Source organism: Pontibacter indicus (assembly GCF_900156345.1).
In the GTDB taxonomy this organism is placed as follows: domain Bacteria; phylum Bacteroidota; class Bacteroidia; order Cytophagales; family Hymenobacteraceae; genus Pontibacter; species Pontibacter indicus.
Genome location: NZ_FTPP01000004.1, coordinates 403,699 through 448,178, shown reverse-complemented (window position 1 = coordinate 448,178; position 44,480 = coordinate 403,699). Strand labels below are relative to the sequence as shown.

At 49.3% G+C, this 44,480-nt stretch carries 44 protein-coding genes and 1 tRNA gene (1 of these 45 running past the window's edge); 15 read left to right on the top strand and 30 right to left on the bottom strand.

Going from position 1 to position 44,480, the window contains the following annotated elements:
• Window positions 1-166 precede the first annotated feature (166 nt).
• The 15 genes from B0B12_RS18875 to B0B12_RS18800 form a co-directional block, all read right to left on the bottom strand.
• Window positions 167-571 carry a hypothetical protein gene (locus tag B0B12_RS18875; protein ID WP_076672094.1) on the bottom strand — a complete coding sequence of 135 codons (405 nt, stop codon included), beginning with the start codon at window positions 569-571 and terminating at the stop codon, window positions 167-169.
• Between the two features lie 102 nt (window positions 572-673).
• On the bottom strand, window positions 674-1,192 hold the full coding sequence (locus B0B12_RS18870) for a hypothetical protein (protein ID WP_076672092.1): 519 nt from the start codon (window positions 1,190-1,192) through the stop codon (window positions 674-676).
• Window positions 1,193-1,276: 84 nt separating this feature from the next.
• Window positions 1,277-1,858, bottom strand: coding sequence for a hypothetical protein (locus B0B12_RS18865; protein WP_076672090.1), 582 nt, complete (start codon window positions 1,856-1,858; stop codon window positions 1,277-1,279).
• A 101-nt stretch (window positions 1,859-1,959) separates the two neighbouring features.
• Window positions 1,960-2,490 (bottom strand): hypothetical protein, encoded by a 531-nt coding sequence (locus tag B0B12_RS18860; protein WP_076672088.1) that lies wholly within the window; start codon window positions 2,488-2,490, stop codon window positions 1,960-1,962.
• 96 nt (window positions 2,491-2,586) lie between these two features.
• Window positions 2,587-2,967: a hypothetical protein gene (locus B0B12_RS18855; RefSeq protein WP_076672086.1), complete on the bottom strand. Its 381-nt coding sequence runs from the start codon at window positions 2,965-2,967 to the stop codon at window positions 2,587-2,589.
• An 83-nt stretch (window positions 2,968-3,050) separates the two neighbouring features.
• Window positions 3,051-3,560 carry a hypothetical protein gene (locus B0B12_RS18850; protein WP_170871915.1) on the bottom strand — a complete coding sequence of 170 codons (510 nt, stop codon included), beginning with the start codon at window positions 3,558-3,560 and terminating at the stop codon, window positions 3,051-3,053.
• Window positions 3,547-3,963 carry a DUF3997 domain-containing protein gene (locus B0B12_RS18845; protein ID WP_083704308.1) on the bottom strand — a complete coding sequence of 139 codons (417 nt, stop codon included), beginning with the start codon at window positions 3,961-3,963 and terminating at the stop codon, window positions 3,547-3,549. Before B0B12_RS18845 ends, B0B12_RS18850 begins: the two co-directional genes overlap by 14 nt.
• 728 nt (window positions 3,964-4,691) lie before the next feature.
• Window positions 4,692-5,237: a hypothetical protein gene (locus B0B12_RS18835; protein ID WP_076672078.1), complete on the bottom strand. Its 546-nt coding sequence runs from the start codon at window positions 5,235-5,237 to the stop codon at window positions 4,692-4,694.
• Between the two features lie 83 nt (window positions 5,238-5,320).
• The gene (locus B0B12_RS18830; RefSeq protein ID WP_076672076.1) at window positions 5,321-5,878 is read right to left on the bottom strand and encodes a DUF2199 domain-containing protein; all 558 of its coding nucleotides are present in this window, start codon (window positions 5,876-5,878) and stop codon (window positions 5,321-5,323) included.
• A gap of 90 nt (window positions 5,879-5,968) precedes the next feature.
• Complete coding sequence (locus B0B12_RS18825; RefSeq protein ID WP_076672074.1) at window positions 5,969-6,550, bottom strand: hypothetical protein; 582 nt, start codon at window positions 6,548-6,550, stop codon at window positions 5,969-5,971.
• Window positions 6,551-6,655: 105 nt separating this feature from the next.
• Window positions 6,656-7,132: a DUF4348 domain-containing protein gene (locus B0B12_RS18820; protein WP_076672072.1), complete on the bottom strand. Its 477-nt coding sequence runs from the start codon at window positions 7,130-7,132 to the stop codon at window positions 6,656-6,658.
• A 94-nt stretch (window positions 7,133-7,226) separates the two neighbouring features.
• Window positions 7,227-7,781, bottom strand: coding sequence for a hypothetical protein (locus B0B12_RS18815; RefSeq protein ID WP_076672070.1), 555 nt, complete (start codon window positions 7,779-7,781; stop codon window positions 7,227-7,229).
• A gap of 128 nt (window positions 7,782-7,909) precedes the next feature.
• Window positions 7,910-8,782 (bottom strand): DUF6414 family protein, encoded by an 873-nt coding sequence (locus B0B12_RS18810; protein ID WP_076672068.1) that lies wholly within the window; start codon window positions 8,780-8,782, stop codon window positions 7,910-7,912.
• Window positions 8,783-8,873: 91 nt separating this feature from the next.
• Complete coding sequence (locus B0B12_RS18805; RefSeq protein WP_076672066.1) at window positions 8,874-9,242, bottom strand: hypothetical protein; 369 nt, start codon at window positions 9,240-9,242, stop codon at window positions 8,874-8,876.
• A 174-nt stretch (window positions 9,243-9,416) separates the two neighbouring features.
• Window positions 9,417-10,871 carry a tyrosine-type recombinase/integrase gene (locus B0B12_RS18800; RefSeq protein WP_076672064.1) on the bottom strand — a complete coding sequence of 485 codons (1,455 nt, stop codon included), beginning with the start codon at window positions 10,869-10,871 and terminating at the stop codon, window positions 9,417-9,419.
• A 117-nt stretch (window positions 10,872-10,988) separates the two neighbouring features.
• Here B0B12_RS18800 and B0B12_RS18795 point away from each other — a divergent pair, with 117 nt between their 5' ends.
• A complete protein-coding gene (locus tag B0B12_RS18795) occupies window positions 10,989-11,381 on the top strand; it encodes a hypothetical protein (protein WP_076672062.1) in 393 nt (130 codons plus the stop codon).
• A gap of 1 nt (window position 11,382) precedes the next feature.
• Here the strand turns inward: B0B12_RS18795 and B0B12_RS18790 are convergent, their stop codons facing one another.
• The 5 genes from B0B12_RS18790 to mltG all read right to left on the bottom strand — a co-directional run bounded on the left by B0B12_RS18790 (window position 11,383) and on the right by mltG (window position 15,717).
• On the bottom strand, window positions 11,383-12,597 hold the full coding sequence (locus B0B12_RS18790) for a site-specific integrase (RefSeq protein WP_076672060.1): 1,215 nt from the start codon (window positions 12,595-12,597) through the stop codon (window positions 11,383-11,385).
• A 251-nt stretch (window positions 12,598-12,848) separates the two neighbouring features.
• A tRNA-Ser gene (locus B0B12_RS18785) sits at window positions 12,849-12,933 on the bottom strand.
• Between the two features lie 175 nt (window positions 12,934-13,108).
• Complete coding sequence (locus B0B12_RS18780; RefSeq protein ID WP_076672058.1) at window positions 13,109-14,083, bottom strand: YihY/virulence factor BrkB family protein; 975 nt, start codon at window positions 14,081-14,083, stop codon at window positions 13,109-13,111.
• Complete coding sequence (locus tag B0B12_RS18775) at window positions 14,080-14,493, bottom strand: acyl-CoA thioesterase (RefSeq protein ID WP_076672056.1); 414 nt, start codon at window positions 14,491-14,493, stop codon at window positions 14,080-14,082. Before B0B12_RS18775 ends, B0B12_RS18780 begins: the two co-directional genes overlap by 4 nt.
• A 150-nt stretch (window positions 14,494-14,643) precedes the next feature.
• Window positions 14,644-15,717 (bottom strand): endolytic transglycosylase MltG, encoded by a 1,074-nt coding sequence (mltG, locus tag B0B12_RS18770; protein WP_076672054.1) that lies wholly within the window; start codon window positions 15,715-15,717, stop codon window positions 14,644-14,646.
• Between the two features lie 209 nt (window positions 15,718-15,926).
• Between mltG and B0B12_RS18765 the strand changes: the two genes are divergently transcribed.
• On the top strand, window positions 15,927-16,553 hold the full coding sequence (locus tag B0B12_RS18765; protein ID WP_076672052.1) for an L-threonylcarbamoyladenylate synthase: 627 nt from the start codon (window positions 15,927-15,929) through the stop codon (window positions 16,551-16,553).
• A 168-nt stretch (window positions 16,554-16,721) separates the two neighbouring features.
• On the opposite strand, the gene B0B12_RS18760 is transcribed toward B0B12_RS18765, so the two are convergent.
• On the bottom strand, window positions 16,722-17,612 hold the full coding sequence (locus B0B12_RS18760) for a lysophospholipid acyltransferase family protein (protein ID WP_083704305.1): 891 nt from the start codon (window positions 17,610-17,612) through the stop codon (window positions 16,722-16,724).
• Between the two features lie 421 nt (window positions 17,613-18,033).
• Here B0B12_RS18760 and B0B12_RS18755 point away from each other — a divergent pair, with 421 nt between their 5' ends.
• The 5 genes from B0B12_RS18755 (at window position 18,034) to B0B12_RS18735 (ending at window position 25,245) form a co-directional block, all read left to right on the top strand.
• Window positions 18,034-18,618, top strand: coding sequence for a WbqC family protein (locus B0B12_RS18755; RefSeq protein ID WP_076672050.1), 585 nt, complete (start codon window positions 18,034-18,036; stop codon window positions 18,616-18,618).
• Window positions 18,619-18,734: 116 nt separating this feature from the next.
• The gene (locus B0B12_RS18750) at window positions 18,735-21,338 is read left to right on the top strand and encodes an ATP-dependent Clp protease ATP-binding subunit (RefSeq protein WP_076672048.1); all 2,604 of its coding nucleotides are present in this window, start codon (window positions 18,735-18,737) and stop codon (window positions 21,336-21,338) included.
• A 141-nt stretch (window positions 21,339-21,479) separates the two neighbouring features.
• A complete protein-coding gene (locus tag B0B12_RS18745; protein ID WP_076672046.1) occupies window positions 21,480-23,039 on the top strand; it encodes an acyl-CoA carboxylase subunit beta in 1,560 nt (519 codons plus the stop codon).
• Between the two features lie 97 nt (window positions 23,040-23,136).
• Complete coding sequence (locus B0B12_RS18740) at window positions 23,137-24,207, top strand: M42 family metallopeptidase (protein ID WP_076672044.1); 1,071 nt, start codon at window positions 23,137-23,139, stop codon at window positions 24,205-24,207.
• Between the two features lie 258 nt (window positions 24,208-24,465).
• Window positions 24,466-25,245, top strand: coding sequence for a helical backbone metal receptor (locus B0B12_RS18735; protein ID WP_076672186.1), 780 nt, complete (start codon window positions 24,466-24,468; stop codon window positions 25,243-25,245).
• Here B0B12_RS18735 and B0B12_RS18730 read toward each other — a convergent pair.
• The 4 genes from B0B12_RS18730 to B0B12_RS18715 all read right to left on the bottom strand — a co-directional run bounded on the left by B0B12_RS18730 (window position 25,242) and on the right by B0B12_RS18715 (window position 29,243).
• Window positions 25,242-25,766, bottom strand: coding sequence for a hypothetical protein (locus B0B12_RS18730; protein WP_076672042.1), 525 nt, complete (start codon window positions 25,764-25,766; stop codon window positions 25,242-25,244). The genes B0B12_RS18735 and B0B12_RS18730 overlap by 4 nt on opposite strands.
• A gap of 10 nt (window positions 25,767-25,776) precedes the next feature.
• Window positions 25,777-27,009 carry a 3-phosphoshikimate 1-carboxyvinyltransferase gene (locus B0B12_RS18725; protein WP_083704304.1) on the bottom strand — a complete coding sequence of 411 codons (1,233 nt, stop codon included), beginning with the start codon at window positions 27,007-27,009 and terminating at the stop codon, window positions 25,777-25,779.
• Complete coding sequence (gene aroB / locus B0B12_RS18720) at window positions 27,006-28,043, bottom strand: 3-dehydroquinate synthase (RefSeq protein WP_076672182.1); 1,038 nt, start codon at window positions 28,041-28,043, stop codon at window positions 27,006-27,008. The genes B0B12_RS18725 and aroB overlap by 4 nt, the downstream gene beginning before the upstream one ends.
• A 69-nt stretch (window positions 28,044-28,112) precedes the next feature.
• Entirely contained in the window at window positions 28,113-29,243 is a 1,131-nt protein-coding gene (locus tag B0B12_RS18715; protein ID WP_076672040.1) for a bifunctional 3-deoxy-7-phosphoheptulonate synthase/chorismate mutase type II, read from the bottom strand.
• 173 nt (window positions 29,244-29,416) lie between these two features.
• On the opposite strand from B0B12_RS18715, the gene B0B12_RS18710 reads away from it, so the two are divergent.
• Window positions 29,417-30,607 (top strand): proline dehydrogenase family protein, encoded by a 1,191-nt coding sequence (locus B0B12_RS18710; RefSeq protein ID WP_076672038.1) that lies wholly within the window; start codon window positions 29,417-29,419, stop codon window positions 30,605-30,607.
• Window positions 30,608-30,812: 205 nt separating this feature from the next.
• Here the strand turns inward: B0B12_RS18710 and B0B12_RS18705 are convergent, their stop codons facing one another.
• Window positions 30,813-31,013, bottom strand: coding sequence for a hypothetical protein (locus B0B12_RS18705; protein ID WP_018479792.1), 201 nt, complete (start codon window positions 31,011-31,013; stop codon window positions 30,813-30,815).
• A 144-nt stretch (window positions 31,014-31,157) separates the two neighbouring features.
• Between B0B12_RS18705 and B0B12_RS18700 the strand changes: the two genes are divergently transcribed.
• The 5 genes from B0B12_RS18700 to B0B12_RS18680 all read left to right on the top strand — a co-directional run bounded on the left by B0B12_RS18700 (window position 31,158) and on the right by B0B12_RS18680 (window position 35,252).
• The gene (locus tag B0B12_RS18700) at window positions 31,158-31,730 is read left to right on the top strand and encodes an RNA polymerase sigma factor (RefSeq protein WP_076672036.1); all 573 of its coding nucleotides are present in this window, start codon (window positions 31,158-31,160) and stop codon (window positions 31,728-31,730) included.
• A 50-nt stretch (window positions 31,731-31,780) separates the two neighbouring features.
• On the top strand, window positions 31,781-32,878 hold the full coding sequence (locus B0B12_RS18695) for a S1 family peptidase (RefSeq protein WP_076672034.1): 1,098 nt from the start codon (window positions 31,781-31,783) through the stop codon (window positions 32,876-32,878).
• A gap of 248 nt (window positions 32,879-33,126) precedes the next feature.
• Window positions 33,127-33,735: a fasciclin domain-containing protein gene (locus B0B12_RS18690; protein ID WP_244554770.1), complete on the top strand. Its 609-nt coding sequence runs from the start codon at window positions 33,127-33,129 to the stop codon at window positions 33,733-33,735.
• Window positions 33,736-33,942: 207 nt separating this feature from the next.
• Entirely contained in the window at window positions 33,943-34,479 is a 537-nt protein-coding gene (locus B0B12_RS18685; protein ID WP_076672030.1) for a hypothetical protein, read from the top strand.
• Between the two features lie 185 nt (window positions 34,480-34,664).
• Window positions 34,665-35,252, top strand: a complete 588-nt coding sequence (locus B0B12_RS18680; RefSeq protein ID WP_076672028.1) for a DUF4142 domain-containing protein — start codon at window positions 34,665-34,667, stop codon at window positions 35,250-35,252.
• Between the two features lie 56 nt (window positions 35,253-35,308).
• Here the strand turns inward: B0B12_RS18680 and B0B12_RS18675 are convergent, their stop codons facing one another.
• On the bottom strand, window positions 35,309-35,872 hold the full coding sequence (locus tag B0B12_RS18675; protein WP_076672026.1) for an arylesterase: 564 nt from the start codon (window positions 35,870-35,872) through the stop codon (window positions 35,309-35,311).
• 344 nt (window positions 35,873-36,216) lie between these two features.
• Between B0B12_RS18675 and B0B12_RS18670 the strand changes: the two genes are divergently transcribed.
• Window positions 36,217-38,331 (top strand): carboxy terminal-processing peptidase, encoded by a 2,115-nt coding sequence (locus tag B0B12_RS18670; RefSeq protein WP_076672024.1) that lies wholly within the window; start codon window positions 36,217-36,219, stop codon window positions 38,329-38,331.
• 85 nt (window positions 38,332-38,416) lie between these two features.
• Complete coding sequence (gene ggt / locus B0B12_RS18665; protein ID WP_076672022.1) at window positions 38,417-40,162, top strand: gamma-glutamyltransferase; 1,746 nt, start codon at window positions 38,417-38,419, stop codon at window positions 40,160-40,162.
• 126 nt (window positions 40,163-40,288) lie between these two features.
• Here ggt and B0B12_RS18660 read toward each other — a convergent pair whose 3' ends face one another.
• From B0B12_RS18660 to B0B12_RS18650, 3 genes are all read right to left on the bottom strand, one after another.
• On the bottom strand, window positions 40,289-40,675 hold the full coding sequence (locus B0B12_RS18660; protein WP_076672021.1) for a hypothetical protein: 387 nt from the start codon (window positions 40,673-40,675) through the stop codon (window positions 40,289-40,291).
• Between the two features lie 153 nt (window positions 40,676-40,828).
• Window positions 40,829-44,236, bottom strand: coding sequence for a T9SS-dependent choice-of-anchor J family protein (locus tag B0B12_RS18655; RefSeq protein ID WP_076672019.1), 3,408 nt, complete (start codon window positions 44,234-44,236; stop codon window positions 40,829-40,831).
• A gap of 181 nt (window positions 44,237-44,417) precedes the next feature.
• Window positions 44,418-44,480, bottom strand: partial view of a trans-sulfuration enzyme family protein gene (locus B0B12_RS18650; RefSeq protein WP_076672017.1) — the final stretch only. 1,098 nt of this gene lie beyond the right edge of the window; the window shows 63 of its 1,161 coding nt (coding positions 1,099-1,161); its start codon lies off the right edge, out of view — the gene reads right to left on this strand; it ends in the stop codon at window positions 44,418-44,420.

The following is a 44,480-nucleotide window of genomic DNA, read 5'->3' as shown; positions in this document are numbered from 1 at the left end:
AAGGAGATGTTTGAGCTAATCCTGTAGTAAGTATAGCTAACTGCACCAGTACAACAAGTAAAGCTCCTTTTTTCATAATTCATGTTAAAACCAACGTCTTGTGTATGCCGTGTGCAAGGCCTTCAGCCGAAGCATAAGGTATAAACCTTGTTGGCGTTTCGTGTTTCTACCAGTTCACTTCTTCTGTATAAGGTTTGTCTCTATACTCTAAAAAGTCCCTGATTTTTAATTTTTCAAGAGTCAGAACATTTACCTCCCATACCGATGATTTGGTATTCCATGGGTCAATCAAGACTTCTATAGTGTCAGCATTTTTTGTTCTTATTGAATGTATGTCAGCCAGTTCATCTACAACTCTTATGTTCCCTTCATTCCAAACTGTTAGGTGGTCACCAGCTACGACAGCCCATTGATTGCCTTTATCTATTTTTCCGCATGTCGGGTCTCCAACGTATTCTTCTTGCATCAGAACAGAATTACTTCTTTTATCTATTAGAAAAGTCGTTTCCCACTTGTGAAGCAATAGGAGTTTGTCAGTTTCGTCTAGTATGATAGAGTTCTTTATTTCCATTCTATACTTTCACATGCACTCCAACGGTTTCGTGCATAATGTGGGCTAAGCGTAGCTGCTGCCTAAATTATGAACCTTGTTGGATGAAGGTATTTTTCTTTTTTAATAAACAACTCCCCCTTTACACCATTTAGTGACTTCACCAGCTTTGCTGACTTCAATATAGAAATTATCAAGGCCATATGGTTTATGAACCATGATAGTAACAATATAGACGTCTTCTTTTAAGATTACTGGTTCTGACACATTCACTTTTCTTGCTTGTTTCCATATGCCTGTTTTTGTCTTAAAATTCGGTTTAGGAAACTTGCTGTTATCAACAGAGGGAGCAAGAGATTTATAGTTCTTATTTATACTTTCAATGGATTTTATACCTGAAGAATCTTTAGAAAACAAGTTCTTCCAGTCTTGTCTGAAGACGTCGTTCTGGTGGCAGACTGGTCGGTAAATGGGGCTGTATTCTACTATCTCAGGTTCTATTTTAAATAGTGTTTTATTACCGTAAACTGAATCTGAAACCACTTCTTTAAAATAGTCAAAGGCTATTTGTTCATAGAAGACCTGTCCATTTACTACTGATGGAATCGCAAGCAAGAAAATTATGTAAAGGATAGACTTCATTTATAGTTTTACTTACATCCAACGTACTGAGCCATCAGGCGGCGTAGCTGGCTTATGGGTGTGGTTATGCGGCGTTATTCTTTTTTACCATCCTTCAAATTCATGATACTTTATCTCTTTTTTATTTAGAGACTGCTCATATTCTTTAATTTCCTTAAATGCCTTATCAACTATACCTTCTGTTTCATACCAAATATCATCCGCTGGATAGGAACAAATGCCATCTGTTAATTCAATTAAAATCGCGCTTGTTAGAGAAGCGAACCTAAACTCAAAACTTTCACTTGCGTGCCAAACGAAAGAAACAACCTTATTATAATTCTTAAGTTTATCTTCAATTTCAGGCCTTGCAAGTTGAACTTCTGTTATTTTTTTACCTTTCAACTTATCAAAAAAACTAAGTTTTGGTTTTAGCTTTTCCTTCTCTTCTTGCAGATTGAAGTCGTCAATGTATAGTTCGAACCCACTTATTAAATCCTTATTTTTAAGAATTTCAAGGGGAGGATTTTTTAATTGGAATTTGAATGGAAGAAACCCTGTTTGGCTGCTAAAGGAAAAGTCAGGATGTACTTCAACAACCATTTCATAGTCATTTAGTCTTTCGACAATTTTAGGAATTAGGTCGTCAGATAGGTTTCTCGTAAAAACGTTTATATCTAAACTCATTCTTTTCTCATTTCCTTAATTGCCGCATAACGGTCTGGTGCAGCAGAAGCCCGAAGCGTAGCGAGGGTTAAAGCTGCACTGGGTTGGCATGAGAGATTCTCTTACTCCTCTATTAGTCTATTGAGGCGTGGCTGCAACACCCAGTATCCGATGATAGAGAATAATATCAGGAAAAACTCGCCCACATAGTCTCCGAACTTTGCTACTCGTCCTAGTTCGACCGATTTTATTGTCTTTGCAGCAAACCGTAAACCCATAAAGATGAAGACCATAGAAAGTAGGTGTAATACAACTATAACAATTCCAGCCATAGCCATATATGTACTATCTCCAGAACCGTTCATTAATAGAGCCATGTATATGCTGATTCCCAAAATGTAGAGTATCGGAACGGAGAAGTAAATTTTAAATCTTCCTGAGTTCAGCCTTACATCTGATGGAAGCTTTTGATTCAACTCTGTAGCTATAGCCCAAACCCATCCTAAAGTCCCAAGGGTAAAGAACACCATCATGATTGGAAACACCTGAAAGATTAACTCAGGTTGAGAGAAGGTAAAGATGTTTGCCAGCATTGGTAAACCCCATGTGAGGAGAAACAATTGCCAGTGCTTTAGCTTTAGAAGAAACTTCATTTGTTCTGTTTTATAAATTATGCTTTGATGCCAACGGACTTGGCCATAAGGCGGCGTAGCTGGATTATGGGCGTGGTTAGCAGTAGGGATTCTTCATTACCTCAGTTTCATTTTAAGCTCTAATTTTCCTTCTTCTTTCAGTTTTTCGAATTCAGAATAGTTAAAGCTCTTATCTAGAGGTTCTAAGTCGGTTACTTTATAAATCTCAATATTCTTATCGTCCCACCAGTCATTTGTGTCGATTGTATCTAGTTTGTTTACTACATAAAATCTGGTCCAAGTTTTCTTTATCTCCCCAAATTCCTTTGTTTGATGATTGACAACGATGTCCCCTTGTCGAGACCTGTAAAAAATGTCTTGATTGTCACCATATCTGTCTTCAATCTCCATTCCATAAAGCCCGATTGCAATGAATAAAGCCATTCCTACTACTATTAGGCTTATAGTTCCTAATATGATTTTAAACTTTTTATTCATTGTTAGTTTTATACTTGCGCCTTACTGCTAACGTTCTTGGCTATAAGGTGGCTTAGCTACCTTATAGGTGTTGTTGTACCTAGTTATTCTATTTTAATTATATCAAGCCTGTTGATTTTCCAGTAGACAAACTCTCCAACCACTTTTTTATCAGATGTCCATTTGCCTGTTTCCAATTCTATATCTCCAAAGTCAATAACTACAGGCTCAATAGATTTTATCTGTCCGTACCCCTCGTATTCCCAATCATTTATAGATTTTACCAGCTTTTTTTCTTGGTTCTTGTTCTCGCCAAAAATAGTATTCCAGTCAAGGTCATCATTAATCGAATCAAACTCTACGTTAACAACTTCTCCTTCAGTAAACTCTTCTTCATAAGCAAAAGCAGATATAGGGCTGCCGTCCTTTGCTTTTACCGTAATTGTACCTTCAGCAGGTTCCTTTCCTAAAAACCAATCTATTTGAAGAACTTCTACTTTCATAATTTTAACTGGGTACAACGGCTTGTGTATACCTTGTGCGAGGCTATTAGCCGAAGCATTGGGTATAAACCTTGTTGGGCTATGTTGTTCTTCCTTGTTATTTCTTTTCAAGCTGAAGTTCTTCAGGCACATGTAAGCGAGTTCGGTTCTCTTCATAAGCTTCCCATGAGTCTGCTCTATACAGTGTGTCATTTTTAATATCCACAATCCAGAAGTATATTCTCTCTTCTTCTTGCTCAATATTATGTGGGAAAACACATTCCTTACTTGCTTTCTGTTGAGCCAATATGAAATCACTACTATATGCGTAAGATTCAACTGTACAAGGAATCACCTTCTGTTCTTTTACTCCTCCATAGATTAAGCTATTCTCTCTGCTTTCAAACACATACTTGTAATTGCCTGCTAAATCTTCTGTAGAGTCAGATAGCCAGCCCCCGCATGAAGTTAATAGCAAGCAAACCAAAGAAAGCGAAAGCTGTGGTATGCCAATTCTATTCTTTACTTTCAGCACCTCTTTCTTTGATTAAATCATGAGTAGATTTTCTATAGTTTCAATACAGCCCAACGGATTTGGCTATGGTGCATTTTAATGCACTATAGGTTTTGTTGTGTGAAGTGTTTTTACCATTTATTAGAGTTGCAAACTATTGTTCTGCCGTCCTCCATAAATAGTATTTCATAATTTTTATATCTATAGTCTTTAACCAGAATGTTTGCTATTCCAACATTAGAGATCTGCGAAAGGAGGAAGTCATTTTCCGAGGTTTCCAAGTATGTTGTATTCTCTTGGAATCCCTTCTCTAGAAGTTTATTGTATGTCAATGTATAGTCACTTGGAGTTAGTCTAACTGCATATGAGATATTATAGTCACCAAATGAACTACTGCTCCGCTTATTAATCAGTTCAGCCGAATCAGGAAGCTTGATACTCGTATTTTCCCTGTAGTCGTCGAGGTAGAATTGGGTAGTTGGGTGAAAATTTGCAAACAAAAAGTAAGATAGAATCAGGACTAGAAAACTGGTTATGATTATAGATGTCCTATTGCTCGTAGTCTTCCTAATGATTCTATATGCTGCCCAAACCAGAATTAGCGTAATACAGACTAATATGAGAGTTATCATGATGGTAACAGCAAAGCAAGTATGATCTATTCTATTTGTTCTTTTACATTACACACAACGGATTGGTGCAGCCGAAGCCCGCCGCGTAGCAAGGGTTAAGGCTGAACTGGGTTGTGTTTAGTTATTCTTCATTTTTGATTTGTAATAGTCCAAAATGAAAGCATTGCCTACAATGTTGATGTCTTGATAGTACCTGTCATTGTCTTCATGCATAAATTCATTATTTTTCACATCGTCTTCGGTCATTGATCGCGCGATGCTCAACCCTATTAAAATTTTATCCTTAATGAATTGTTCTTGCTGGTTTCTCGGAAAGTATTCTTCAACATATTTTGCAATAGTTGGCAATTCCGTACGGTGAAACACATCTTGGCTTCCACCTGGTACATCAACATACTCAGAACAAAGGCATAATAAAACTACAAGTACCCCACGTCGATAAAATGTTTTTTCTTCTTCATAAAACCACTTATCTCCATCCAAAGTCAGGTACTCCCAATACTTCAAAGTGAAAGATTTGGGTGGAACGAAAGCGTTACTAATGTCACCAAAATTCTCGTCGAAAATCCATAGAATATCTTTCTTCAACTGATTTAGCTCTGACCAGTCGATTTCTCGTTCACTTCCGTCAGGTAGTTTTATAAACTTGTATCCTTCTTTCATTACTAATTGAACACAACGTGTTCGTGTATACCTTGTGCAAGGCCATCAGCCGAAGCATAGGGTATAAACCTTGTTGGGTGTTGCTATTCTTTGTTCGTTTCCTGATGCAAGTCAGGTATGATTTCAGTTATAATTGCTAATACCTTTTCCAGAGTTATCCCGTTTGTTTGGTCGAGAGCAAGAGAGTGGTCTTCTTCTATCACTACTACTTTAGGTATGACTCCGACTTCCTGTGTGATGACTTTAGTTTTTATGTTAAGGGTATTGCCGTAGGTGGGAACGTATGTTTGCAGCCAACCAAAGTATGGAGGCTCGTTTACTCTGTCTGTGTCATTCCACAATTCATTCGTTCTGATGAAGTTTTTTTCGCTTAAAGTAGTCCATACATCGAATATTAGATCTTCTTCATAGTCGATTATAGGTATAGTCAACCTTCCACGGATAAAGAAGTATTCTTCGTCAACTACACATAAGCTTTTAGTTTCTTCAATCCTTGTTTCTCTTTCCTCTTCTGGAATAGTAAAATAATATTCAGGGTAGTCACTGCCAAAGGTCAACGGCAAATTGCCAAGCTCCATACCGCAGCATGCACACTTATAAGTTATCTGACCTGACTGGTTTATTACTTTAGTGACTTTCAATTTTCATGACTTATAGTACCACCCAACGTCTTGTGTAGACGATGTGCGAGGCGTAGCCTAAGCATGAAGTATACACATGGTTAGACAACATTATTCTTTTCTTACTATCTTGATTCTAAACTCGCCTTCTGTAACAGCCATCTCCAAACCTGAGCCACTCTTTATCTTGCCCTCAAAGCTCCCTGCAATAATATCGTTCGCTTTGCTGGTTATCCGTATGGTAATATCCTTATGAGTCTGTCCTTCAAAATTGTAACTGTCCTCAGGGCCTCCTATAGTGATATTATCAGGAGTTGTAAAATCACGTAACATCAAAGCTCCCTGAAGTCTACTCCCTTGTGTTTGTGATGAGTTGATTACTGTAGGTATCGGAAGTTTATCCAAATCAATACCATTAATAATCAAAGTCATAATGCGCTCGTCGGGGTATTTGCCGCCTCTCATAAACATGAGTAACCCCCCATTTATATTGGGATTATAGTAGTGGCTGGAGGAGTCTCCGTCATGAAATAGTAGTGGCTCAGTGTAGTTGAGGTAATCTAAACCTAAGTTGCCTTTTATGTATCCATTACCAGTATATGGCTCAACTGGCACTGGAGCGTCTTTGTTACAGGCAGTAAAGAGCATTAAAAAGATAAGCAATAATGCTTTAGTGAAGTCAAATTGTTTCATTGTGAGTCATTCTTGATTTTATGAAGTCTAACGGATTAGTGCAGCCGATGCCCGAAGCATAGCGAGGGTAAGGGTTGCGCTGTGTTGTACAAAGCTTTTCTTAGTCTAAGTAGAAGAATCTTCCATAGAAGTTAACATCCATTTGCCTTGTTTTTTATTGAATTTATAAGAAATATAAACGCCAGTATCTTCTAAAGTATAGAGCACAGTCACTGTATTGTTGCTTTCTTCTTTCTTCTCGAGGTGATGCTTTCCAACTTGCATTTGAGAAAAGTCTACATATGACCAATCTTTCTTTCCAAGGTACCTTGTTACAGTCCCTTCATCTTCCACTAGTATTATTTTATAGGGAAACTCTACCCTTGAAAGCTGGAAGGTCGAGTCAGACGAAAACTTCGGGAAAAAGCTATCGAAGTCTTCCTTTTCCCCTTTAACTTCTTTATTGAGAACATCTATAGAGTCACCATCACTGAACCTGAGAGTTTCTGTTTCTGTAGCGGTGTCTTCTAGGTCTTCAGAAGAGATAGGAGACTTATCGCACCCACTGCAAAGAAGCAGTATTGAAAGATAAAGTAGCTTCATAATTTAAGTTAAGTACAACGTGCTCGTGCATAGTATGGGCAAGGCATTGCCGCAGCCTAAACTATGAACCTAGTTGGGCAGAGTGATTTTTCAACTACCGATTTGTTTTTATTACATTAATTAGCTCCAATGCATTTCTTATTTTTGCTTTCTCTGATTCATTTAAATGGGTATAATCGAATTGGCTTGCTTCATATTTCATAACTAATTCACCACCTAACTTTACCAGCAAAAGAGACATAGAACCTTCACTCGGTCCATTGTAGCATACCTGCCGAAAAGAGCCTTTTTCAACTTGTTCAAGGAGATTACTTACTACTTTGCTTCTCTCGTCACTTAAGGCAATGTTTATAGATTCATCTGCATTGTATGTCCATTGTTGCTTTGAGTTGGAATCTACTACAAAGGCTTCCGTTGAATTCGAATGATTGAAATATCTGCTAGTAAAAAATACACCATTATCCTTAATGCTTAGAAATTTACTATAAGCTGAATCTACTTTATCTCCATTTGTATATGGACTTTCATCAAACTCCGCAGTGGCTAACTCACATTCATACTTAATACCAACAGCACCAATTTTATTCTGCTGCTGACTTTTGCAGCCGAAGCACAGAATGACTAAAAAAAGAACATTTATGTACTTCATTCGCTTCGTTACTTTATATCGAGTAGCATTCTTTCTATGATTTTCATTTTGCCCAACGGATTGGTATATGCGACTTGCGAGGCTTTAGCCGAAGCATGAAGTATGTACAGGGTTGGGCAAAGTTATTTTTAAGCAAATATTGAAATTGGTACTACCTGTAGTACAGGTGGTTTTATATCTTTTATGAAATCAGAATCTTTTAAACCATGTGCAGCCATGTTCTGAAAACCCGAGAACATTTCTGTTAATAAAGAATTATCAACTTTGCTCAAGCTTGTCTTTCTTAATAAGTTAACACTATCGTTTGATGTATCTGGCAGTACCTTGATAACTTTTCCAAAGACTGTAAATTCACCATCTGCTAAATCATTAAGTGAAGGGTCATTTAAATAGCTATTATCTATGGTCAAGACAGCTTTAAACTTTTCTTCTCCTACATGTTCACCTGTTAAGTCTAAATTTCCATCAGACTGTAATTGGGTCACTAAGCCCTCAAATTGTTCAAGAAGTTTCTTATTATTTTGTTGCCCTTGCTTCTGACCTTTTCCATGACTTCTATCTTCGAAGTTCAAGGCCAATCTAAAGACTGATAGATAGCTTTCCAGATTATCTATGACTGGGTTTTTCCTCAAAGTAGCTTTGAACTCAACGAATTCACCAGTGGTCGAATCCATGAATTTATTAGTCCTTACTAAGCCTCTTGAATGAAGACTTGTTCTAACTTTTGCAAATAAAGAGTTAGGGGTATGAACTTTACTAAATTCTGATTCTTCTACAGTACCTTCTCTTTTAGAAGAATTCTTCTCACCACCCAATGTTACGCCCAGAAACGCAAAAACATTATTTACACCAATCTCACCTTTTAATTTATTCTCTTTTGTATCCTCTGCATTTGCTGAAGTTTTCAATGTTCGAATATTAGTAAAACCATTATCCAAAATAGCCAAAATATCAAAAGCATACTTTTGGTTAAGATAAAATGAGATTGGAAATTCATTCATGGTTTATATTTATTATGCCCAACGTTTAGTACAGGCTGCGAACGAGGCGTAGCCGAGTATGGAGCCTGTGCCTTGTTGGCAGAAGGATTTCTTAATCTTCTTCTTCAATAGTGAATGTGTTAAACTCACCATTCCAAGTTTTATTATCATTAGAAACTATTTCTAAAAACTCCAAAACTCCTTCTTCACTTAAATTCAATTCAAAAGAAATTGGGAATTCAAGTGTGTCAATGTAGAAGCTTTTACTTACTCCTAAATAAGTTTTTTCTTTTGAAATTTTATTCTTCTGCCGCTTTTGTCCCTGAGGAGTGAAGTGAACATACACACCTATGCCAGTAAATTCACGTGAGCTGACTTTCAAATTCAGCATTTGCTTCTTCAAAAATGGGTGTGTTTCTCTATGAGACTTCTCAATCTCAGACAGAATTGTATGTTCAAGAGAATTTAATTTTTCATCCATTTATGAGATTGCTTCTTAAATTAGCTTACTGCCAACTACTTGCTAACAGGAGTACCTACTCCTACTATCTGCACTATGTGTGGAGTACTGTTTGGCTCTTTTGTACATGGTCTTTCAATTTGGGAGCCTGTTATTGTCATCTTTTCCATAGCGTAACCCTAATATAGTTCTTTTCTACAGATTATCAAGCGGACTCACGATTTTGTCCAGCGCGTAGGTGGTCACGTGCGTGTAGATCTCCGTTGTCTTGCTGTTTCTGTGCCCGAGCAAGGTTTGGATGTAGCGTAGATCAGTGCCCTGCTCCAGCAGGTGCGTGGCAAAAGAGTGCCGGAGCGTGTGTGGCGTGGCGTTCGTCTTCACCCCGGCCTTTTTGCGGCAGGCCTGGAACACGGTACGCAGGCTGTCGGCCGTGTACTGCCCACCGAACTGCCCCTCAAAGAGCCACTCCTTGGGCCTGTACTCCTTGTAGTACACCCGCAGGTTCTCCAGCAGCTTCTGCGAGAGCACAGTGGTGCGGTCCTTTTTGCCCTTGCCCCCGCGGATGAGCAGCAGGTTCCTGTCCGACTTTACGTCGGTGAGCTTCAGGTTGATGACCTCGCCGATCCGAAGCCCGCCCGCGTAGAGCAACTGAAGCATGCAGCGGTGCTTGAGGTTGTCGGTGGCCGACAGGATCTTCCTGACCTCCTCCTTGCTGAGCACGGTGGGCAGCCTGTCGGGTTTCTCCGGGCGCTCCACATTATGGAGCTGCACCTCGTGGCGGCCCAGCACCCGCTGGTAGTAGAACTTGACTGCGTTGATCGACTGGTTGATAAACGAGCAGGAGTAAGAACCGGCCTGCACCATCTGGCGGTGGTACTGGTTGATGTCTTCCTCGGTGAAAGCGTTAATCTGTTCCATCCCCTTGTCTTTGTGGCTATTGAGAAAACGTAGCAGCAGACTATGGTAGGTGCGGATCGTGTTCATGGAATAGTTGAGCAGGAAGAGCTTCTCCAGGTAGTCAATAGGACAAGAGATGTAGTCCGGTCCCTTCAGGTAGGTCTGCTCCCAGAGCCGGCGCAGCAGCACCACGTCGCGCACCACCAATTCCTGGCTCAGCCACAGCCAGCCTACACCCTCCAGCTCCCCGGCCAGCTGCTGGATGTGCTGCCCGCCCTCGGGTATGGCAAAGCACTTGGGCTCCCGCTGCCAGGTGGCTAGGCTGCTGTATTTGAGTGTTTCGTATACCTTCTGGCTGTGGCGGAAGGTGATGCCGATCACGGTCCTGTTTTCCTCCACCAGCATCGGCTGGAGTTTCACCACGGGCATGTCGGGCAGCTTCTGGAGCGGCTCTCCCTGCTGGCCTCCAGCCAGAACCGGCACCAGTTTGCCGGGCTTCAGTCGTTTGGGACGGTACAGGTATTGTGTGCTTACTTTAGCCAGCCCCTGAAAATGCTCGAAAGTCATCTCTAAACTCTGCGGCCGGTTGTGCATCACAAAGCACTTGTAGGTTTTGCTGTACTTGATCCAGTGAGCCTCCTTTAGCCGCTTCACAATAAAAGGATTGGGTTTGTGCCACAGGCGGATGTACTTTACGTTTTCATGCTCGAGTGCATTGAGGTAAATAACTGGCTGATTAGACGGAATTTGCATCGTGTTTAATATTTACAACAGCAAATAAACACCTAAATTCAAGCTAATCGTAAAATACCCGGGTAAGTCCGGCTTTACCCGGGTAAGCCGGGTAAAGCCGGAAAAAACGTAGAAAGTATGCAAGAGAGAACATGTGAGAACTGCAGGATGAAGCTGACGGGCAGAATAGACAAGCGCTACTGCAGCGACCAGTGCAGGTCAATCGCAAAGAACAGCCGAAAGACGCAGAACGCAGGCGAGCGGCTGATGAAGGAGATTAACACCAGGCTGCGCCACAACCGCTTCGTGCTGCAGCGCCACAGCCCCGAGGGCAAGACCACCCTCCGGCGGGAGGTGCTGCAGGTGGCCGGCTTCGACTTCCGCCACTTCACGCACCTTTACCGCACCAAACAAGGCAACACCTATTACTTCTGCTACGACTACGGCTATCTGCTGCTTTCCGACGAGAAGGTGCTCGTTGTGAACTGGCAACCCTACATGGAGAAAAGCAACGCCTCCACTCCTAACTGAGTTATAGCTTCAGCCGCTCTCGAAGTTTTTGCATGTCCTCCCCTACTTTTTTATCCAGGATCTTGGCGTAGTGCTGGGTGGTCTTGATGTTGGTGTGGCCCAGCATGCGGCTGACCGTTTCAATCGGCACCCCATTACTTAGGGTAACAGTAGTGGCGAAGGTATGGCGGGCAATGTGGAAGGTGAGCGTCTTACGGATGCCGCACACGTCGGCGATCTCCTTGAGGTAGGCGTTCATCTTCTGGTTACTCAGCACTGGTAGCACCCGGTCCTGGTAGAGGCACTGCGGATGATTCTGGTAGCGGTCCACGATCGCCTGGGCCACCGGCAGGAGCGGGATCCGGGAGAGCGTCTCGGTCTTCTGCCGCCGGGTGAAGACCCACCTTTGTCCGTCCATGCCCTCCCCTATTTCGGAGCGTTTGAGCTGCTGCACATCCACATAAGCCAGCCCCGTGTAACAACTGAAGAGGAACACGTCGCGCACCTGGCCCAGTCTGTCGGTGACAAACTCCTTTTCTGCCATGCGCTGCAGCTCGGCCTCGGTGAGGCACTCGCGCACCACCTCCCGCTTGCTCATCTTGTAGCCCAGGAAGGGGTCGCGCTCCAGCCAGCCGTTCTTCAGGCATAGGTGGATGACCTTCTTGAAGTTGGCCAGGTACTTCATGGTGGTGTTGTGGGCGCAATTTCTGACAGTCTTGAACCAGAACTCGTAGTCGGTGATAAAGCCATAGGAGAGCTTCCTTACATCCATGTCCTCCAGCCCATACTTCCACCGAATAAAGTCCCCCGTGTGCTGCAGGGAGGTGGCGTAGCGCTCCATGGTGCCTGGGGCGTAGTCTTTTCCAACCAGCTGGCTCATCTGCTCATTGTGCATCCGGAATACTTCCAGCAGCATGACCGGCTTCTCCTCTACTCCCATCCACTTCTCCTTGAACGCCTCCACTGTCACGGGCCTGCCCTCCTCGAGCAGTTCCCGGTGGTGGCCATAGGCCTTAGCCCGCAGCGTGTCCAGGTAGGCGTTCACGCTCCGGGCCTCGGCCGAGCTGCCCTTCATTTTGCCCGCCTCCACAGACCAACGGTCAGGCGAGACGTAGCGGTGGGTGCTGAGCTCCAGCCGCCTGCCCTGCAGCGTGACGCGCAGGTAGATGGGCAAGAGATTGTCTTTGGTGGTCTTGGCTTTCCTGCCGTAGAACAGGATACTGATCTTGGTGTCCATACAACTCCTCCTTTTATGCTTGAATTTAACAATCAAACCAAGGCTCCACAAGATGTAAAAATTCTGTACATCTTATTTATAGCCAGCTAGTTAAGCATCAATTCGGGTACCCGGCAACAGAACGGATTCGGGTACCCGAATTGGCTGCCTCAGAAAGGAGAGAAATCGTAAAATTCAGGTGGGGCTAAAAGCAAAAAAGCCCTTAAATCGCTGATTTAAGGGCTTTTTATACTAACTGATAAGTTACTCCGCAGAGAGTGAGGGATTCGAACCCCCGGACCTGTTACAGTCAACGGTTTTCAAGACCGCCGCGTTCGACCACTCCGCCAACTCTCTGTAATTGAATCGAGCACAAAAGTATAGTGCAGCGCTGAATTTTCAAAACTATACGAAATTATTTTTCGCCGGTTGAAGCATTTCAGGTATAAGCGACTGATTTTGAAGCGCAAAATTTTTCAGCACCTAGCTGCTATACCTTATCTATGCTCTCCTATACCTGCCTAACTGGCTTTCAGGCAGCTGCTGAGGTGGCTTCAGAAGTACGCTGGGCTGTCTTGCGTGTGAGGCGCTTGGTCACGGTATCGATGCTCACGTTAATCTCAAAGCCTAGTATCAGGATCATTGATACGAAGTCGAGCCAGATCATGAGACCGATGAGGGCGCCGATGGATCCATAGAACTTGTTGTAGGTATCGAAGGCACTGATGTAGAGCGAAAAGATAAGCGACACCAGAAAGATCAGGACGGTGGCCACCACCGCGCCAGCCGAGAAGAATGGCCACTTATCCTGTATGGCCGGCACATAGTAATAGATGAGCGAAGTCGCCAGCAGGAAAAGCAGGATGATGGCCACATATTTCAGTATCACGATCAAGGTATAGGTATAGGTCTCGGTCACGATCTCGTAGAAGACCAGTACATCCAGAATCCATTGTCCGAAGAAGATAGCAGCCACCGCCAGAAACAAGATGGAAGAAAGCGCAATGGTCAGCACCGTGGCGATGACCCTTTTTTTAAAGTAAGGCCGCTTGTAGAAGGTATGGTACTTTTTATCGAAAGCGTCCATCAGCGACATAATGCCGTTGGTAGACAGAATCAGGGCAAAGAGAAAACCAAAAGAAAGCAGCCCCCCGCGCGGCTTATTCACAATGTCGTCGATGGTGCCGTAGGCCACGGTATACATTTCCTCAGGTAAGAAATCAGCCAGGAAGTTGAGGATGCTCTCGCCCAGGTCCAGCGACAGGATGCTGGGCACATAGGGTATGAGCGTGAAGAGAAAGATGATGGTTGGAAAAATGGCCAGCGTGAAGTTGAAGGCCATGTAGGAGGCGCGCTTGGTGATGGAGTCCAGCCTGAGTTCACCCAGCAACACGTCGGCCACATCGTATACCGAAGACTGGCCGTTGTTGAAGCGCCACCTCTTCAGAAATACAATGAACTTGCGGTACGCTCTGCGGCGCTTCAGGTATTGCTGGTTCAGCCTCATTCGCTATAGTATCCGTCCAACTTCTGGTGTATCAGTTCAGGTATAGCCGTTGGGCGTCCTGACTTCATGTCCACAAACACCATGGTGGTTTCGCCCACGTTCAGCAGTGTCTCCTCCTCATTATACACCTCGTACTCAAACTTTATACGCGAGCCATGCGGCTTGTGCTTCAGCAAGAGCTTGATCGTCAGCAGATCGTCGTACTTGGCCGGCCGGATGTACTTGCACTTGAGCTCAAGCACTGGCATCATCGTGCCCGTCGCCTCCATCTCCTTGTAGTGTATACCTAAGCGGCGAAACACCTCGGTGCGGGCCACTTCGTAGTAAGCCGCATAGTTGCCATAGTAGACATAGCCCATCTGGTCGGTTTCGGCGTAGCGCACGCGTATCTGTACTTCTGATTCGAACATTTTGTAAATGGTTGCTGATTGTTGGTTGTTGATTGTTAATTGATGGAAGATGATTGCCGAGAGTATAGCGTGACCAGCTCACTTGAGTTTCAGAAATGCTATACCTGTTCAGGTTTGGTGAACAACAATCAGCAATTAACAATCAACAATTTACCTCAAAATATTCCGCTCCGTCAGGGCGCGCTGGTAGCGGCGGGCGTTGGCGATGTGCTCGGCGTGGGTTACAGCAAAACTGTGGTAGCCCGAGAAATCTTCCTTGGCGCAGAAGTAGATGTACTTGTGTTGCTCCGGGTTCAGCACCGCATCGATGCTGGAGATGTCCGGCACGTTGATCGGGCCCGGAGGCAGCCCGGCATAGCGGTAAGTGTTGTAAGGGGAGTCGTGCTGCAGGTGCACGTTGAGCACACGGCGGATGCTGAAGTCACGCACAGCGTAAACCACGGTCGGGTCGGCCTCCAGCTTCATGCCGCGTTGCAGACGGTTCAGGTATACGCCCGCCACACGCGGCTTCTCGTCGTTCTTGATCGTTTCGGCCTGTACAATAGAAGCCAACGTAGACACCTCTTTCGGCGAAAGTCCCATCTTCTCGGCTTTGGCTTTGCGCTCGTCTGTCCAGAAGCGGTCGTACTCAGTCTTCATGCGCTGCATGAGTTCAGGCGCCGTGATAGTCCAGTATACCTCGTACGTGTTCGGGATGAACATGCTCACCACCGTAGTCGTGTCGAAACCGAGCGTTTTCAGGTACTCCTGGTCGTTAAGCAGGCTGTCGATCTCTTCAGCAGAAGGCTCCAGAGAAGCGGCCAGTTTTTCGGCCAGTTGGCTGCGCAGGCGGATGTTGTTGAACGTAAGCTTGAGCGGTGCCTGCTCGCCCAGGCGCAAGGTGCCGATGAGCTGACGGTTACCCCATCCGCTCTCGATCTTATACCTGCCCGGCTTCACCAATTTGTCGTAGTCCATGAGTTTGGCCATGAAACGCAGTGACAGGCGGTCGATGATGGTGCCGGTGGCCTCTACTGAGTCGAGGGCCTGGTCGTAAGTAGCGCCGGTGGGGATGTATACATAAGTGTCCTGCCCTTTGGTGTCTACGTTGGCGGTATACACAATCTGGTAGGCATAGTAAGAAAAGCTCACAAACAGGAACAGCAGCAGCACAATAATGCCGGGTATCCACATGCTTTTCTCTTTCTTGACGCGTCTGCGCGGGGGAGTGACTTCGTTAGCCATATTGTAAATAAAGAGCCCGGAAAAGGGTGTAAGGCTCCAGACCTGTTTAGTTTAGGCTACAAAAATAACACTAATCTTTTTTATCTGACTAATTTTGAACCGGCATCTGTCCGAATCGCCCCTGTGCCCGTGTGCAAGGCTATACCTGCAACGCAGCGGGCTTTTAATCAGTATGTCCTACCTGATGCTTAACCTTACAAGATAAAACTATGGCGAACGCTGTTTTCCTCCAGATACATCCGGATAATCCACAGCCCAAAAAGATACAGGAAGCGGTCGAGATTCTGCGCAACGGGGGCGTGATCATCTACCCCACCGACACCATTTACGGCATCGGCTGTGACATTCACAACACGCGGGCGGTGGAGCGCGTCTGCCAGATCAAGGGCGTGAAACCTGATAAGGTCAACCTTTCCTTCATCTGCTCCGACCTTACGCACATTTCCGACTACGCCAAAATCGACACGCCTACTTACAAAGTGATGAAAAAGGCTTTGCCCGGTCCTTTTACTTTTGTGCTCGACGCCAGCAGCCGCGTACCCCGCTATGCCGGCAGCAAAAAGAAGACGGTAGGTATACGCGTGCCCGACAACAAGATCGCCCTGGCGCTGGTGCAGGAACTCGGCAACCCGATCCTCTCCACCTCCATCCGCGACGAGGACGAAGTAATTGAGTACAGCACTGACCCGGAACTGATCTATGAGAAATATCGCAATTTAGTCGATGGCGTGATCGATGGTGGGCCTGGCAACAACGTCGCTTCAACAGTGGTGGACGCCTCCAACAATTTTGAGGTGCTACGTGAGGGGGCTGGCGATATTGAGGAATACCTTTAAGTTTGGGAGTTTGGGGGTTTAGGAGTTAGAGAGTTTAAGTGTCTGGAAAGTAAGAGTTAAGAGATATTAGGTGGTGGCCCCATAAGTCTAAATCTATGACAGAGAGGTGAACAGAAAAACCGGTTATCTCAAAATTCACAATTCCTAAACTCCCAAACTTTCTAACTCCTAAACTCTCTTATGTTTCCACCGCTTGTGGGTCCAGAGATAGTCAGCGGGGTTGCGTTGGAGGGTGGCCTCAAGTTTTTGGGCGAAGGCATCGGTGATAGGATAAACCCCTTCGTTTACGGCATGCGTGCCGTCTGTGAGCACCTCGAAAGCCAGCTCGTAGTGGCCACGCTTGAGACGGCGCACATCCAGGTATAGCACGGGGTAGCCAAAGCTGTTGGCCAGTTTTTCGGCCCCTACAAAGAAGGGTGTGTCCTGGTGCAGGAAAGTGGTCCAGTGCTGAATCTCGCCGTAGGGCGGGGTCTGGTCCGACAGCAGCGCCACCACACGCGGTACCTGCCGGTGACGGATGAAGTCGCGCATGGTGTCCTTCATTTTGATGAGCCTTGCGCCCAGCCGACTGCGGATATGAATCATGTATTCCTCAAAGAAAGGATTTTTCAGCGGACGGTACACGCCTTCGGCAGGGAAGTTAAAGCGCAGCGACGCAGCAGACAGACACCACTCCCAGTTGCCGACATGCGAGCCCAGGATGATGACCGGCTTTCCGGCCTGCACAAACTGTTCGAGCACTTCGGGGTTGTAAAAAGTAACGCGCTGCCGCATCTCGGACGGTGATATGGTGGTCAGTTTTACAATCTCCACTACCACGTCCACAAACTGCCGGTAAAATGCCTTGGCTATACCTTGAATCTCGGCCTCACTCCGCTCCGGGAAAGAATTGCGCAGGTTCTGCAGCACGACTTTTTTGCGGTAGCCTACCACCCGGTATATCAGCAGGTATAGGCCATAGCCAATGGCGTAAAGTGCAGACAGTGGCAGCAAAGAAAGCCCCTTGAGCAGCCACCAAAGTGGAAGATAAAGCGCAGGTATGTTCGGAGATTCTTTCACAGGTATAGATCAACCGCAAAGGTACAACCTATACCTGCATTATGAAATTAAAGAAATCGTGCTTATTTCGCGTATCACTATTTCTTATCACGACACACGTAGCACGATCCCTTTGGAGAGTGCTCGGCTCTTTCGGATTTGCAATCCGAAAGTATATTTACCGCGGATTTGTAATCCGCCTTGCAAAGGCAGTAACTACCGGCAGCCAAGCGGATTGCAAATCCGCAAAACAGAAGGTTCCGGATTACAAATCCGAAACAGCATTAGTTGTAAGCAAAGCCATTTGTCAAAGCGTCCTTTGTCAACTTCTCTCAAAGAGAAGTCTTGCTATTTGATACGTGTGTCTTGCTACGAATATTCAACTTTCTAATTTCCAAACTTTCTAACTTTTTAACTTCCCTTGCCTTTACTCACCGAAATAATGTACCACCCTCCCATCCAGTACTTTGCCCAGGCGCTTAAGTCGGATGGACTGCTGATCGAGCAACACGAAAACTATGTGAAGCAAAGCTACCGCAACCGCTGCCATGTGCTCACGGCGCAGGGTATGGTGCCGCTGAGCGTGCCGGTACTGCGGGGCAACAGCAAGGACAAGACCCTGATCACCGAGATCGAGATCGACTACAGCCAGAAGTGGTACAACGTGCACTGGCGCACGATCCAGGCGGCCTATGGGCGGGCACCCTATTTTGAATTTTACAGTGACTACATCCGGGAGGTATATGAGCGGCAGCCGAAATATTTATTCGACCTGAACGTTGATTTTTTGCGGCTTTATCTTAAATTTCTGAAACTGGACAGGCCAGTCGGGTTCACAGACAGCTATCAGACCGAGCAGCCGGCGGGGGTGCTCGACCTCAGAAATAGGATACATCCTAAAATCATTCCTGACAACTTGTACGTACAACCCTATACACAAGTATTTGGCAAACAATTTGTACAAGACCTTAGTATAATTGACTTGTTGTTTACACAGGGTCCGAAGTCGCTTTTCTACTTACAATAATGCCCCTGCAAAACTAAACCTTTGCGGACCAGGGCTTGTTAACAATCAGGGGCTTTTCCTGTTAGCCTCAACGAGTTACAACATTTTTAGACCTTTACATTTTTTATAGAGTATACATGGAAGCTAAATTCTCGAACAGAGTGAAAGAGGTGATCTCACTCAGCCGTGAGGAAGCTATCCGACTCGGACACGACTACATTGGCACTGAGCATCTGGTGTTGGGTATGATCCGGGAAGGAGAAGGAACTGCCATCGCCTTGCTCAAGAAGCTGGGTGTTTCGATAGATGAACTGAAGTACGCTTTGGAGCAGGCTACACGAAACACCGCTTCACAAAACAGCAACATCACCGGCAGCATTCCGCTTACCAAGCAAACTGAGAAGGTGCTTAAAATTACTTATCTGGAGGCCAAAATCTTCAAGAGTGATATAATAGGTACTGAACATCTCTTATTATCCATCCTTCGGGATGAGGACAATATTTCTTCACAAATCCTAGCGAAATTCAACGTGAACTACGAAGCGATAAGAGACTCCCTGGATTATCACAGCAATAATCCACTGGCATCGTCTGACACAGATGATAATGATGATTCTGACAAGTTATTTGGTTCTTCTTCCCGCGCTGGCAGCAGCTCGAGCAAGAAGCCCGGTGAGAAATCGCGCACTCCGGTGCTCGACAATTTTGGCCGCGACCTGACCAAACTGGCAGAAGACGACAAACTGGACCCAATAGTGGGTCGTGAAAAAGAAATCGAACGTGTGGCCCAGGTACTGAGCCGCCGTAAGAAAAACAACCCGATCCTGATCGGTGAGCCGGGTGTAGGTAAAACCGCTATCGCTGAGGGCCTTGCCCTGCGCATTGTGCAGAAAAAGGTATCGCGCGTGCTTTTCAACAAGCGCGTGGTAACCCTGGATCTGGCCTCGCTGGTAGCTGGCACGAAGTACCGTGGTCAGTTCGAGGAGCGTATGAAGGCTGTGATGAACGAGCTCGAGAAGTCTCCGGACGTGATCCTGTTCATCGACGAGCTGCACACGATCGTGGGTGCCGGTGGCGCTTCCGGTTCGCTGGACGCCTCCAACATGTTCAAGCCGGCCCTGGCCCGTGGCGAGATCCAATGCATTGGCGCGACCACGCTCGACGAGTACCGCCAGTACATCGAGAAAGATGGTGCGCTTGCCCGTCGTTTCCAGATCGTGATGGTAGACCCTACCACGCCAGAGGAGACTATGGAGATTCTGCACAACATCAAGGACAAGTACCAGGACCACCACCATGTGAACTACACCGACAAGGCAATCGAGGCTTGCGTGAAGCTTTCGGATCGCTACATGAGCGACCGTTTCCTTCCGGACAAAGCTATCGACATTCTCGACGAAGCAGGTGCACGTGTGCACATTAACAACATCGTGGTGCCGGAGGATATCCTGAAGCTTGAAGAGCAGATCGAGAACATCAAGGTGGAGAAAAACCGCGTGGTGAAGAGCCAGAAGTACGAAGAGGCTGCCCAACTGCGCGACAAAGAGAAAAAACTCATTGACCAGCTCGAAACAGCGAAAAAGAACTGGGAAGAAGAGACCAAGAAGAAGCGTTATTCGGTAAAAGAGGAAAATGTGGCAGAAGTTATTGCCATGATGACAGGTATACCGGTGAAGCGTATCGCCCAGAACGAAGGCCAGAAGCTGTTGAACATGGCCGATGAACTGAGCGGTAAAGTAATTGGTCAGGAAAAAGCCATTAAGCAATTGGTGAAAGCGATTCAGCGTACGCGCGTTGGTTTGAAAGATCCGAAAAAGCCGATTGGTTCATTCGTGTTCCTGGGTCCGACAGGTGTAGGTAAAACCGAGCTCGCCAAAGTGCTGGCCACTTACCTGTTCGACAAAGACGACGCGCTGGTGCGTATCGACATGAGTGAGTACATGGAGAAATTCAGCGTATCTCGCTTGGTCGGAGCGCCTCCGGGCTACGTAGGTTACGAAGAAGGTGGTCAGCTGACCGAGAAGATTCGCCGCAAGCCCTACTCGGTGGTACTGCTCGACGAGATCGAGAAAGCACACCCGGATGTATACAACCTGCTCCTGCAGGTGCTGGACGACGGTATTTTGACCGATGGTCTGGGCCGCAAAGTGGACTTCCGTAACACGATCATCATCATGACCTCCAACATCGGTGCCCGCGACCTGCAGGACTTCGGTGCAGGTATAGGCTTCATGTCGAAGAGCAAGCAGGACAACGTGGACGACATCATGAAAGGCACCATTGCGAGTGCTCTGAAGAAGACGTTCTCGCCTGAGTTCCTAAACCGTCTGGACGACGTGATCGTGTTCAACTCGCTTGGTCGTGAGGACATGCACAAGATCATCGAACTGTCGCTGGGCAAACTGTTCAAGCGCATCGAAACACTTGGGTATAAAATCGAGCTCACCGACAAAGCCAAAGATTTTGTGGCCGAGAAAGGCTATGATCCGAAGTATGGTGCCCGTCCGCTGAATCGTGCTATTCAGAAATATATCGAAGACCCAATTGCGGAGGAGATACTGAAAGCCGAGATCGCGCAAGGTGACACCATGCAGGTGGACTACAAGGAAGGCGAAGAGAAGCTGACTTTCACCTCGAAGAAGAGCAATGGCAAGAAGCCGAAAGGCATTGCCAACGACGGCGAAGAGGAAGAGACAGAGCCAACCAAGTCTTCGGGCGACGGTGACAAGTCTGACAAATAAGGTATAAGACCTAAGGTATAAGGGCTGCTCCTGTTGGAGCAGCCCTTATTTTTTGGCTGGTTTATAGCTGTTTTCGGCTTATAGTTTTTAAATTTGACAATTAATCAATTCGTATCAGATAAAATAGCTATACCCCATTTCATGGCAGGAGAAATCAGAAAGAGCCAGATCGAAACGCTGGAGCGCAAAAATGCCGAGGCCTTACTAGGCGGCGGACAGGACAGAATAGATGCACAGCACAAAAAAGGCAAACTGACGGCCCGCGAGCGCATTCACCTTTTGCTTGACGAGAACTCTTTTGAAGAGATCGGCAAGTTTGTGATGCACCGCTCCAAAGACTTTGGTCTGGACAAGCAGTACTACCTCGGCGACGGCGTGGTAACCGGCTACGGCACTATCAACGGCCGCCTGGTGTATGTATTCTCACAGGACTTCACCGTACTGGGTGGCTCCCTCTCCGAGACGCACGCCGAGAAGATCGTGAAGATCATGGAGCTGGCCATGAAGAATGGTGCGCCGGTCATCGGGTTGAACGACTCAGGCGGTGCCCGTATTCAGGAAGGTGTGGTATCGCTGGGTGGTTATGCTGATATTTTCTACCGCAACACACTCGCATCAGGCGTTATACCTCAGATCTCAGCTATTATGGGCCCATGCGCCGGTGGCGCGGTGTACTCCCCTGCCATTACCGACTTCATTATGATGGTGGAAGACACGTCCTACATGTTCGTGACTGGCCCGAACGTGGTGAAAACGGTAACGCACGAGAACGTAACGTCTGAGGAACTGGGCGGCGCGAGCACGCACAGCACCAAAAGTGGCGTGACGCACTTCTCCTGCGCCAACGAAGTGGAGTGTATCAACTATATTAAAACGCTACTAAGCTACATCCCGCAGAACTGCGAAGAATTGCCTCCTGCTATACCTTACGAAGAAGGCCAGGACGAAACTCGCCCTGCGCTTGATACCATTATACCTGAAAACCCGAACCAGCCTTACGACATCCGTGAGGTGATTGAGGGCATCATCGACGCGGACTCTTTCTTCGAAGTGCACAAGAACTTCGGTGAGAACATTGTGGTAGGCTTTGCCCGTTTGGGAGGCCGCAGCATCGGCATTGTAGGCAACCAGCCTGCCGTGCTTGCCGGCGTACTCGACATCAACGCCAGCACCAAAGCCGCTCGTTTCGTGCGCTTCTGCGACAGCTTCAACGTGCCCTTGCTGGTACTGGAAGACGTGCCGGGCTTCCTGCCGGGCACTGACCAGGAATGGCGTGGCATCATCACCAACGGGGCCAAATTGCTGTACGCTTTCTGTGAGGCGACAGTGCCACGCATCACGGTGATTACCCGCAAGGCTTACGGTGGCGCCTACGACGTAATGAACTCCAAGCACATTGGCGCCGACATGAACTATGCCTGGCCAACTGCCGAGATCGCGGTGATGGGCGCGCAGGGTGCTGCCGAGATCATCTTCAAGCGCGAGATCGCTGAAGCGGAAGACCCCGCTGCGAAACTGGCAGAGAAGGTGCAGGAGTACAAAGACAAATTCGCCACGCCATACCGTGCCGCCCACCGTGGCTTCATCGACGAGGTGATCATGCCTAGCGAGACACGCGCCAAGCTGATCAAAGCCTTTAAGATGCTGGAGAACAAAGCTGTGACCCTGCCACGCAAGAAGCACGGCAACATACCGTTGTAAGAGAGCATAGCACGAGCATGTCTGCCACAGAACATCTGGGTATACATGCTCGTTATGTTTAATAACTATTGTCTATACATTACTGAACAAGACCCTGATGAGAAAAGAATCATTCGAGTTCCTCGAGAAATATTTAAATAACTCCTCTCCTACCGGTTTCGAGTCCGAAGGACAGAAGCTGTGGCTGGAGTATATTAAACCATACATCGACGACTACTTTGTAGACACATACGGCACTGTGGTGGGTGTAATCAACCCGGAAGCCGAGTACAAGGTAGTAATCGAAGCACACGCCGACGAGATCTCTTGGTTTGTGAACTACATCACGCCGGAAGGTTACATTTACCTGAAGCGCAACGGTGGTTCCGATGCCCTGATCGCCCCTTCCAAGCGCGTGAACATTTATACCTCAAAAGGGATCGTGAAAGCTGTTTTCGGTTGGCCGGCCATACACGTGCGCAAGGTCGAGAACGACAAGGCGCCAACCATTGAAACCGTGTTCCTGGACTGTGGCGCCAGCAACCGTGAGGAAGTGGAGAAAATGGGTATACACGTAGGTTGCGTGGCTACGTTTGAGGACGAGTTTACGGTGATGAACGAAAAGTTCTACGTGGGCCGTGCGCTGGACAACCGCGTGGGTGGCTTTATGATCGCCGAAGTGGCCCGCATGATCCACGAGCGCAAGCACAAACTGCCGTTTGGCCTGTACATTGTGAATGCGGTGCAGGAAGAGATCGGTCTGCGTGGTGCCGAAATGATCGCCCATCGCATTAAGCCGGATGTGGCCATCATCACCGACGTGACGCACGACACCCAGTCGCCGATGTATGACAAGAAGAACAGCGGCGACATCCATTGCGGCAAAGGACCTGTGATCGCCTATGGCCCGGCCGTGCAGAATAACCTGCGTGATCTGATCATCAATACGGCACAGGAAAAAGAAATTCCGTTCCAGCGCTCTGCTGTTTCACGTGCAACCGGAACCGACACCGATGCGTTTGCCTATTCTAACGCCGGCGTGGCTTCGGCCCTGATCTCCCTGCCGCTCAAGTACATGCACACCACCGTGGAAACCGTGCACCGGGACGACGTGGAGAACGTAACAAAACTGATTTACGAAACACTGCTAAAAATTGAGGACCAACAGGACTTCCGTTACCTGAAATAGAAATCACTTTTAGCCTCAGACAAACCACACAGCCCCTGTCAGCTTGTGTGGTTTTTTGTTTTAAAGCGATTTTCGTAAGTTGACCTATACCTGAACCAACTTGCGATGAAGCAACAATCCTTCCGGGCACTAATGCTGCGCCCCTGCCGCCGGTATACCTGGCATCGCCTGCCGTAAACGGGGACGATTATACCTCGTAAAGCCTCAGGGACAACATCAGCTCATTAACACATTAACACCTTGACCTTCACCGACCAAATGGGCCATCAAATGACGCTGCAGCAATTGCCGCAGCGCATTGTATCGCTGGTGCCCTCGCAAACTGAACTGCTCTTCGATCTGGGTTTGGAAGAGCGTATCGTGGGCCTTACCAAATTCTGCATTCACCCGAAAGAAAAGGTAAAGCAGAAAACGAAAATTGGTGGTACTAAGAACTTCAAGCTGGATGTGATCGACGAGCTGCAGCCTGACCTGATCATCGGGAATAAAGAAGAGAACTACCCCGAAGGTATAGCGGCACTACAGGAAAAGTATCCGGTTTGGATGAGCGATATCTATACCTTGGAAGACTCCCTCCAGATGATAACCCAGCTAGGTGAATTGACCGGAACGGAGGCCAAGGCAGAACAGATCGCACAAGGTATAGCGGCTGGATTTCAAAAGCTGCAGCCTGTGCAACCCGCTATACCTACCGCCTACTTCATCTGGCGCAAACCTTACATGGCGGTGGGCAGCGACAACTTCATCGACCACTTATTGCAGCGCTGCGGATTCCGTAATGTTTTCGCCGATCAGCCCCGCTATCCGGAGGTATCGTCAGATGAATTACGAGCTGCCGCTCCGAAGTTGATTTTGTTGTCGTCGGAGCCTTACCCTTTTCAGGAAAAGCACTTCGCTGAGTTTCAGGAACTATGTCCGAATGCCGTTATTAAAGTAGTGGATGGGGAGATGTTCAGTTGGTATGGCAGCCGCTTGCTACAGGCACCAGCCTATTTGCAGGGTATAATCGAGGAAGTTGAACAAGGTATAGCAAACTAGGAAAGGCGTTTTATTAACCGCTCTGCCCGCTTCGCTATACCTGCAAAATAGGTGGCATCTTCTTGCACCTGCGCGGCGGTTTTTCCAATCACCTCCCGTATGTTTGTTGTATCCGTCAGGTTCGCGAATTTGACGATTTGATAGGCACGCTCGGCACTTATGCCTTGGGCTTCAACAGACGCTTCGAGTTGCTCCACAAGCTGCAATCGGAAATCCTTCTTTTCAACCGACTCTTCATCAAGCAATCGCAGCACAGCGGCGACGGCCTCGTCTTCGAAAACCGTGCTGATGGCAATGTCAATTAACTTTGTGGTGCTGGGTGCGGGCAGGCGCATGAGGGTGAGGTACCCCCCGCCCGGTGTGGCCGTGGTGGCATAGTACTTCAGCCAAAACGAATTGGTGAGCGGATCTTTGTAAACGGCAGCATACCCACCGGCAGCCGTCTCCATCAACTCAAGTTTTGGTAGCAGGATCTCAATCAGCCCTGCATCTCCATAAAAATAGCGCCCTCCATTACTCATTATTCATTCGTCATTTTGTATTCACCAACACCTCAAACCCCATTTGCGCTAGATTCTCCCAAAACCTTGGGTAGGACTTGCGCACCACATCGGGGTCTTGTATCCGGATCGGCTGCAGCAGGGCTACTGGGGCGAAGGCCATGGCCATGCGGTGATCCTGGTAGGTTCTGAAGCACAGCTCGGGGCGTCGGAGCAAGCCAGGGTTCATCTGAAAAATGCCGGGGGTTCTTTCTTCCAGCGAGACTCCCATTCCCAATACTTCGATCTGCAGGGCCTGGATGCGGTCAGTTTCCTTGATGCGCAGGCTTTCCAATCCGGTCATCTCAACGGCTATGCCTGAAGTGGCGCACAAGGCCACCACGGTCTGTGCCAGATCCGGGCAGTTGCTGAAATCAAAGGCCACTCTTTTCTCTGCTCGCTTTTTGGTGAGGCGCACGCCTTCCGCTTTAAACTCGGTATGAACCCCCAGGCGACGCATAATGTCTACGATGGCTTTGTCGCCCTGATGCGAATCCTCGCGCAGCCCGAGCAGCGTAATATCCGCCTCTTTGGCCAAGGCCACCATGCTATACCAGTAGCTGGCCGCCGACCAATCCGACTCAACAGCAAAAATGGCAGGCTGGTATACCTGATGCGGCACTGTGATCGTGTTGTCCGCAAAGCTGGCCTCTACCCCAAAGTGCTTCATCAGCGCCAGGGTCATCTCGATGTACGGCCGTGAACTGATCTTGCCTTCCAGTTCCAGTTCCAGGCCTTCCGGCAGCATAGGTGCCACCATCAGCAAAGCCGAAATATATTGGCTGCTGATGTCGCTGCGCACTTTCAGGTGCTTTTTGCCGCTGCCTTTAAAGCCACTGATCCGGAGTGGTGGATAACCTTCCTCCCCCAGATAAGCTATACCTGCGCCCAGTTCCTGCAGTGCCTCCACCAGCACCTTTATAGGGCGCTGGCACATGCGTTCCGTTCCGGTCAGCGTTTTTTGCTGGCCCGTTATAGCATAATAGGCAGTGAGGAAGCGCATGACGGTACCGGCATCCTCAGCGTCGATGGTCTCTGAGTCGCTTTGCAGGAGCTTTTGCAGGAGTTGGGTGTCGTTGGCTTCGGAGAGGTTCTGCAATTCAGATTCCCCGCCGGCCAGCGCCGCAATGATCAGGGCGCGGTTGGCTTCGCTTTTAGAGGCTGGTAATTGCACACGACCCTTCAGTATACCTGTCGGGTGCGAAAGAGTAAGAGTTTTAATCATAGTAGCTGGTAATAGCGCAAGGCTTCCTGTATTTCGGCAAGGGTAACAGGCTGATCCCAAACGGCCTTGCCTATACCTTGCAACAGGGTACAATTAATGGTAGTGTGTGTGTTTTTCTTGTCCTGCAAAGCCAGTTTGGCCATGCTTTGAATATCTTCTTCGGTGAGCTTCACCTTCTCGTAAATCGACACCAGAAAGGTCTCGATCTGGTCCAGTTCACGCCTGGTAAGCAACTCTTTCTTTACGGAAAGGTAGGCCTCGCACAGCATCCCTACGGCAATGGCCTCGCCATGCAAGAGTTCGCGGCCGGGCTGTTCCATCAGGTAGCTTTCTACGGCATGGCCCACGGTATGGCCGAAGTTGAGCACTTTGCGGTAGCCGCCCTCCAAAGGATCGGCCTCCACCACGGCGGACTTTATACCTACCGAGTGCCGGATCAGCGCGTCCCAGTCTTCGGTGAACAGCCCGATGTGGCGCTGCTCTTCAAAGGCGGCCGCGTCAGCTATGAGCCAGTGCTTGATGATCTCGGCATAGCCGGATTTCAGTTGCCGCTGTGGAAGTGTACTAAGAAAACCTGGGTCAATGATAACAGCTTTGGGTTCTTTGTATACCCCGATGTGGTTCTTGAGACCGTGGAAGTCTATACCTGTTTTGCCGCCCACGCTAGCATCCACCTGCGCCAGCAGCGTGGTAGGCACCTGTACAAAGTAAAGCCCGCGCTTGAACGTGGCCGCACAAAAGCCGCCCATGTCGCCGATCACGCCGCCACCCAGGTTCACGAGCACCGACCATCGGTCGAGGTTGAGCTCGGTCATGCGCTGCCAGATGTACTCGCAGGTTTGCAGGGTCTTGTGTGCCTCGCCGCTCTGAATCTGGATGATATCGTGCGCTGGCAGGTAGGGCTTTACCTGCGGATAGCAGTGGTGCAGGGTGTTTTCGTCCACCAGCACGGCTACTTTCGAAAAGGCCAGGTTCTGCAACACCGCTTTCAGCTGCGGCAGTACGTTTCGCCCAATGTGTATGTTTTCTGTCACGCGAATTTTGTTTAGGACAGGTATAGCCGGATCCAAGCAACTGCCCTCAACCGGCATTCAGGTATACGCTTACGAGGATTTTTCGGGGCTGGTGTCAGGTTTCGCTTCCGGATTTCCGGCCTGCATGATGCTGGTTTGCTTTCGGATCGACTCCACGTGGATCAGTTTGTAGAGCTCTTCCACAAAGGCTGGATTTATACCTGCTTCGGCAGCCCAGTCGGCACGAGTTCGGAAAATTTCTTTCCAGCGCTCGAGCTGCAGCACCTGCACATTGTTCTGCTTCTTATACTCTCCTATCTGCTCCACCAAGGCCATGCGCTGCGCCAAGGCACCGATCAGGTCATGGTCGGCGGCGTCAATCTTCAAACGCAGTTCTTCGGCGCGGTTCACCAGTTCAGCGTCATCGTAATTTGTTTTGCGCACCTGCAGCTTGTTCAGTATGTCAGCCAGTGCGGCTGGCGTCACCTGCTGTTCCGCATCGCTCAGAGCCTCCGCCGGGTTCGGGTGCGTCTCGATCATCACGCCATCACAGCCCATGTCCAGGGCACGCTGCGACAAGGGGTAGATCAGGTCGCGGGTGCCGCCGATGTGGCTCGGGTCCACGATCACGGGCAGGTTCTGAAAACGGGCCTTCAGCTCGATTGGAATCTGCCATACCGGTGCGTTGCGGTACTTGGAGGGTTGGTACGAAGAGAAGCCGCGGTGAATGGCGGCCAGATCGCTTATACCTGCCTGGTAGATGCGCTCGATCGCGCCGATCCAAAGGGCCAGGTCCGGGTTCACAGGGTTTTTCACCATCACCGGCACCTGCACGCCACGCAGTGCGTCGGCTATTTCCTGCACGGCAAAGGGGTTCACAGTGGTACGGGCGCCGATCCACAGCACATCTATACCTTGTTTCAGAGCTTCCTCCACATGGCGTCCGGTCGCTACTTCCGTCGTCACGCGCATACCCAACTCCCCCTTCACACGGGCCAGCCAGGCCAGTCCCTCCAGTCCTACACCTTCAAAGGTATTGGGGCGGGAACGAGGCTTCCAGATACCTGCCCGAAACAGGTGCACATTCAGCTTTTTCAATGCCTCCGCCGTCTGCATCACCTGCTGTTCGCTCTCGGCGCTGCAGGGCCCGGCAATTACCAGCGGCCTGCCCCGCTCAGCCAGCAGATCAGCGAAATACGTGTCTTTATTTTTGAAATTCATTGATGTCAATTGTCCATACAAAGGTACTACAATTACAACAGTTATGCAGCAGATCTGGTTTAAGGGAGCGCCTTCACCGAGAAACAGTGCAAAAATATACCTTCGGAACCGGGTATGCATGGTGCATAACGTTAACACTTACACTATCTTTGCGCCGATTAACATGCTATTACATGAACCCGGTTACCAACGTTTCTTTTGACGATACAGCTGTCGCGTTTTCATCCAAATCCGACGCTGAGCTTTATAAAATGTACCTGTTGTTCAAGTCCATGAACAGCAACACCTTTGTGAAGGTGGGCGGTGGCCTGCTGAACGCAGCCATCAAACTGCACCTGCCGGTTAAATTCATCATCAAACCGACTATTTTCAACCATTTCTGCGGCGGCGAAACGATTCAGGAGTCGGAGCGCGCTATCCGTGAGCTGGCCAAATACAACATCGGCACCATCCTCGACTACTCGGTAGAGGGAGAGGGCTCCGATAAAAGCTTTGACGCTACCCGCGACGAGATTCTGCGCACCGTGGAGAAAGCCCGAGGCAACAAGGATATTCCATTCTCGGTGTTTAAAGTAACCGGCCTGGTTAGCACAGCGCTGCTGGAAAAAGTGCAGGCAGGCGAGAAAATGACCGCCGATGAGCAAGCCGCCTACGCGCGCGGATTGCAGCGGGTGAAGGATATTTGCCAGCGTTGCTACGAAGCCGATGTGCGTGTGTTTGTGGATGCCGAGGAAAGTTGGTTCCAGGACACGATCGACAACATGGCCTACGACATGATGGCCCTCTACAACAAAGAGAAAGCCATTGTGTACAATACTTACCAGCTCTACCGCCACGATCGCCTCGACGCGCTGGTTCGCGATTATGAGAACGCCGTGGCCAAAAATTACATACTCGGGGCGAAACCCGTGCGTGGTGCCTACATGGAAAAAGAACGCAGACGCGCCGAAGAGCAAGGATACCCAAGCCCGATCAACCCGACCAAGGCTGCTTCAGATAAACTGTACAACGACGGACTCCGCTTCTGTATCGAGCACATCGACCGCATTTCGCTTTGCGCCGGCACGCACAACGAGGCCAGCTGCTACCTGTTGATGGAACTGATGGAGGAGAAAGGTATAGCGCCTGGCGACGAGCGCGTATTCTTTGCCCAGCTTTTCGGCATGAGCGACAACTTGTCTTACAACCTGGCCAATGCTGGTTACAATGTGGCCAAGTATGTGCCTTACGGGCCTGTGGAGGCTGTGATGCCTTACCTGCTGCGCCGCGCCAACGAGAATACAGCGATCGCCGGGCAGAGCAGCCGCGAGTTCAGCCTGATCAGCAAAGAGATGACGCGCCGTAAAAAAGAGAAGAAGCGCTAGGCTATAATTTGCCACACGCGATGAGCAAGAGCTATCTGGGAAAGTGACAGTAGGCCCCTGTGACTGTGGATTAGCTCGGTTTATCTCACTTTGTCTGGAACTGCTCTGAATCTGTCTGACACAAAAAATAAGAAGGCCCTGCATTGCTGCAGGGCCTTCTTATGTGTTTAGAACTATAAGGTATAATCCGTAGTTCTGTCCTTAATTACTGTACAGTTACAGTAGTGTCAGTCTCAACAGTAGTTTCAACTGTAGTGTCAGCCTCAACTTCTTCAGTAACAACTTCTTCTTCAGTAGTTACTTCAGTTTCAACAGCTTCAGTTTCAGTTGCAGTTTCTTCAGTGTTGCAAGCTGTGAAAGCTACCAGGGCGAACGCTACGAAAGCGAATTTGAACAAATTTTTCATTTTGTGTTTGTGATTAAGTGTTTTGGTTTCGAATTTGAACTTCATACCGGAAAGCCGGATAGGTAACCCGGTATTTTTTATTTTTTTAAAATATTTTTTTGTTGGGTTACAAAAAGCGGCCTGGCGTATTAAAATCAGAACGGCATGAGGAAGAGTTTGTATGAGACGGATGAGGCGATCATGGAGGGAATCCGGAATGATGATGACCGCGCGCTCGCACATCTTTATAAGCTGCACTTCCCGATGATCTCCCATTTCATCATCAGCAACAGTGGAACTGATGACGAGGCAAAAGACATTTACCAGGAAGGCGTGATCGTCTTTTACGAGAAGATCAAAGGCAACAGCCTGGAACTCAGCTGCCAGATCAAGACTTACCTCTACTCGGTGTGCCGCCGGCTGTGGCTGAAGCGACTGGCAGAGAAAGGGCGCTACGCCAACCGCATAGAGGACTCTGAGAACTACCTGTCGCTGGAGGAGGATGTGCCGCAGCACGAGGAGAACGAAAGGCAGTTTGGCGTGATGGCCGAGGCCCTTGACCAACTAGGTGAGCCCTGCCGCACTTTGCTGGAGGACTTCTACATTCGGGCGCAGGGCATGCAGGACATTGTGGAGAAGTTTGGCTACACGAACACCGACACGGCCAAAAATCAGAAGTACAAGTGCCTGCAACGACTCAAGAAGCTATTCTTCACCTCCTATAAACCAGAGGTATAGCCTGAGTGATTTGATTTTTAGCACCTTGTGAAAGGTATTTTTATATAACCATGTTTGACCACCGCATTTACGAGCAAATAGAGCGCTACCTGGCTGGGAGTATGCCCGCTGAGGAGAAAGCCGCCTTCGAGGCGCTGTTGCACTCCGATCCGCGGCTTGCCGATCAGGTACAGGAGCACCGGCAGGTGCTGCACGCCATGAAGCACTATGGCCAGCGCCAGCAATTGCGCCACAAACTCAACAGCATCCACACCGAAATGGAAGGCGGTTCGCAGTCTGTCAACAGTGAACTGAGAGCCTGGAAGGTTTTTTTCAAGAAGCACGCCCAGACCATGGCGGTTGCCGCCAGTGTTTCGCTGCTATCTGTGTTTGGCACATTGTGGAGCGTACAGCAAATCAAGAAACCCGTACAGCAGCAGACGGCCCGCTACGTGGAGCTTCGCCGCGAGGTAGAAAAAATCAAAAAAGAGCAACGTGCCATTATCAACGGCATCGCCAGCGCGGATGCTGCCACACCGGCCCCGCGTTCTGCCCGCTTCAGCGGCACCGGCTTCGCCATCAGTCCGGATGGATACATCGTTACCAGCTCGCACGTAATTCAGGGCGCCGACTCAATCCTGATCGAGAACAAAGCTGGTCTGAAGTATAAGGTTACGGAAGTACACCGCAACATCGACTACGACCTGACCATTCTGAAAGTGGAAGACCCAGCCTTTGCTGGTTTCAGCAAACTGCCTTATACCTTCAAAACTACCGCTTCTGATTTAGGTGAGCGTGTCTACACCTTGGGCTTCCCGCGCGAGGACATCGTGTTTGGCGAGGGCTCGCTGAGCTCAGCTTCGGGTTTCGAAGGCGACACCACTTCTTATCAGATTTCCATCCCGCTTAACCCGGGTAACAGTGGTGGCCCACTGCTGGATGACAAAGGCAACGTGATTGGTGTGATCAATGGTAAGCAAGCAGGTCAGGAAGGCGCCGCTTTTGCTGTGAAGTCCTCATACCTACTGCAAATGGTAAAGGAAATGAAGGAAAGGGAAAGTGGCCTTTCAGTTAGCCTGCCGCAGCAAAACAACCTGAGCGGCGCTTCCCGCACACAACAATTAAAGAAACTTCAGGACTATATTTTCGTCGTAAAAGTTTATAACTAAGGCACGACAATATTGTTTTATTGCAATACCGCAGAGGACTATCTGTATTCAAACACAGATAGTCCTCTTTTTTTATAACTTTTTTAAAAAGATGCAGTTAAATAGACAATGTATATCCTGGCAAAAGGTGTACAATTTGTTTAATCACGAACCATAAAATAAAGACTATGAAAATGCGAATGCTAAAACCCCTTGTTGCTGTTTTTGCTGCAGGCTTCTTATATAGCTGCGCTAGTAGTAACGACGCCATGGACACCACAGCCATGGACGAAACCACCACCATGAGTGAGACAACTACTATGGCTGGTGACGACGCTACTACTACTGGAACAACAACAGAAACTGAAGTAAGCACTGAAACTACCACTACTACTGAGGACACTTCATCTACAATGGATGCCACTGCCGAGACAAGCTCTATGGCTATATTGGATGCCGCCAGAACCAAAAGCGAGATTTCTACTTTCATGGAATTAGTGCAGGCTGCCAATATCTCCAAAGCGTTTGAGCAGGGTGGTGAGTTTACCATTTTTGCTCCTTCTAACGAGGCCTTTAAGCAGCTTCCTGCCGGTCAGTTGGAGTACCTGAAAAAACCAGAAAACAGAAACGAACTGATTCAAATCCTGCAGGCCCACATCATTTCTGGTAAAGTAATGACAAGCCAACTGCAGGCGAACCAGCGCATCCAGGTTGGTCAGGACGATTACATTGAAGTAGCCAGTGCAGGCACTGCTCCTAATGCCTTTACTATTGGTGGTGCCAACATTGTAGACTCTGACATCGAAGCCAACAACGGTGTAATCCACGTGGTGGACCGTGTTTTGGTAACTGCTGACGCTGTAACTGACAAAGAATAACCAACATTATTTTGGTCTATTATAAAAATAGCCTTCCCATGTGGAAGGCTATTTTTATTAGAAGCCTGTAAGAACATCTTATAAAAGTATAAGCGCGGGCTTTCTAAGCTCATTTGCAACCATAGCATAAGCGAGCCGTTACAATAAACTAATCTGCAAAAAGCAGACATTCTGAAGTAATACAAACACAAACTAAACAATTAAACTATGGACAAACGAAACGATGCGACCATGATGACGGCCATGTTCCGGGACCGTGACAGCGCAGAGCGCGCTTATGAAGAATTACGTGCACGCGGTTATGACAAAGACGATATCAACGTCGTGTTGTCGGACGAGGGCCGCAAGCGCCACTTCGGTAGCGACGTAGACCGTGACGGCGACACGGAACTGGGCAACAAATCACTGGAAGGTGCCGGAGCCGGTTCAGCCATTGGCGGTACATTGGGTGCCATTGTAGGTGCCGTGGCAGCAATTGGTACTTCTGTAGCTATACCTGGCTTGGGTCTGGTAGTGGCCGGTCCGCTGGCAGCCGCCCTGGCGGGAGCCGGTGCAGGTGGCCTGACAGGCGGCCTGATCGGTGCGCTGGTAGGTGCTGGTGTACCTGAGGAACGCGCCAAGGTATATGAAGAAGGCGTGAAAGAAGGTAACATTGTGCTGGGCTTTAAGCCGCGTACATCAGAAGATGCCCGCTACTTCGAAGAGCACTTCCAGAAAAACCGCGGAGAGCATATCTATTACTAAGGCTCGCTCCTTCTAACGAATCAAAGGCTTGGCTTTTCCCTTGTGGCAAAGTCGAGCCTTTGTGCTTTATACCTTGCCAAGTGCCTGTACAGAAAAGGCTGGCACAGAATAAAATGAACATATAACGACCATATTTCCGTATGCCCTTAAAACGATTGAAATTACGAAACGCAAAAACTAAGACTATGAAAAACCTATGGATGGCAGCCACGCTCGCACTGAGCACGCTCGCCTTTGCAGCCTGCAGCTCCGAAACGCAGGAAACCGATACCACTACGGCCAATGTGGATACCGAACTGAACACCACCGCTGCCGTGGACTCTACCCTGAACGATGACAAGCGCGCCTTTATGGGCAAAGCGTACAGCATCAGCACCCAGCAGGTAGAACTGGGCAAACTGGCAGTTGAGAAGGGCACCACAGACCAGATACGCAACTACGGACAGCAAATGGTAGACCTTTATACCAAGAAACTCGACGAGCTACAGGCCATGTCAGGGCAGTACAGCGTTACCCTGCCACAGCAGATGGAAGACGACCACGCTGGCCGCGTGCAGGAACTCCGCGATAAGAACCCGGAGGAGTTTAACCGTGCCTATTGGGACACCGTGGTTGAGGCGCACAAAGAAGCGCTCAAAGATTTTGAAGACAACGTGAAAGACATCGAGCAGACGGACAACACCACCTTCAACCTATGGGCGCGCAACACCACCAAAGAGATCCGAGCCCAGATGGAAAACGCCATGCGCTTCCGGCAGGATAACAAAAACTAGGGAACAAATGCTAACACAAACAAAAGAGGCGACGCTTTGAGCGTCGCCTCTTTTGTTTAGTTGAGCTGCTTCAGTACGCCCTCTAATATTGCCCAGGTATGGCGGGCCAGCATTTTCTGCCCCTCCGCATTCGGGTGCACGCCGTCGGGTAGGTTGAGGTGGCGCATACCTGCCACACCCTCCAGCAGAAAAGGCACAAAGGCCACATTGTTTTTGATGGCCAGCTCCCGGAACAGTTTTCTAAACTCCGCCGCGTAGCGTCCTGGCACAATGTCAGGAATCTCCATACCTGACAGGATGATCTGTGCGTCCGGGTGCTTGTGCTTCACCTTGTCAATGATCTGCTGCAGGTTTTGTGACGTTTCACGGGCAGGTATACCGCGCAGGCCATCGTTGGCTCCGAGCGCCAGCACAAACACATCGATCGGTGCAGACAGCCAGCGGTCAACCCGGTAGAGGCCGCTGGCGGTGGTATCGCCGCTTATACCTGCGTTGATCACGGTATAGCCCTCGTATCCGGCCTCTTTCAACTTCTCCTGTATCAGCGACGGGTAGGCCTGTGCCGATGACAACCCATACCCTGCCGTCAGGCTATCCCCGAAAAAAAGTAATGTTTTCATAGTCGTCTGGTCTTGCTATACCTTGCCGGGTACCCGCCACTGCAACAGCTATACCTGTGTCTACGGGAACGCAGGCACAGCCATAACAGGCAAGATCACGAGGGCCTAGCATCAAGGTTTAGGCATGCTCGGGAAACGAAAAAAAAGTCAGAACAGTTATATGAAGAAGTGCGGCTTTGCGTAAAACAAGCAGGCGATGTGATTGTTTATGCTTTGCTGGCGCGCTGCTTTGCGATAAAGCTATATTTATACTACATTAGGACTCGCCTTAAAAGAAATGCCCGTGGCCTCATCTACGGCACTACTTTTGCGTAGATACAATGTGGTCAAACTAACTTAATTAGATGCTATCCTTGACAACCCGATTAAAAATATTTCTTTCTGTACTGGCCGTAGTCCTGCTCACGGGCTCTTTTATCCTGTACAGCAAAAACAACAGCACACCTGCCGGAAAAAACGAGATACTCATCAAAGCCCTGATGCAGGGTTTGAGTACCATGCACTATAAACCGGAGAAGGTAGACGACAACTTTTCGAAAAAAGCCTTTGGGCTATACCTCGACCGGCTCGACTTTAACAAGAAGTTTTTGCTGGAGTCAGATGTGGCCATGCTGCGCAAATACGAAACGCAGATCGACGACCAGCTTCGTGCCGGCTCGTTCGAGTTTTTCGACATCTCGGCGGACCTGATCGAGAAGCGCACCAAGGAGTCGGAGGCTTTCTATAAGGAGATCCTGAGCAAGCCGTTCGATTTCTCTAAGGAGGAAAGCATTGAGCTGGACGGCAAGAAACTGAAGTTTGCTAAGGATAAAAACGAGCTGAAAGAAGCCTGGAGAAAGCAGCTGAAGTACCAGACGCTGGTACGACTGGCCGACATGCAAAAGCAGCAGGAAAAAGCCACGGCCAGCGCCGACAACAAAGCAGCCAGCAAGACCATGGAACAGATGGAGGCCGAAGCCCGCGAAAAGGTGATGACCGCCTACAACGAGCTCTACAAGCGCCTGGACCAGGTAACCCGCGACGACCGCCGTTCGACCTACATCAACGCCGTGGCTAACGTATACGACCCGCACACAGGCTACTTCCCTCCTAAAGCCAAAAAAGACTTCGACATTGAGTTCACCGGCCGACTGGAAGGTATAGGTGCCTCCCTGCAGGAGAAAGACGGACAGATCAAGATAATGGAAATTGTGCCGGGCAGCCCATCGTACATGCAAGGCGATTTGAAGCCGGGCGATGCGATCCAGAAAGTGGCTCAGGGCAGTGGCGATCCGGTGCTCGTGGAAGGTATGCGCCTGGACGATGCGATTCAGCTGATCCGTGGTAAAAAAGGAACGGAAGTACGTCTGACCGTGCGCAAGCCGGATGGCAGCACCCGCATTATCCCGATCGTGCGTGATGTAATCGTATTTGAAGAAACTTATGCCCAGAGCGCGATGATCGACGATCAGCAAAAGATCGGCTACATCAAGCTTCCGGGTTTTTACGCCGACTTCGAGCGTAAAGGTGGCCGTAACAGCGGCGAAGACGTGAAGGCCGAAATCGAGAAACTGAAAGCTGCCGGTATGCAAGGACTGGTGCTGGACCTGCGCAACAACGGAGGTGGTTCGCTCGCCGATGCGGTGGAGATGGCCGGTCTGTTCATTGACCAGGGTCCGATTGTGCAGATCCGTACGTCTGCTGGCAAAACTGTGGTGCTCGACGACCGCGATCCAGAAGTACAGTACACTGGTCCACTGGTAGTGATGGTGAACTCCAACAGTGCGTCCGCCTCTGAGATTCTGGCAGCAGCCATGCAGGATTACAAGCGTGCTGTCATTGTGGGTACGCCAACCTTCGGCAAAGGCACCGTGCAGCAGTTCGTTGAAATTGACGAAGCCCTGCCAGCACAGTTTGACCCCTACAAGCCATTCGGAGCCCTCAAGCTCACCATTCAGAAGTTCTACCGCATCAATGGGGGTACTACCCAGCTGCGCGGTGTGACACCTGACGTGATTCTGCCAGACGCCTACAGTTACCTGGAGTTCGGTGAAAAAGAGCAAGAATACCCGCTGCCTTTCGACGAAATCTCTCCAGCGCGTTATAAGCCATGGACCCGTACTAAGCTAAACATCCCGGCCATACAGGCCAGCAGCAAGGGCCGAGTTTCCGGAAACGAGAGTTTCAAGGTAATTCAGCAAAGCGGTGAAAGACTGAAAAAACTAGCCGACAATACTAGCCGCTCCCTGAGTTTGAAGAAGTACCTGGAAGAGGAGAAGAAGAGCGAAACAGCCAACAAGCAACTGGAAGACGCTCAGAAGAATATACCAGTGTTGAACGTAGCGCGTCTGAAAACCGATTTGCAGACCATAGCGGGAGACACAGCCAAAATGGCTCGTAACAAAGACTTCCTGAAGTCGCTGCAGAAAGACGTGTATGTAGAAGAAGCAGTAGCGATCATCAAGAACGACATCAAGTAATCGCCTGAATTGGCAATAAGCAGAAAGCCGACTATGTAGATAGCCGGCTTTTTTCTATTTTGCAGCTTAGCCTTACCTCAACTCCATGAAACACTTCAACCTGATCCAGGGCTTCCGCGCGAAGCGCTATACCTTGTCCTGTGTGGCAGCTGTGCTCCTGGCCTTCTCGGGCTGTGCTCCCCGCCCTCAAACACAGTCACAACCCGAAGCCGCCAAACGAGGCGCTGTGGCCGACAAAGCGATGGTCGTTTCCGCTCACCCGGATGCTTCCAACATTGGCCTGGAGATATTGCGCAAGGGAGGTAATGCGTACGATGCGGCCATCGCCACGCAATTTGCCTTAGCGGTGTGCTATCCGGTGGCGGGTAACATCGGCGGCGGCGGCTTTCTGGTTTACCGTCACCATACCGGCGAGACCGGCGCCCTCGACTTCCGCGAGAAGGCCCCTGCCGGCGCGCACCGCGACATGTACCTCGACGAGGATGGTAACGTGATACCGAACCTCAGCCTGCTGGGCCACCTGGCAGCAGGCGTACCCGGCTCGGTTGACGGCATGCTGAAAATCCACGAAAAGATGGGCTCCCTTCCCTTCGCTGAACTCGTACAGCCCTCCATCGACCTGGCCCGCCGGGGCGTAGTGCTGACCGAGCGCGAGGCGCGCATGCTTAACAATGCCCGGAAGGAGATGATCGACCACAACAAGCACACCCCCTACCTGACCCGTCAGCAGCCGTGGCAAGCCGGCGATACGCTCTATCACCTAGACCTGGCCCGCACGCTGGAGCGCATCCGCGACAAAGGCCGCGACGGCTTCTATGCCGGCGAAACGGCTGACCTGATCGTGAAGGAAATGCAGCGCGGAGGCGGCCTGATCTCACACCAGGACCTCAAAGATTACAATGCCGTGTGGCGCACTCCGATCAAAGGCCAGTACAAAGACTTCACCATCACCTCCATGTCCCCTCCCTCCAGCGGAGGTATAGCCTTGATGCAGTTGCTGACCATGGTGGAGCCCTACGACCTGAAAAGCTACGGCTGGCAACAACCTCAGACCATCCAGCTGATGACCGAGGCCAAACGCCGCGTCTACGCTGACCGCGCCACCTACCTCGGCGACCCCGACTTCTACAAAGTGCCAACCGCCGGACTGCTGGACCGTACCTACCTGAAAGAACGCATGCAGGACGTGAGTCTGGAGCAAGCCACGGCCTCATCGGCTGTGAAAGCCGGTGAACTGCCTGTATACGAGTCGGACCAAACCACGCATTTCAGCATTGTAGACCAGTTTGGCAACGCGGCTTCTATCACCACTACCATCAATGGCAACTATGGCTCAATGGTGGTCGTAGAAGGCGCTGGCTTTTTGCTTAACAACGAAATGGACGACTTCAGCGCTAAGCCGGGTGTGCCCAACATGTTCGGGCTGATCGGCGGTGAAGCGAACTCCGTGCAGCCGGGTAAACGCATGCTCAGCGCTATGACACCAACTATTGTGGAGAAAGACGGAAAGTTATTTATGGTGGTGGGCACGCCAGGCGGCTCTACGATCATCACGTCTGTGTTCCAAACCATCCTGAACGTGGTTGAGCATGATATGACGATGCAAGAAGCCGTGGCCGCTCCCCGCTTCCACCACCAGTGGCTCCCGGACGAAATTCAACACGAGCCGGACGCCATCTCGCCGGAAGTACGCCAGGCTCTTGAAAGCAAAGGATATAAACTGACCCAAAGAAGAAAGTACGGCGCTGTGGAAGGCATACTGGTGCTGCCCAATGGCAAACTCGAAGGTGGTGCAGACCCGCGTGGAGACGATGTAGCGGTTGGCTTCTAACTAATTTCTTGACAAAGGACTTTTTGACAAAAGACAAAGGTCAACCGCTTACATAAAGATCAAAAATAAGAGCCCGCAGGTATAGCATCTGCGGGCTCTCTTGTTTATGACGGATCAGCTTCTCCCCTAGCCGTTTTTGCGCTTCTCGATAAAGCCTCCGATGTAGGTGGCCAGCGCGGCTATACCTGTGGTGCTCATCAGGCCAAACAGCAGTTTGCGCCGGTTCAACGTCTCGGCATCAAATTTAGCTTCGGTTTCCTCGTCAGGTATGGCAGCCTGTAGAAAAGAGCGCATGGTCTGGGCCAGCAGCAAACCCGTCACGCCTACCGCGACATGGGCCAGTGTCTGGTTGCCTTTCTCCAATCCTTTGCTGAGCAACAGCAGCCCGCTTCCTGCTGCGGCAGGTATAAGCGCTGTAGCAGGACGCTTATCGTTGAGCAGGTAGCCCGCCAGTCCGGCACCGATCAGGGTGGCCCCGTGCACATTGTTTATCACTTGTGGTTTGTCAGTCATAGTCTCTTCTATTGGTTTGTCTATTTAATACCGCCTGGGCCTAGTCTTGGTTATACCTATAAGAACGACATCAGCTCGCTGACTGCTATACCTGGGCACAAAAAAAGCGGCCTCCTGCATAGCAGAAGGCCGCTCCCAATCAATTAGTCGATACTAGTTTCTTACCAGTTTGGCCTGGTATACCTTACCTTGTACCATCACCTGCACATAGTACATGCCATTGCGCAGGCCGGCTACCTTCTCGTTCAGCTGCTGCTGCACGCTACTCAGGTTTCCGTTTAAGGTATACATTTTGGTGCCGTTGGCAGAGCGCAACTCCAGTGTCATCTCATCCATCACCGATACCTCGGCTGGCAACGAGATATTTACCACAGGTCCCTGCGTCGGGTTCGGATACAGGCGGAACGCCAAATCCTGACCATGGGCTATTCCTGCCGGGAAGTCGTTGTCGCGGATGGCGAGTGTGAAGGTGCGGGCGGCTGTTGCCATACCCAGGTCCGTTGTCACATTGTTGATGTAGAACGACACCTGCTCGGTTGGCTCAGTCAGCTTGTCGTCTGCGATGCTAACCTCAAACGAAGCGCTTGTAGCATAGGCAGGCACGTCCACAGCGATTACGTTGTTGGCGGCTACCGGAGCAGTCGTGTAGTCAACGGCGGTGGCGGTGGCGCCATCCTTCACCGTTAGGTATACGGTATGAGCTTTTGGCTGTGCGGCCGAGATGTTCATCGTCACGGCTACCGGTGCATCGCCCTCAGTGGCAGTCAGTGTTGGTGCTGAGAAAGCGACCGCTGGCGTAGCGCTGAAGCTGAAGCGGGCCGAAACAGGCACGTGATCCGAAGTGGTACTTCTGAAGCTCGGGATCAGGCTGAGCAGCTGGTTCTCAATCGTGATCGACTCGTCAATGTATTCGTCCACCAATGACTTCGAAACGATGATGTGGTCTAGGAAGCTCTGGAAAGAGCCTGATGCGTAGGTATAGCCACCAGCTACACTCAGGTCGTAGGTCAGGGCTTTGTAGTTGTTATCCAGCACAAATGGGTTCAGGGACGAGGGCAGGTTGTTTACTACCGATACATCCACGTCTTCGTTCATGTCGCCCAGCATCACCAGGTTCACGTTCGGATACTGCGCTGCCAGGCTGTCTTTCAACACCTGCACATCATACTTGCGTTGGTTGTATGGGGTCACGTTGGTACCGGAGTTGGCTCTGGTGTGGAGGTTTACCACATAGATCTGCTGCGTCACACCGTTAACAGTAGCTTCCAGTTCCACCATGAGCGGCAGGCGCCCGCTGGCCCAGAAGCTGGTCTGCGCAGCAGGATAGTCTGGCAAGGTAGCTGTACCAGCCAATACATCCTGATATAGCTTGTTGAGCAACACTTTCTGGCTCTTCACCTTCACCACGTCTTTTTTGTAGGCGATGTAAAGTTTCTGCGGCACCAGGTTGCGGCTTGGGTCCCAGGAGTAAGAGTGTACATCTGAGCGCACGAAGTCATAGGCCGGTAACTCCGCCATCAGGCTAGCCATGGCAGCGTCGTTTGCAATCTCCTGGAAAGCAACGATATCGGCATTCAGTGTCTGAAGCGCTTTTTTGGCATTCGCGAACTGCAGTTCTTCGTCATTAGGTCCGAGTTCTGAGCCTCTGTCGTCTTTGTCAGCGCCAAACCACTCCAGGTTCCAGGACACGATGTCCAGGGTGCTGCTCTTCGGCAGTGAAGAGCCGGTCATGGTTCCTTTCACAACAGTGAAGTCGCCGCTTGTGTATGTAATGTTGCCTGATGACCTCAGCTTAACGCTTGCTGGCTTATAGCGCACATATACCGTGTTGGAAACGCTTGCCTCAGCCGCAGTATAATTCAGAGAGCTGGCATAGCTCTGGCCATTCTTCGAAAGTTCGAAGTCAGTTCCAACTGACAGGGTCATACCTTGTGGGAAACCAACAGCAGAGAAGTTGAAGGTATGCGGGGCGGATGCGTTCGGCACTTCCACTACTCCGAAATCTACGTTAAAATCACTGGTAGCAAGCAATTGTTCTACGTTCTCTACCGCAAAATCGTCCAGAGTCCAGCGGGCGGCTCTGTCTGTCTCAGCTTCAGAGGCATACACAAATGCCACATACACCGAAGCACCTTTGTAGGCCGTGAGGTTCACAGTCGACTGCTTCCAAACATCAGAAGCCTCAGCAGGAAAATCACCGTTTAGCTCTGTCCAGTCTGCAGTAGCTGGTGCACCCATTCCGTCGTAGTTGGTAGACACCATCAGTTTCAAACCTGGGCCTTTGAAAGCGGTTCTGGTCCAGAAGGAAAGGGCGGCGATGTTAAAGTCAGACAAATCCAGGGCTGGAGAAATCATCCAGTCTTCGTTTTCGCGGGCGCTGCCTGCATAACCGTTGATTTGCACACCGTTGTTGCGCGGGCTCTCGGCCGTCTCTCTGCCAAACGTAGTACAGCCCCATACCTGGTCGCCGGTTACGCTGTAGGCTTTCCAGCCGCCTGGCAGAGCGGTGCCGCAGTTGTTGAAGTCTTGCACGAACGGGCTCACTGCATTGGCCGTAAGCTCGGTTACGGCAGTGGCTATACCCTGGCCGCTATGCGAAATCATTCCAGTTAAAGCTACTGCCGCTGTAGGTGTCACGCGCACATATACGGTTGGGTTGGCGGCCATCTCCTCAGCTGAGAAAGTGATACTGCTAGCGAAACCAGCGGTCGCCTCCTTTGAAACCGTGAAGCCTGCTGTAGCAGTCAGTTGCACGTTACCGGTGATGTTCGCACTTGATAAGGTATAGGAAGCAACATTTGGCTGATTCAACACCACATCACCGAAGGAGAGTGTCTTAGGAGCCAATACGATTGGGTTCTTGCTGTCGCTCAGGCTGGTCACCGCGATGTTGTCCACAGCAAAGCTAGGTCTGGAACCGCCGCCGCTGATTTGGCGCGTAGCCCAACGCAGTTGAACCACCTCTTGGTTTTCAGCCGCCTCCGGTAGCGTCACAGTAAAGGACTCAACTTTCTGAGGATCTGTATTACCGCTTGTAGCCCACTTTTCCGTGTTGTTTTGATACTGTGAGCCTTCAATACTGGTAAAGGCACCACTTGTACCAACTCGATACTGCAGCACGATCTCGTTGATACGGGTGTTACTGCCACCGTCATATGGGTTGCGCAGTGTCATCATATCAAAAGCCACATTGACAGCAGTCTTTTGCAGGGTATTGATAGCAAAGGCGATGCTTAAATCTACGGAACCACTGTTCAGTAAACCTATCTTGCCATCATAGTTGTGGATGGCACCATTGGTTGTGGTGGAGGTGCTGTTCGCCAGCATGGCCCTGTCAGCAGTAGCTGGAGTTGTTCTGAAGCTCGCTCCGGGGCTAGTAGACAGTAACCAACCTTGCCAACCTTCCGGATAATCCGTAGAACTGTGCGGCAGGTCGTTAAAATCCTGCGTGTAAGGCAGCGACTGAGGCTGCGGGTTTGTCTGCGCTAGGGCTTCGCTGCCAGCCAAAAAGGCACAGCAGGCCAGCACAAAAGCAGACGCCTTGTGTAGATGTTTAAACATAGGTATAAGAGAGATTTGATTGGTGACTTGTATGAGGCACGAAAGTGTACTGCACTGTCGTGCAATGGGATACGGGCACAGATAGGCACATGGAGTTCCATCGGTTGCAAAGGTAAGCAGTTGCTTTCAATCCAATGTTACCGAATGGTTAATATAATTTCAACAGTATATTATTGATGCGCTATACCTTGGTTAGTGCCTGCTCAATGTCCTTTATCAGATAGTCCGCATCCTCCAGCCCGAT

Coding starts and splice junctions, on each gene's coding strand:
- B0B12_RS18805 (WP_076672066.1), bottom strand. CDS start 9,242: ATGGATGAAAAATTAAATTCTCTTGAACATACAATTCTGTCTGAGATT.
- B0B12_RS18675 (WP_076672026.1), bottom strand. CDS start 35,872: ATGAAAACATTACTTTTTTTCGGGGATAGCCTGACGGCAGGGTATGGG.
- B0B12_RS18780 (WP_076672058.1), bottom strand. CDS start 14,083: ATGAGGCTGAACCAGCAATACCTGAAGCGCCGCAGAGCGTACCGCAAG.
- B0B12_RS18860 (WP_076672088.1), bottom strand. CDS start 2,490: ATGAAGTTTCTTCTAAAGCTAAAGCACTGGCAATTGTTTCTCCTCACA.
- B0B12_RS18740 (WP_076672044.1), top strand. CDS start 23,137: ATGAGAAAAGAATCATTCGAGTTCCTCGAGAAATATTTAAATAACTCC.
- B0B12_RS18875 (WP_076672094.1), bottom strand. CDS start 571: ATGGAAATAAAGAACTCTATCATACTAGACGAAACTGACAAACTCCTA.
- B0B12_RS18855 (WP_076672086.1), bottom strand. CDS start 2,967: ATGAATAAAAAGTTTAAAATCATATTAGGAACTATAAGCCTAATAGTA.
- B0B12_RS18820 (WP_076672072.1), bottom strand. CDS start 7,132: ATGAAGCTACTTTATCTTTCAATACTGCTTCTTTGCAGTGGGTGCGAT.
- B0B12_RS18835 (WP_076672078.1), bottom strand. CDS start 5,237: ATGAAAGAAGGATACAAGTTTATAAAACTACCTGACGGAAGTGAACGA.
- B0B12_RS18870 (WP_076672092.1), bottom strand. CDS start 1,192: ATGAAGTCTATCCTTTACATAATTTTCTTGCTTGCGATTCCATCAGTA.
- B0B12_RS18725 (WP_083704304.1), bottom strand. CDS start 27,009: ATGATTAAAACTCTTACTCTTTCGCACCCGACAGGTATACTGAAGGGT.
- B0B12_RS18655 (WP_076672019.1), bottom strand. CDS start 44,236: ATGTTTAAACATCTACACAAGGCGTCTGCTTTTGTGCTGGCCTGCTGT.
- B0B12_RS18775 (WP_076672056.1), bottom strand. CDS start 14,493: ATGTTCGAATCAGAAGTACAGATACGCGTGCGCTACGCCGAAACCGAC.
- B0B12_RS18825 (WP_076672074.1), bottom strand. CDS start 6,550: ATGAAACAATTTGACTTCACTAAAGCATTATTGCTTATCTTTTTAATG.
- B0B12_RS18750 (WP_076672048.1), top strand. CDS start 18,735: ATGGAAGCTAAATTCTCGAACAGAGTGAAAGAGGTGATCTCACTCAGC.
- B0B12_RS18700 (WP_076672036.1), top strand. CDS start 31,158: ATGAGGAAGAGTTTGTATGAGACGGATGAGGCGATCATGGAGGGAATC.
- B0B12_RS18660 (WP_076672021.1), bottom strand. CDS start 40,675: ATGACTGACAAACCACAAGTGATAAACAATGTGCACGGGGCCACCCTG.
- B0B12_RS18865 (WP_076672090.1), bottom strand. CDS start 1,858: ATGAGTTTAGATATAAACGTTTTTACGAGAAACCTATCTGACGACCTA.
- B0B12_RS18705 (WP_018479792.1), bottom strand. CDS start 31,013: ATGAAAAATTTGTTCAAATTCGCTTTCGTAGCGTTCGCCCTGGTAGCT.
- B0B12_RS18815 (WP_076672070.1), bottom strand. CDS start 7,781: ATGAAGTACATAAATGTTCTTTTTTTAGTCATTCTGTGCTTCGGCTGC.
- B0B12_RS18790 (WP_076672060.1), bottom strand. CDS start 12,597: ATGGACACCAAGATCAGTATCCTGTTCTACGGCAGGAAAGCCAAGACC.
- B0B12_RS18810 (WP_076672068.1), bottom strand. CDS start 8,782: ATGAATGAATTTCCAATCTCATTTTATCTTAACCAAAAGTATGCTTTT.
- B0B12_RS18745 (WP_076672046.1), top strand. CDS start 21,480: ATGGCAGGAGAAATCAGAAAGAGCCAGATCGAAACGCTGGAGCGCAAA.
- B0B12_RS18730 (WP_076672042.1), bottom strand. CDS start 25,766: ATGAGTAATGGAGGGCGCTATTTTTATGGAGATGCAGGGCTGATTGAG.
- mltG (WP_076672054.1), bottom strand. CDS start 15,717: ATGGCTAACGAAGTCACTCCCCCGCGCAGACGCGTCAAGAAAGAGAAA.
- B0B12_RS18680 (WP_076672028.1), top strand. CDS start 34,665: ATGAAAAACCTATGGATGGCAGCCACGCTCGCACTGAGCACGCTCGCC.
- B0B12_RS18715 (WP_076672040.1), bottom strand. CDS start 29,243: ATGAATTTCAAAAATAAAGACACGTATTTCGCTGATCTGCTGGCTGAG.
- B0B12_RS18765 (WP_076672052.1), top strand. CDS start 15,927: ATGGCGAACGCTGTTTTCCTCCAGATACATCCGGATAATCCACAGCCC.
- ggt (WP_076672022.1), top strand. CDS start 38,417: ATGAAACACTTCAACCTGATCCAGGGCTTCCGCGCGAAGCGCTATACC.
- B0B12_RS18800 (WP_076672064.1), bottom strand. CDS start 10,871: ATGCAAATTCCGTCTAATCAGCCAGTTATTTACCTCAATGCACTCGAG.
- B0B12_RS18735 (WP_076672186.1), top strand. CDS start 24,466: ATGGGCCATCAAATGACGCTGCAGCAATTGCCGCAGCGCATTGTATCG.
- B0B12_RS18690 (WP_244554770.1), top strand. CDS start 33,127: ATGGACACCACAGCCATGGACGAAACCACCACCATGAGTGAGACAACT.
- B0B12_RS18710 (WP_076672038.1), top strand. CDS start 29,417: ATGAACCCGGTTACCAACGTTTCTTTTGACGATACAGCTGTCGCGTTT.
- B0B12_RS18795 (WP_076672062.1), top strand. CDS start 10,989: ATGCAAGAGAGAACATGTGAGAACTGCAGGATGAAGCTGACGGGCAGA.
- B0B12_RS18685 (WP_076672030.1), top strand. CDS start 33,943: ATGGACAAACGAAACGATGCGACCATGATGACGGCCATGTTCCGGGAC.
- B0B12_RS18755 (WP_076672050.1), top strand. CDS start 18,034: ATGTACCACCCTCCCATCCAGTACTTTGCCCAGGCGCTTAAGTCGGAT.
- B0B12_RS18670 (WP_076672024.1), top strand. CDS start 36,217: ATGCTATCCTTGACAACCCGATTAAAAATATTTCTTTCTGTACTGGCC.
- B0B12_RS18695 (WP_076672034.1), top strand. CDS start 31,781: ATGTTTGACCACCGCATTTACGAGCAAATAGAGCGCTACCTGGCTGGG.